This is a genomic window from Streptomyces sp. NPDC041940 (assembly GCF_055589465.1).
In genome coordinates this window covers 130,487-186,340 of sequence record NZ_JBVJBP010000016.1, presented here as the reverse complement: position 1 = coordinate 186,340, position 55,854 = coordinate 130,487, and the positions used below count along the sequence as shown (strand labels likewise).

At 71.2% G+C, this 55,854-nt stretch carries 54 protein-coding genes (1 of these 54 running past the window's edge); 21 read left to right on the top strand and 33 right to left on the bottom strand.

From position 1 onward, the window contains the following. Positions 1-123: 123 nt before the first annotated feature. On the top strand, positions 124-765 hold the full coding sequence (locus tag ACZ6I3_RS26120) for an HAD family acid phosphatase (RefSeq protein WP_469417796.1): 642 nt from the start codon (positions 124-126) through the stop codon (positions 763-765). A gap of 66 nt (positions 766-831) precedes the next feature. Here the strand turns inward: ACZ6I3_RS26120 and ACZ6I3_RS26115 are convergent, their stop codons facing one another. Further along, positions 832-3,357 (bottom strand): ATP-dependent Clp protease ATP-binding subunit, encoded by a 2,526-nt coding sequence (locus tag ACZ6I3_RS26115; RefSeq protein ID WP_469417795.1) that lies wholly within the window; start codon positions 3,355-3,357, stop codon positions 832-834. 430 nt (positions 3,358-3,787) lie between these two features. On the opposite strand from ACZ6I3_RS26115, the gene ACZ6I3_RS26110 reads away from it, so the two are divergent. Further along, complete coding sequence (locus ACZ6I3_RS26110) at positions 3,788-4,504, top strand: SCO3374 family protein (protein ID WP_469417793.1); 717 nt, start codon at positions 3,788-3,790, stop codon at positions 4,502-4,504. A gap of 9 nt (positions 4,505-4,513) precedes the next feature. Here ACZ6I3_RS26110 and ACZ6I3_RS26105 read toward each other — a convergent pair whose 3' ends face one another. The 10 genes from ACZ6I3_RS26105 to ACZ6I3_RS26060 all read right to left on the bottom strand — a co-directional run bounded on the left by ACZ6I3_RS26105 (position 4,514) and on the right by ACZ6I3_RS26060 (position 12,759). Continuing rightward, complete coding sequence (locus tag ACZ6I3_RS26105; RefSeq protein WP_010048839.1) at positions 4,514-4,849, bottom strand: histone-like nucleoid-structuring protein Lsr2; 336 nt, start codon at positions 4,847-4,849, stop codon at positions 4,514-4,516. A gap of 224 nt (positions 4,850-5,073) precedes the next feature. Continuing rightward, on the bottom strand, positions 5,074-5,607 hold the full coding sequence (locus ACZ6I3_RS26100; protein ID WP_189725877.1) for an amino-acid N-acetyltransferase: 534 nt from the start codon (positions 5,605-5,607) through the stop codon (positions 5,074-5,076). 9 nt (positions 5,608-5,616) lie between these two features. After that, a complete protein-coding gene (locus ACZ6I3_RS26095; protein ID WP_469417850.1) occupies positions 5,617-6,039 on the bottom strand; it encodes a BlaI/MecI/CopY family transcriptional regulator in 423 nt (140 codons plus the stop codon). Between the two features lie 198 nt (positions 6,040-6,237). After that, entirely contained in the window at positions 6,238-6,420 is a 183-nt protein-coding gene (locus tag ACZ6I3_RS26090) for a hypothetical protein (protein WP_449487902.1), read from the bottom strand. An 18-nt stretch (positions 6,421-6,438) separates the two neighbouring features. Further along, positions 6,439-7,155 (bottom strand): hypothetical protein, encoded by a 717-nt coding sequence (locus ACZ6I3_RS26085; RefSeq protein ID WP_469417848.1) that lies wholly within the window; start codon positions 7,153-7,155, stop codon positions 6,439-6,441. A gap of 130 nt (positions 7,156-7,285) precedes the next feature. Further along, complete coding sequence (locus ACZ6I3_RS26080; RefSeq protein ID WP_184594802.1) at positions 7,286-8,083, bottom strand: type III pantothenate kinase; 798 nt, start codon at positions 8,081-8,083, stop codon at positions 7,286-7,288. A 14-nt stretch (positions 8,084-8,097) separates the two neighbouring features. After that, the gene (nadC, locus tag ACZ6I3_RS26075) at positions 8,098-9,072 is read right to left on the bottom strand and encodes a carboxylating nicotinate-nucleotide diphosphorylase (protein ID WP_469417790.1); all 975 of its coding nucleotides are present in this window, start codon (positions 9,070-9,072) and stop codon (positions 8,098-8,100) included. A 5-nt stretch (positions 9,073-9,077) separates the two neighbouring features. Next, positions 9,078-10,799 (bottom strand): L-aspartate oxidase, encoded by a 1,722-nt coding sequence (locus tag ACZ6I3_RS26070; protein WP_469417788.1) that lies wholly within the window; start codon positions 10,797-10,799, stop codon positions 9,078-9,080. Further along, entirely contained in the window at positions 10,796-11,797 is a 1,002-nt protein-coding gene (panC, locus tag ACZ6I3_RS26065) for a pantoate--beta-alanine ligase (RefSeq protein WP_469417787.1), read from the bottom strand. Before panC ends, ACZ6I3_RS26070 begins: the two co-directional genes overlap by 4 nt. Continuing rightward, the gene (locus ACZ6I3_RS26060; RefSeq protein ID WP_469417785.1) at positions 11,794-12,759 is read right to left on the bottom strand and encodes a Rossmann-like and DUF2520 domain-containing protein; all 966 of its coding nucleotides are present in this window, start codon (positions 12,757-12,759) and stop codon (positions 11,794-11,796) included. Before ACZ6I3_RS26060 ends, panC begins: the two co-directional genes overlap by 4 nt. A gap of 173 nt (positions 12,760-12,932) precedes the next feature. Here ACZ6I3_RS26060 and ACZ6I3_RS26055 point away from each other — a divergent pair, with 173 nt between their 5' ends. After that, complete coding sequence (locus ACZ6I3_RS26055) at positions 12,933-14,105, top strand: threonine aldolase family protein (RefSeq protein ID WP_469417784.1); 1,173 nt, start codon at positions 12,933-12,935, stop codon at positions 14,103-14,105. 145 nt (positions 14,106-14,250) lie between these two features. Here ACZ6I3_RS26055 and ACZ6I3_RS26050 read toward each other — a convergent pair whose 3' ends face one another. Further along, positions 14,251-14,472 (bottom strand): hypothetical protein, encoded by a 222-nt coding sequence (locus ACZ6I3_RS26050; protein WP_469417782.1) that lies wholly within the window; start codon positions 14,470-14,472, stop codon positions 14,251-14,253. Between the two features lie 159 nt (positions 14,473-14,631). On the opposite strand from ACZ6I3_RS26050, the gene ACZ6I3_RS26045 reads away from it, so the two are divergent. Then, a complete protein-coding gene (locus ACZ6I3_RS26045) occupies positions 14,632-15,741 on the top strand; it encodes a DUF5937 family protein (RefSeq protein ID WP_469417781.1) in 1,110 nt (369 codons plus the stop codon). A gap of 58 nt (positions 15,742-15,799) precedes the next feature. Here ACZ6I3_RS26045 and ACZ6I3_RS26040 read toward each other — a convergent pair whose 3' ends face one another. Together ACZ6I3_RS26040 and ACZ6I3_RS26035 are read right to left on the bottom strand one after the other, a co-directional pair. Next, positions 15,800-16,471, bottom strand: coding sequence for a response regulator (locus tag ACZ6I3_RS26040; RefSeq protein ID WP_469417779.1), 672 nt, complete (start codon positions 16,469-16,471; stop codon positions 15,800-15,802). 68 nt (positions 16,472-16,539) lie between these two features. Further along, positions 16,540-17,727: a sensor histidine kinase gene (locus tag ACZ6I3_RS26035; protein WP_469417777.1), complete on the bottom strand. Its 1,188-nt coding sequence runs from the start codon at positions 17,725-17,727 to the stop codon at positions 16,540-16,542. A 118-nt stretch (positions 17,728-17,845) separates the two neighbouring features. Between ACZ6I3_RS26035 and ACZ6I3_RS26030 the strand changes: the two genes are divergently transcribed. Beyond that, complete coding sequence (locus tag ACZ6I3_RS26030) at positions 17,846-18,850, top strand: SAM-dependent methyltransferase (RefSeq protein ID WP_469417776.1); 1,005 nt, start codon at positions 17,846-17,848, stop codon at positions 18,848-18,850. A 58-nt stretch (positions 18,851-18,908) separates the two neighbouring features. Here the strand turns inward: ACZ6I3_RS26030 and ACZ6I3_RS26025 are convergent, their stop codons facing one another. Beyond that, positions 18,909-20,060, bottom strand: a complete 1,152-nt coding sequence (locus tag ACZ6I3_RS26025; RefSeq protein ID WP_469417774.1) for an NADH-quinone oxidoreductase subunit D — start codon at positions 20,058-20,060, stop codon at positions 18,909-18,911. 31 nt (positions 20,061-20,091) lie between these two features. Here ACZ6I3_RS26025 and ACZ6I3_RS26020 point away from each other — a divergent pair, with 31 nt between their 5' ends. Beyond that, a complete protein-coding gene (locus ACZ6I3_RS26020) occupies positions 20,092-20,604 on the top strand; it encodes a PH domain-containing protein (protein ID WP_469417772.1) in 513 nt (170 codons plus the stop codon). 548 nt (positions 20,605-21,152) lie between these two features. After that, positions 21,153-22,442, top strand: a complete 1,290-nt coding sequence (locus ACZ6I3_RS26015; RefSeq protein ID WP_469417847.1) for a PH domain-containing protein — start codon at positions 21,153-21,155, stop codon at positions 22,440-22,442. Positions 22,443-22,482: 40 nt separating this feature from the next. On the opposite strand, the gene ACZ6I3_RS26010 is transcribed toward ACZ6I3_RS26015, so the two are convergent. Together ACZ6I3_RS26010 and ACZ6I3_RS26005 are read right to left on the bottom strand one after the other, a co-directional pair. After that, positions 22,483-23,754 (bottom strand): hypothetical protein, encoded by a 1,272-nt coding sequence (locus ACZ6I3_RS26010; protein ID WP_469417770.1) that lies wholly within the window; start codon positions 23,752-23,754, stop codon positions 22,483-22,485. A 115-nt stretch (positions 23,755-23,869) separates the two neighbouring features. Further along, positions 23,870-25,018, bottom strand: a complete 1,149-nt coding sequence (locus tag ACZ6I3_RS26005) for an alpha/beta hydrolase (RefSeq protein WP_469417769.1) — start codon at positions 25,016-25,018, stop codon at positions 23,870-23,872. A 232-nt stretch (positions 25,019-25,250) separates the two neighbouring features. On the opposite strand from ACZ6I3_RS26005, the gene ACZ6I3_RS26000 reads away from it, so the two are divergent. The 6 genes from ACZ6I3_RS26000 (at position 25,251) to ACZ6I3_RS25975 (ending at position 30,374) form a co-directional block, all read left to right on the top strand. After that, the gene (locus tag ACZ6I3_RS26000; protein ID WP_469417768.1) at positions 25,251-27,095 is read left to right on the top strand and encodes a phosphatidylglycerol lysyltransferase domain-containing protein; all 1,845 of its coding nucleotides are present in this window, start codon (positions 25,251-25,253) and stop codon (positions 27,093-27,095) included. A gap of 72 nt (positions 27,096-27,167) precedes the next feature. Next, entirely contained in the window at positions 27,168-28,058 is an 891-nt protein-coding gene (gene folP / locus ACZ6I3_RS25995) for a dihydropteroate synthase (protein ID WP_469417766.1), read from the top strand. After that, positions 28,055-28,558: a nuclear transport factor 2 family protein gene (locus ACZ6I3_RS25990; protein ID WP_382592465.1), complete on the top strand. Its 504-nt coding sequence runs from the start codon at positions 28,055-28,057 to the stop codon at positions 28,556-28,558. Before folP ends, ACZ6I3_RS25990 begins: the two co-directional genes overlap by 4 nt. Positions 28,559-28,859: 301 nt before the next feature. Beyond that, positions 28,860-29,219 carry a dihydroneopterin aldolase gene (folB, locus tag ACZ6I3_RS25985; RefSeq protein WP_432963987.1) on the top strand — a complete coding sequence of 120 codons (360 nt, stop codon included), beginning with the start codon at positions 28,860-28,862 and terminating at the stop codon, positions 29,217-29,219. Further along, entirely contained in the window at positions 29,216-29,827 is a 612-nt protein-coding gene (gene folK, locus ACZ6I3_RS25980; RefSeq protein WP_469417763.1) for a 2-amino-4-hydroxy-6-hydroxymethyldihydropteridine diphosphokinase, read from the top strand. The genes folB and folK overlap by 4 nt, the downstream gene beginning before the upstream one ends. Positions 29,828-29,885: 58 nt before the next feature. Beyond that, on the top strand, positions 29,886-30,374 hold the full coding sequence (locus tag ACZ6I3_RS25975; protein WP_469417762.1) for a DUF3180 domain-containing protein: 489 nt from the start codon (positions 29,886-29,888) through the stop codon (positions 30,372-30,374). 9 nt (positions 30,375-30,383) lie between these two features. Here ACZ6I3_RS25975 and folE read toward each other — a convergent pair whose 3' ends face one another. From folE to dacB, 6 genes are all read right to left on the bottom strand, one after another. Beyond that, a complete protein-coding gene (folE, locus tag ACZ6I3_RS25970; protein WP_469417760.1) occupies positions 30,384-30,989 on the bottom strand; it encodes a GTP cyclohydrolase I FolE in 606 nt (201 codons plus the stop codon). Between the two features lie 132 nt (positions 30,990-31,121). After that, positions 31,122-33,164 (bottom strand): ATP-dependent zinc metalloprotease FtsH, encoded by a 2,043-nt coding sequence (gene ftsH, locus ACZ6I3_RS25965; RefSeq protein WP_469417846.1) that lies wholly within the window; start codon positions 33,162-33,164, stop codon positions 31,122-31,124. 185 nt (positions 33,165-33,349) lie between these two features. After that, on the bottom strand, positions 33,350-33,910 hold the full coding sequence (gene hpt, locus ACZ6I3_RS25960; protein ID WP_469417845.1) for a hypoxanthine phosphoribosyltransferase: 561 nt from the start codon (positions 33,908-33,910) through the stop codon (positions 33,350-33,352). A 61-nt stretch (positions 33,911-33,971) separates the two neighbouring features. After that, positions 33,972-35,045 carry a tRNA lysidine(34) synthetase TilS gene (gene tilS, locus ACZ6I3_RS25955; RefSeq protein ID WP_469417758.1) on the bottom strand — a complete coding sequence of 358 codons (1,074 nt, stop codon included), beginning with the start codon at positions 35,043-35,045 and terminating at the stop codon, positions 33,972-33,974. A gap of 196 nt (positions 35,046-35,241) precedes the next feature. Then, the gene (locus ACZ6I3_RS25950; RefSeq protein ID WP_469417756.1) at positions 35,242-36,369 is read right to left on the bottom strand and encodes a zinc-dependent metalloprotease; all 1,128 of its coding nucleotides are present in this window, start codon (positions 36,367-36,369) and stop codon (positions 35,242-35,244) included. Positions 36,370-36,607: 238 nt separating this feature from the next. Continuing rightward, positions 36,608-38,143, bottom strand: coding sequence for a D-alanyl-D-alanine carboxypeptidase/D-alanyl-D-alanine endopeptidase (dacB, locus tag ACZ6I3_RS25945; protein WP_469417843.1), 1,536 nt, complete (start codon positions 38,141-38,143; stop codon positions 36,608-36,610). Positions 38,144-38,267: 124 nt separating this feature from the next. On the opposite strand from dacB, the gene ACZ6I3_RS25940 reads away from it, so the two are divergent. Next, positions 38,268-38,759 carry an inorganic diphosphatase gene (locus tag ACZ6I3_RS25940; protein WP_215119828.1) on the top strand — a complete coding sequence of 164 codons (492 nt, stop codon included), beginning with the start codon at positions 38,268-38,270 and terminating at the stop codon, positions 38,757-38,759. A gap of 119 nt (positions 38,760-38,878) precedes the next feature. Continuing rightward, complete coding sequence (locus tag ACZ6I3_RS25935; RefSeq protein ID WP_469417755.1) at positions 38,879-40,579, top strand: threonine/serine exporter family protein; 1,701 nt, start codon at positions 38,879-38,881, stop codon at positions 40,577-40,579. 126 nt (positions 40,580-40,705) lie between these two features. On the opposite strand, the gene ACZ6I3_RS25930 is transcribed toward ACZ6I3_RS25935, so the two are convergent. Next, positions 40,706-41,551 (bottom strand): DedA family protein, encoded by an 846-nt coding sequence (locus ACZ6I3_RS25930; RefSeq protein ID WP_469417753.1) that lies wholly within the window; start codon positions 41,549-41,551, stop codon positions 40,706-40,708. A gap of 136 nt (positions 41,552-41,687) precedes the next feature. On the opposite strand from ACZ6I3_RS25930, the gene ACZ6I3_RS25925 reads away from it, so the two are divergent. Next, positions 41,688-42,062 carry a YbjQ family protein gene (locus ACZ6I3_RS25925; protein WP_469417751.1) on the top strand — a complete coding sequence of 125 codons (375 nt, stop codon included), beginning with the start codon at positions 41,688-41,690 and terminating at the stop codon, positions 42,060-42,062. On the opposite strand, the gene ACZ6I3_RS25920 is transcribed toward ACZ6I3_RS25925, so the two are convergent. The 4 genes from ACZ6I3_RS25920 to ACZ6I3_RS25905 form a co-directional block, all read right to left on the bottom strand. After that, positions 42,050-42,880 (bottom strand): hypothetical protein, encoded by an 831-nt coding sequence (locus tag ACZ6I3_RS25920; RefSeq protein ID WP_469417749.1) that lies wholly within the window; start codon positions 42,878-42,880, stop codon positions 42,050-42,052. The two genes, ACZ6I3_RS25925 and ACZ6I3_RS25920, sit on opposite strands and share 13 nt — an antisense overlap. A gap of 145 nt (positions 42,881-43,025) precedes the next feature. Further along, positions 43,026-43,208 carry a linaridin family RiPP gene (locus ACZ6I3_RS25915; RefSeq protein WP_215119833.1) on the bottom strand — a complete coding sequence of 61 codons (183 nt, stop codon included), beginning with the start codon at positions 43,206-43,208 and terminating at the stop codon, positions 43,026-43,028. Positions 43,209-43,337: 129 nt separating this feature from the next. After that, entirely contained in the window at positions 43,338-43,925 is a 588-nt protein-coding gene (locus ACZ6I3_RS25910) for a hypothetical protein (RefSeq protein WP_469417748.1), read from the bottom strand. Further along, positions 43,922-44,824 carry an alpha/beta fold hydrolase gene (locus tag ACZ6I3_RS25905; protein ID WP_469417841.1) on the bottom strand — a complete coding sequence of 301 codons (903 nt, stop codon included), beginning with the start codon at positions 44,822-44,824 and terminating at the stop codon, positions 43,922-43,924. The genes ACZ6I3_RS25910 and ACZ6I3_RS25905 overlap by 4 nt, the downstream gene beginning before the upstream one ends. Here ACZ6I3_RS25905 and ACZ6I3_RS25900 point away from each other — a divergent pair. Next, entirely contained in the window at positions 44,780-44,962 is a 183-nt protein-coding gene (locus tag ACZ6I3_RS25900) for a hypothetical protein (protein ID WP_469417852.1), read from the top strand. The two genes, ACZ6I3_RS25905 and ACZ6I3_RS25900, sit on opposite strands and share 45 nt — an antisense overlap. Before the next feature lie 52 nt (positions 44,963-45,014). Here ACZ6I3_RS25900 and ACZ6I3_RS25895 read toward each other — a convergent pair whose 3' ends face one another. The 5 genes from ACZ6I3_RS25895 to ACZ6I3_RS25875 all read right to left on the bottom strand — a co-directional run bounded on the left by ACZ6I3_RS25895 (position 45,015) and on the right by ACZ6I3_RS25875 (position 50,695). Beyond that, positions 45,015-45,377 (bottom strand): transposase, encoded by a 363-nt coding sequence (locus ACZ6I3_RS25895; RefSeq protein WP_469417747.1) that lies wholly within the window; start codon positions 45,375-45,377, stop codon positions 45,015-45,017. Positions 45,378-45,405: 28 nt separating this feature from the next. Beyond that, positions 45,406-46,164, bottom strand: coding sequence for a class I SAM-dependent methyltransferase (locus ACZ6I3_RS25890; protein WP_469417745.1), 759 nt, complete (start codon positions 46,162-46,164; stop codon positions 45,406-45,408). A 202-nt stretch (positions 46,165-46,366) separates the two neighbouring features. Then, complete coding sequence (locus ACZ6I3_RS25885) at positions 46,367-47,851, bottom strand: phytoene desaturase family protein (RefSeq protein WP_469417743.1); 1,485 nt, start codon at positions 47,849-47,851, stop codon at positions 46,367-46,369. Continuing rightward, positions 47,848-49,761 (bottom strand): ABC transporter ATP-binding protein, encoded by a 1,914-nt coding sequence (locus tag ACZ6I3_RS25880; protein ID WP_469417742.1) that lies wholly within the window; start codon positions 49,759-49,761, stop codon positions 47,848-47,850. Before ACZ6I3_RS25880 ends, ACZ6I3_RS25885 begins: the two co-directional genes overlap by 4 nt. 169 nt (positions 49,762-49,930) lie before the next feature. Beyond that, a complete protein-coding gene (locus ACZ6I3_RS25875) occupies positions 49,931-50,695 on the bottom strand; it encodes a MerR family transcriptional regulator (protein ID WP_469417741.1) in 765 nt (254 codons plus the stop codon). A 107-nt stretch (positions 50,696-50,802) separates the two neighbouring features. On the opposite strand from ACZ6I3_RS25875, the gene ACZ6I3_RS25870 reads away from it, so the two are divergent. The 4 genes from ACZ6I3_RS25870 to ACZ6I3_RS25855 form a co-directional block, all read left to right on the top strand. Next, the gene (locus ACZ6I3_RS25870) at positions 50,803-52,089 is read left to right on the top strand and encodes an ion channel protein (protein WP_469417739.1); all 1,287 of its coding nucleotides are present in this window, start codon (positions 50,803-50,805) and stop codon (positions 52,087-52,089) included. Positions 52,090-52,129: 40 nt separating this feature from the next. Continuing rightward, positions 52,130-53,536 (top strand): glutamate decarboxylase, encoded by a 1,407-nt coding sequence (locus tag ACZ6I3_RS25865; protein WP_469417738.1) that lies wholly within the window; start codon positions 52,130-52,132, stop codon positions 53,534-53,536. Positions 53,537-53,816: 280 nt separating this feature from the next. Further along, positions 53,817-54,491, top strand: coding sequence for a hypothetical protein (locus ACZ6I3_RS25860; protein ID WP_469417736.1), 675 nt, complete (start codon positions 53,817-53,819; stop codon positions 54,489-54,491). 31 nt (positions 54,492-54,522) lie between these two features. Further along, positions 54,523-55,854, top strand: partial view of a hypothetical protein gene (locus tag ACZ6I3_RS25855; protein WP_469417735.1) — the 5' portion only. It continues 954 nt past the right edge of the window; 1,332 of the gene's 2,286 nt are visible here — the first part of the coding sequence; the start codon lies at positions 54,523-54,525; its stop codon lies off the right edge, out of view.

The window sequence follows — 55,854 nt, the reverse complement described above, 5'->3', positions numbered from 1 at the left end:
ATGTGGCGCACGCCTCTAGGCACCTACCGTTCGGTAACCTTACGGTTCCCCTCGCGCCACCCTCGCGCACGAACATGCACACGACATGTTGCAGCGTCATTGACGTGAGAGGACCCCCACGACATGCAGACCCGACGCCCCTGGTTGCGCCGCGCATCGGTGACCGCCGTATCGGCGGCAGCCCTGGTGGCGATGGCCGCACCGGCCGACGCCACGACCCCCACCCATGCCTCCACGACCGCCACCGCCGCCGCCACGTCCGCCGCGGCGGACGTCGACTACGCCACCTGGCAGAAGGACTGCCAGGCGGTGATGGCCCAGGCGCTGCCCTATCTGAAGCAGCGGATCGCGGCCGCCAAGCCGGGTGAGAAGCAGGCGATCGTCTTCGACATCGACAACACCACGCTGGAGACCGATTTCGGCTTCAGTTACCCGCAGCCGGCCAACAAGCCGGTCCTGGAGGCCGCCAGATACGCCCAGGAGCACGGTGTCGCCCTGTTCTTCGTGACCGCCCGCCCGGGCATCATCTACTCGTTCACCGAGTACAACCTCAAGCAGACCGGTTACCAGGTCTCCGGCCTCTATGTCCGGAACTTCATCGACCTCTTCAAGAACGTCGCCGAGTACAAGACGGCCCAGCGCGTGAACGTCGAGAAGAAGGGCTACACGATCATCGCGAACATCGGCAACAGCGCCACCGATCTCTCGGGCGGCCATGCCGAGAAGACGTACAAGCTGCCGGATTACGACGGGCAGCTGTCGTAAAGCCGCAGGGCATGCGAAAGGGGCCGGTGCTTTTCAGCACCGGCCCCTCTCACTCAGCCGTGACGCTTACGCGTCCTTGCTCAGGTTCGGACCCGTTCCACCGGCCGCCTGCTCGATCGGCGGGACGTCCGGGAGGGCCGCCTTCTCCTCACCCCGGAAGGTGAAGGTCTTGGCCTCGCCCTCGCCCTCGGTGTCCACGACCACGATGTGACCGGGACGCAGCTCGCCGAAGAGGATCTTCTCCGACAGCGAGTCCTCGATCTCGCGCTGGATGGTGCGACGCAGCGGACGCGCACCCAGCACCGGGTCGTAGCCCTTCGTGGAGAGCAGTTCCTTGGCGGACTGGGAGAGCTCGATGCCCATGTCCCGGTCCTTCAGGCGCTCGTCCACCTTGCCGATCATCAGGTCGACGATCTTGAGGATGTCGGCCTGGCTGAGCTGCGGGAAGACGACCACGTCGTCGACGCGGTTGAGGAACTCGGGCCGGAAGTGCTGCTTGAGCTCGTCCTGGACCTTGTTCTTCATGCGCTCGTAGTTGGACTTCGTGTCACCCGAGGCCGCGAAGCCCAGGTTGAAGCCCTTGGAGATGTCCCGGGTGCCGAGGTTGGTCGTCATGATGATGACCGTGTTCTTGAAGTCCACGACCCGGCCCTGGGAGTCGGTCAGGCGACCGTCCTCCAGGATCTGCAGCAGCGAGTTGAAGATGTCCGGGTGGGCCTTCTCGACCTCGTCGAAGAGGACGACGGAGAACGGCTTGCGGCGGACCTTCTCGGTCAGCTGGCCGCCCTCCTCGTAGCCCACGTAGCCGGGGGGCGAACCGAAGAGCCGCGACACCGTGTGCTTCTCGCTGAACTCCGACATGTCGAGGGAGATCAGCGCGTCCTCGTCGCCGAAGAGGAACTCGGCGAGCGCCTTGGACAGCTCGGTCTTACCGACACCGGACGGGCCGGCGAAGATGAACGAGCCACCGGGACGCTTCGGGTCCTTCAGACCGGCACGCGTACGGCGGATCGCCTTCGACAGCGCCTTGACGGCGTCGACCTGGCCGATGACCCGCTTGTGGAGCTCGTCCTCCATGCGCAGCAGACGCGAGGACTCCTCCTCGGTCAGCTTGAAGACCGGGATGCCGGTGGCGGTCGCGAGGACCTCGGCGATCAGCTCGCCGTCGACCTCGGCGACGACGTCCATGTCGCCGGCCTTCCACTCCTTCTCCCGCTTGGCCTTGGCGGCCAGGAGCTGCTTCTCCTTGTCGCGGAGGGAGGCGGCCTTCTCGAAGTCCTGCGAGTCGATCGCGGACTCCTTGTCCCGGCGGACACCGGCGATCTTCTCGTCGAACTCGCGCAGGTCCGGCGGCGCGGTCATCCGGCGGATGCGCATCCGGGAACCGGCCTCGTCGATCAGGTCGATCGCCTTGTCCGGCAGGAAGCGGTCCGAGATGTACCGGTCGGCCAGCGTGGCGGCCTGGACCAGCGCCTCGTCGGTGATCGAGACGCGGTGGTGGGCCTCGTACCGGTCACGGAGACCCTTGAGGATCTCGATCGTGTGCGGCAGGGACGGCTCCGCGACCTGGATGGGCTGGAAGCGGCGCTCGAGGGCCGCGTCCTTCTCCAGGTGCTTGCGGTACTCGTCCAGCGTGGTGGCACCGATGGTCTGCAGCTCACCGCGGGCCAGCATCGGCTTCAGGATGGAAGCCGCGTCGATGGCGCCCTCGGCGGCACCCGCACCGACCAGCGTGTGCAGCTCGTCGATGAACAGGATGATGTCGCCGCGGGTGCGGATCTCCTTGAGCACCTTCTTCAGGCGCTCCTCGAAGTCACCGCGGTAGCGGGAGCCGGCGACCAGGGCGCCGAGGTCCAGGGTGTAGAGGTGCTTGTCCTTGAGGGTCTCGGGCACCTCGCCCTTGACGATGGCCTGAGCGAGGCCCTCGACGACGGCGGTCTTGCCGACGCCGGGCTCACCGATCAGGACCGGGTTGTTCTTCGTACGGCGGGACAGCACCTGCATGACCCGCTCGATCTCCTTCTCGCGCCCGATGACCGGGTCGAGCTTGGACTCACGAGCGGCCTGGGTGAGGTTCCGGCCGAACTGGTCGAGGACCAGGGACGTGGAGGGCGTGCCCTCGGCAGGACCGCCGGCGGCGGCGGTCTCCTTGCCCTGGTAACCGGAGAGCAGCTGGATGACCTGCTGCCGCACCCGGTTGAGATCTGCGCCCAGCTTCACGAGGACCTGGGCGGCGACGCCCTCGCCCTCGCGGATCAGGCCGAGCAGGATGTGCTCCGTGCCGATGTAGTTGTGGCCCAGCTGAAGGGCCTCGCGGAGCGACAGCTCCAGGACCTTCTTGGCACGGGGGGTGAAGGGGATGTGCCCGGACGGGGCCTGCTGCCCCTGCCCGATGATCTCCTCCACCTGCTGGCGGACCGCCTCGAGCGAAATCCCGAGGCTCTCAAGGGCCTTGGCGGCGACACCTTCACCCTCGTGGATCAGGCCCAGGAGGATGTGCTCAGTGCCGATGTAGTTGTGGTTGAGCATCCGGGCTTCTTCCTGAGCCAGGACGACAACCCGCCGCGCGCGGTCGGTGAACCTCTCGAACATCGTTAATCGCTCCTCAGAGCGGTCAGGCAGTGGGGGGAACTTCCCCTCCCTGTCCTTCCGCAGCTTAGTCCCGCAAGCGGGGACCGCTCATTCCAACTGCCGACACCGTCGATGGCCTCCTGACCCCGAACGCCGACATCTGCTCCAACCCGATGGTGCGAGACGATGTTCCCGCAGGCCAGGCAGTTACCCCCATCGCCAGTACGCCGATGGCGAACGTGAGACGGCCTTTCCTGCGTGTCGCCCCCTCCCACTAGGGATGTCTTACCCGTAGAGCCCGGATGTCCATGCCGGGTGCCCCGGTTCCCTCCGCTACGGGCGAACAACCTTGCGCCTCCCGGCACCCCCCGCACGCCCCCGTTTCGCCACTCTGTGCGCTCGCGGCGAAACCCAGCGTAACTCGCACGTCCTTCCGGCGGTTGCACTTGGCATGTTCGGCGCCCCGCACCCCGTGACCGCGTCCGCGCTCGTCCCGCTCCCCCGCCGCCCGCTCGACGAGGGCTGTCAGGTCCGGCGGTGGTACGAGGGGGAACTGGGCTGGCCGACGGTGCCCGGGGATCCGGTGCGGCTGGCGGCGGGCGTTCGCTTCGACGTCCTGGACGTCCCGTCCGAGGCGGGACACGCGGCGCTGCCGCGCCTGGGGCCCGGCTCTCCCGTCGCCGTACGGGACGACCGCATGCGGCTGCTGGTGGCCGCCGGCAGCGCGGAGGAGTTGCCCGGGCTGCTGGAGTGGCTGGAGTGGGGGTCGCTGGCGCTCGACCTGGTCGCGATCGGCGCGGGCGGGTCCATGGAGGCGCCGGTGCCGGCCGAGGCGAGAGGGGTGAGCGGGGCGGGTGGCGTGCCCACGGGTGTGACGGACGCCTTGTCGCCCTGCGAGTTGGCGCCGGCTCCCGTCAGGGCCGGGCCGTTCACCGGCCGGCCGTTCCCCCCGGGCCCGGTCGGTTCCCAGGGGGCCGCCGTGTGGCTGCGGCCCCCCGAGCCGGGATGCGAGGTCGAGGCCTCGCTGCCGACGCTGTCGGCCTTGGGGGGCGGTGGAAACGCCCCCGATCTCGTACGGCTGGTGGACACGGTGGCCACGCACTGCCACCGGGTCCGGCTGCGGCGCGCGTGCGCCCAGCCGCCGGCCTTGCGTACGCAAGGTCAGTAGTGCCGCTGTTCAGCCGTTGGCCTTCTCGTAGGCCTCGCGGATGGTCGCGGGGACACGGCCGCGGTCGTTGACCTCGTAGCCGTTCTCCTTCGCCCAGGCGCGGATGGCCGCGGTGTCCTGGCTGCCGCTCGACGCCGCGCGCGCCTTTCCGCGCCCGCCCGAAGCGCGGCCTCCGGTACGACGACCGCCCTTCACGTAAGGCTCGAGAAGGCCACGGAGCTTGTCCGCATTGGCGGTGGTGAGATCGATCTCGTACGTCTTGCCGTCCAGCGCAAACGTCACGGTCTCGTCCGCCTCGCCACCGTCGAGGTCGTCGACAAGAAGGACCTGAACCTTCTGTGCCACCGGATTTCCTTTCATCGATATCTTCAGGGCCGGGGAGTGTGCCGGCGTCCGCCGTATCGCCGTCCCCTGTTATATGCAGTACTGCAGTACGTCGGAAAGCAAACCGCTTTTGCCGGAAAAACACAAACCCTAGGCAGAGACCGGGAGCCCTGGCTCCGTCCGGAAACGTGCGCGTTTCGGACATAGGGCACCGGGGCAGGTGTCGATCCCCGAATCGCCGACGATCACAGATGCAGAAGCATCCGACTGTTGCCCAAGGTGTTCGGTTTCACTCGTTCGAGACCGAGGAACTCCGCGACACCCTCGTCATAGGAACGCAGCAGCTCCGCGTAGACATCCGTGTCGACCGGCGTCTCACCGATCTCCACGAAGCCGTGCTTGACGAAGAAGTCGACTTCGAAGGTCAGACAGAAAACGCGACGAACGCCGAGCCAGCGGGCGGTGTGCAGCAACTTCTCCAGCAACTGGTGTCCGACGCCCGCGCCCTTCAGGCCGGGCTTCACCGCGAGAGTGCGGACTTCCGCGAGGTCTTCCCACATCACGTGCAGGGCGCCACAGCCGACGACCTCCGCGTTGTCGTCCCGTTCCGCGACCCAGAACTCCTGGATGTCCTCGTAAAGCGTCACCGTTGCTTTGTCGAGCAGGTTGCCGCCGCGGACGTAGGCGTCAAGGAGACGGCGCACCGCCGGGACATCGCTGGTGCGGGCCCGTCGGACGGTGATGGCTTTTGCGGTGGCTTCGGGGCTCTTCGCGGACATGGGCGGACGCTATCGCCCGCCGCGGTCCTGAGCGGAGGCGGGGTTCTCGGGGACCGGGTTCTCGGGGACCGGGGTCGAATCAGACGCTTCGGTCGGTTCCTGGGTTTCCGGGACCTGGGCGATGCGTACGGCATCGCGGAGTGCCTGTCGCTGTTCCTCGCTCATCATGCCGAAGAAGGCGACGAGAGCGGCGGCGGGGTTGTCGCTCTGCGACCAGGCGTCGTTCATCAGGGCCGCGGCGTAGGCGGCGCGCGTGGAGACCGCCTCATATCGATAGGCGCGGCCTTCCGCCTCGCGGCGCACCCAGCCCTTCTGATGGAGATTGTCCAAAACGGTCATCACGGTGGTGTACGCGATGGACCGCTCCTTCTGGAGATCTTCCAGGACTTCTCGAACGGTCACCGGGCGGTTCCACTTCCACACCCGCGACATGACCGCGTCTTCGAGTTCTCCCAATGGGCGAGGCACAGCTCAGAACAATAGTGGGAGATCTCGGTAATGGCGTGGCGGACGTGCGCTTCAGCGGCGAACTGGAACAAAAAGGGCGTACGACTCGTGGGTGCGGGCCTCGCGGTGGGCGGGCCGCGCCGAGTCGTACGCCGTCGGCGGGGTGCGCGGGGGTGGGGGCGGTCAGGCCTTCGGGGTGCTCGCGGAGGACTGGCGGGCGCCCTCCACGCGCGCGAGGGCGGCGTCCACGGCCGCGTCCTCCTTGGCCTTGTCGGCGCCGCCCTGCGTCTTCACGATCACCCGGATCACGCCGATGAAGAAGACGGCCATGACGACCGGGGGCAGCAGCGCGGAGACATAGTCCATGGATCCAGGGTAGCCACGTCAGCCCGCGGCGAGCTGCTGGGGGTTCGAGGGGGGCGGCGGGGTGGGCTTGCGGCGCGGGAAGACCTCGCCCGGGGTGGGGATCGGGCGGCTGGGCTTCGGGGTGCCCGGGGCGGGGGCGGGGGTCGGAGCCGGGGCGGGCTTGCGGGCCGGTTTCGGGGCCGGTGGCTTGCGGGCGGGCTTCTTCTCGGGCGGCTGTCCCGGGGTGTCCTTGGCGGAGTCCCCCGGGGTGGAGAGGCCTCCCGGAAGGGCCAGCAGGCGGGTGCGGGCGGCGGGGACGGTGGGGGTGGCGGGACCGGTGGGAGCGGCGGGGGCCATCCGGGTGACCGGGTGGGTGGTTCGGGAGTGCTGCCGCGCGTGGGTGCGTACGTGTTGCTCGGCGAGCAGGCGGCAGCGGTCCAGGAGGGCGGCGGCGGTGGGGTTGCCGCGCAGGGCGCGGAGGGCGGTGAGGTCGTGGGGGTGAGGGCGGTATCCGGCACCCAGGGCCTCGTCCAGGAGGGTGAGGTACCCGGCGGCGGTGCCGGGCAGGGCGGCGCGGTACCGGCCGAGATCGGCCACGAGGAAGGCACGCAGCCGGGCTCCCTCCCGCGTCGCCTCGTCGAGCGACTCTGCTAGGCGGAGGCAGTCCTGGACGTCGTCGGACGAGGCGGGGGTGGGGTGGAGGGCGAGGGCGAGAGCGCGGCGGAGCACACGCAGCTCCTCCACGCCGAACGCCATGCCGCCGCGGGATCCGTATGGCGTGGGCATGCGGCGACGATACGCGCTAATCAGACAAATTACGCATAGGGGGTGGGTGTGGCGTGGAGGACCACTCGGGTGCGCGTCGCGTCTGGCGCCGGGTGCCCGCTCACATACGCGACACGTTCCGCTCGTACACCAGCCGCAAGCCGATCAGGGTCAGCCACGGCTCGTGTTCGTCGATGACCGACGACTCGCCCAGGACCATCGGCGCGAGGCCGCCCGTCGCGATCACGGTGACGTCCTCCGGGTCCTCCGACAGCTCGCGCGCCATGCGGTTGACGACGCCGTCGACCTGGCCGGCGAAGCCGTAGATGACGCCCGACTGCATCGCCTCGACCGTGTTCTTGCCGATGACGCTGCGGGGCCGGGCCACCTCGATCTTGCGGAGCTGGGCGCCGCGGACGCCGAGGGCCTCGACGGAGATCTCGATGCCGGGTGAGATGACCCCGCCGACGTACTCGCCGCGCGCGCTGATCGCGTCGAACGTCGTCGCCGTGCCGAAGTCGACGACGATGGCGGGACCGCCGTAGAGCTCGACCGCCGCGACCGCGTTGATGATGCGGTCGGCGCCGACCTCCTTGGGGTTGTCCATGAGGATCGGGACGCCCGTCTTGACGCCCGGTTCGACGAGGATGGCGGGCACGTCGCCGTAGTAGCGGCGGGTCACCTCGCGGAGTTCGTGCAGGACCGAGGGGACGGTCGCGCAGATGGCGATGCCGTCGATGCCGTCGCCCAGTTCGTCGCCGAGGAGCGGGTGCATGCCCATCAGGCCCTGGAGGAGGACCGCCAGTTCGTCGGCGGTGCGGCGCGCGTCCGTGGAGATGCGCCAGTGTTCGACGATGTCCTCGCCGTCGAACAGGCCCAGGACGGTGTGGGTGTTTCCTACGTCGATCGTCAGCAGCATGGCCCGTATCCGCCCTACTCCGCCGGCCGCAGGTCGAGGCCGATGTCCAGGATCGGCGAGGAGTGGGTGAGCGCTCCGACGGCCAGGTAGTCGACGCCGGTGTCCGCGTACGCCTTGGCGTTGTCGAGGGTCAGGCGGCCCGACGCCTCCAGGGCGGCGCGGCCCTGGACGAGGGCCACCGCCTCCTCGCACTCGCCCGGCGTGAAGTTGTCCAGCAGGATCAGGTCGGCGCCGGCGTCCAGGACCTCGCGGAGCTGGTGCAGGGTGTCGACCTCGACCTCGATGGGGACGTCGGGGAAGCGGTCGCGGACCGCCTGGAAGGCCTGGGCGACGCCGCCCGCGGCGACCACGTGGTTGTCCTTGACCAGGGCCGCGTCCGAGAGCGACATGCGGTGGTTGACGCCGCCGCCGCAACGGACCGCGTACTTCTCGAGGCTGCGCAGGCCGGGGGTCGTCTTGCGGGTGTCGCGGACCTTGGCCTTGGTGCCGTCGAGCGTGTCCGCCCACGCGCGCGTGGCCGTGGCGATGCCCGACAGGCGGCACAGGATGTTCAGCGCGCTGCGTTCGGCCGTGAGGAGGTCGCGGGTGCGGGTGGTGACCGAGAGGAGCTTCTGGCCCGCCTCGACCTTGTCGCCGTCCTCCGCGTGGCGCTCGATCTCGAGTTCCTCCTCGCAGACGACCGAGATGACCGCTTCAGCGATGCGCAGGCCGGCCACCGTGCCCGCCTCGCGTGCGGTGAAGTCGGCGGTGGCCACCGCTTCCTCGGGGATGGTCGCGACGGTCGTGACGTCCACGCCGCCTGCCAGGTCCTCCTGGATCGCCACGTTGGCGATGTCCTCGACCTCGACGGGGTCGAGGCCCGCGTCGGCCAGGAGCTGGGCGAGCGCGGGGTCCAGGCCGCACTCCAGGTACGCCTCCTCGTCCGCGCCGCAGGCACAGCCGTCGCCGCAGCCTCCGGACGAGGCGAGGGGAAGGTCGGGGGTGGTCACGTCGGTCACTGCTCCTGGGGGGCCTGGGGCGGGAGGGTCGTAGGGAAGTGTGTGGTGTCCGTGGTGTGCACGGCCAGCGAGCGGTCCGGATTCAGGCGTACGACGATGTGGCGGCGCCAGGCGGTGTCGTCGCGCTCGGGGCGGTCCTCGCGCCAGTGGCAGCCCCGGGTCTCCTCGCGGAGCCGGGCGGCGGCGACCAGGACGCGGGCCACGCACAGGAGGTTGGTGGCCTCCCAGGTGTCGACGCCGGGCTCGGCGGTCTTGCCGTGCTCGGCGAGGGCGTCGCGGGCGTCGGTGTGCAGCCGCTGGAGTTGGTCGGCGGCCTCGGCCAGGGATCCGGCCGAGCGGAGCACGCCCGCGCCGTCGGTCATGATCCGCTGGATCGTGAAGCGGGCCTCCGCGGTGAGCAGGGGGTGCTCGGGGGTCTCCGGGTACGGGAGCGGCCGGGGCACGCGCGTGAGGAGGCCGTTCTCCGCGTGGCTCGCCGTGATGTCGGCGGCGATGCGCTCGGCGTAGACCAGGCCTTCGAGGAGGGAGTTGGAGGCCAGGCGGTTGGCGCCGTGCACGCCGGTGCAGGCCACCTCGCCGCACGCGTACAGGCCGGGGACGGTCGTACGGCCCCGGGAGTCGGTGCGCACGCCGCCGGAGGCGTAGTGGGCGGCCGGGGCGACCGGGATGGGGCCGGTGACCGGGTCGATGCCGTGGGCGCGGCAGGCGGCGAGGATCGTCGGGAAGCGGTGCTCCCACATCTCGGCGCCGAAGTGCCGGGCGTCGAGGAACATGTGCTCGGCGTCCTGCTCCTGCATGCGGCGCGTGATGCCCTTGGCGACGATGTCGCGCGGGGCGAGTTCGGCCAGTTCGTGCTGCCCGGCCATGAAGCGCACGCCGTCGGCGTCGACCAGGTGCGCGCCCTCTCCGCGCACCGCCTCGGAGACCAGGGGCTGCTGGCCCTCCGCGTCGGCGCCCAGGAAGAGGACGGTCGGGTGGAACTGGACGAACTCCAGGTCGCTCACCTCGGCGCCCGCGCGGAGCGCCAGGGCCACGCCGTCGCCCGTCGAGACGGACGGGTTGGTGGTCGCGGAGAAGACCTGGCCCATGCCGCCGGTCGCCAGGACCACGGCGGGTGCGTGGACCGCGCCCACGCCGTCGTGCTGGCCCTCCCCCATGACGTGCAGGGTGACGCCGGCGGTGTGGCCCTCGGCGTCCGTGAGGAGGTCCAGGACGAGCGCGTTCTCGACCGTGCGCACGCCACGCGCGCGTACCGCGTCGACCAGGGCGCGGGAGATCTCGGCGCCGGTGGCGTCACCGCCCGCGTGGGCGATGCGGCGGCGGTGATGGCCGCCCTCGCGGGTGAGTTCGAGGCCGCCCTCGGTGGACTCGTCGAACCGGGCGCCGGTCTCGATGAGACGGCGTACGGCGTCGGGCCCCTCGGTGACGAGGATGCGGACGGCTTCCTCGTCGCACAGGCCCGCGCCCGCGACCAGGGTGTCGTCGAGGTGCTGCTCGGGGGTGTCGCCCTCGCCGAGGGCCGCGGCGATGCCGCCCTGGGCCCAGCGGGTGGAGCCGTCGTCGAGGCGGGCCTTGGTGACGACGACGGTCCTGAGGCCCGCGGCCTGGCAGCGCAGGGCCGCCGTCAGACCGGCGACACCGGAGCCGACGACGACCACGTCGGCGGCGATGGACCAGCCGGGCGCCGGCGCGTGCAGTCGTATGCCTGTGCTGGTCACGAGGCGGCTCCGAAGGTTCCGAAGGTGAGGGGGAGATTGTCGATCAGGCGGGTCGCCCCGACCCGGGCGGCCACGGCGAGGACCGCCTCGCCGGTGAAGTCGTGTCCGATCTCGGTGAAGTCGGACGGGTCGACCAGGGCGAGGTAGTCCAGGGCCAGTGGCGGGTCGAGGCGGGCGGCCTCGTCGAGGACCTGCCGGGCGGCCGCGCGGACGGCCGCCGGGCCGCCCGGGACAGCCGTCGCCACGGCGTGCGCGTCGGCCGCCGCACGGGACTCGCCGATGGCGCTGAGCGCCTCGGCACGCGCGCGCGTGGCGGGCACCTCACGGGCCCGGGCCCGCAGCGCCTCCTGCGCGGCATGCCGGTCCTGGCCCGCGAACAGCGCGCTGGACAGCGCGAGGGCGGTGCGCCGCTCGGCGGGCGAGAGGTAGCGGTTGCGGCTGGACAGGGCCAGGCCGTCGTCCTCCCGGACGGTGGGGACGCCGACGATCTCCACGCCGAAGTTCAGGTCCCGGACCATGCGGCGGATCAGGGCGAGCTGCTGGGCGTCCTTCTGGCCGTACAGGGCGACGTCGGGGCGGGTCAGGTGCAGCAGCTTGGCGACGACCGTGAGCATGCCGTCGAAGTGGCCCGGGCGGGCGGAGCCCTCCAGGCGCTCGCCCATGGGGCCAGCGGTGACGCGGACCTGGGGCTCGCCCCCGGGGTACACCTCGTCCACGGCGGGGGCGAACACGACGTCCGCGCCGGACTCCCCGGCGAGCTTGAGGTCGGCGTCCAGGGTGCGCGGATAGCGGTCGAGGTCCTCGCCCCGACCGAACTGCAGCGGGTTGACGAAGACGGTGACGACGACCTCGCCGTCCCGGCCCGCGATGCCGCGCGCGGTGCGGATCAGGGTGGCGTGGCCCTCGTGCAGGGCGCCCATGGTCATCACCACGGCGCGGCGGCCCGCCCGCACGCGTGCGTGCAGTTCCCCGGCGGTGCTCAGCAGGGTGGTGGTCATCGGGCGTCCCCTTCGGTGCCGTCGGTGCCGTCGGTGCCGTCGGTGCCGTCGGTGCCGTCGCTCGCGTCGGCGAGTACCCCGAGGAGGTCCTCGGCGAGCTCCGGCTTCAGCAGGCCGTGGGCCAGGGCCCGGTCGGCGGTCGCGCGGGCCATCGCCAGATAGCCGGCGACGGTCCCCGGGGCGTGCCGGCGCAGCTCGGTGACATGGGCGGCGACCGTGCCCGCGTCGCCCCGCGCGACCGGGCCGGTGAGGGCCGCGTCGCCGGAGCGCAGGGCGTTGTCCAGGGCCGCGCCGAGCAGCGGGCCGAGCATCCGGTCGGGGGCGGCGACCCCGGCCGCGCGCAGCAGCTCCAGGGACTGGGCGACCAGGGTGACCAGGTGGTTGGCGCCCAGGGCGAGCGCCGCGTGGTAGAGCGGCCGGTTCGCCTCGGCGATCCACTCCGGCTCGCCGCCCATCTCGATGACGAGGGCCTCGGCGGCGAGGCGCAGTTCCTCGGGCGCGGTGACGCCGAAGGAGCAGCCGGCCAGCCGCTGGACGTCCACGGGCGTGCCGGTGAAGGTCATCGCGGGGTGCAGGGCCAGCGGCAGGGCGCCCGCGCGCAGGGCGGGGTCGAGCACCCGGGCGCCGTAGCGCCCGGAGGTGTGGACGAGCAGCTGTCCCGGCCGTACGGACCCCGTGTCGGCGAGTCCGGCGACCAGGTCGGGCAGGGCGTCGTCCGGAACGGTCAGCAGGACCAGGTCGGACCGCTGGAGGACCTCGGCGGGCGGCAGCACGGGCACGTCGGGCAGCAGCTGCGCGGCACGGCGCCGGGAGGTGTCGGAGACCGCGGAGACGGCGACCGGGCGGTGCCCGGCGAGCTGCAGGGCCGCGGCCAGTGCGGGTCCCACGCGGCCGGCGCCGACGACGCCGACGGTGAGCCGCGCGGGGCGGTCCTTGGGCTCTGGCTGTGGGGTTGTGTTCACTCGACGGCGGCCTTCCCGTTCCAGTCCGCTCCGGGTACCGGACGATTTCTCGTCATGTTAACGCGATCGGTTCGAGGGGTGTTCGGTCGTCCACAGGTGTGTGGAAAGCCATCCACAGGGAGGGCGGGAAATGCGGGTGCCCGTCCGCACGCTCGCGAGGCAGGATCCGGGGCATGACTGAGACGACGGAACAGCAGGGCGGGGAGCGGCTGACGGGGCTCCGGGAGCGGCGGCTGGCCGCCCATCGCAGCGCACGGCGGGTGTTCGCGCGCTTCGGCTTCCACAAGACGCTCCGGGAGCGCCTGGCGGAGCTGGACGCGGCGGAGGGCGTCCACGACCTGGACGAGCTGTCCGACGTGTACGGCGACGGGGTCGTCGAGGCGCTGGAGGCGAAGGTCGCCGGGCTGCTCGGCACCCAGGCCGCCGCGTTCTTCCCGACGGGCACGATGGCCCAGCAGGTGGCCCTGCGCTGCTGGGCGGGCCGCACCGGCGACCCGACCGTCGCCCTGCACGCGCTCAGCCATCCCGAGGTGCACGAGCGGAACGCGCTCAGCGAGGTCGGCGGCCTGCGCCCGGTACGCGTGACGGACGAGCCGCGGCTGCCCACCGCCGCCGAGGTGCGCGACTTCGAGGAGCCCTTCGGGGCGCTGATGCTGGAACTCCCCCTCAGGGACGCCGGTTTCGTGCTGCCGTCCTGGGAGGAGCTCACGGAGGTGGTGGAGGCCGCGCGGGAGCGGGACGCGGTGGTGCACTTCGACGGGGCCCGGCTGTGGGAGTCCACCGTCCACCTCGGCCGGTCCCTGGAGGAGATCGCGGGCCTGGCGGACAGCGTCTACGTGTCGTTCTACAAGTCCCTCGAGGCGTTCGGCGGCGCGGCGCTCGCCGGCCCGAAGGAGCTGGTGGAGGAGGCGAAGACCTGGCGGCACCGGTACGGCGGCCAGGTCTTCCAGCAGTTCCCCACCGCCCTGTCGGCGCTGGCCGGTCTGGAGCGGGAGCTGCCCCGGCTGCCGGAGTACGTCGCCCACGCGCGCGTGGTGGCCGCCGCCCTGCGCGAGGGGTTCGCGGCGGCCGGGGTGCCGTGGGCGCGGGTGTATCCGGAGGTACCGCACACCCACGACTTCCAGGTCTGGCTGCCGTACGAGGCGGACGTCCTCATGGAGGCGTCGGTCCGGACGGCCGAGGAGACGGGCGTCTTCCTGTTCGCCGCCGCCTGGAGCCGGGGCGGTCCGGGCCTGGCCCGCACGGAGGTGTTCGTGCGGTCCGCCGGGCTGGAGTGGGCCGCCGAGGACGTGAAGGCGGCGGTCGCCGACTTCGTCGCCCGGTTGCCCGGGGAGGGCGGCAGGTAGCCGGAAACGGGCAGCAGGCCGCCGGCCTCGCGCGGTGGCGGTCGGTCGGCGGCGTGCGGCCGGAGGGGACAGTCGGCCGACGGGCGGCAGGAGCGGTCGGGCGGCAGGAGCGGTCGGGCGGGCGGCGGGCGGGCGGGCGGTGTGGTCAGCCGGTGAAGCGGCGGCGGGGGTGCAGCCACCGGCCCAGGGCGTGCCGGATCCGCTGCCGGCCGCCGACCGGGCGCCCGGCCAGGACCGCGCGGAACCGTCGTTCGTCGCGCCACTCCCGTACGACCCGCAGGTCGTGCGTGCCGGGCGCGGGCGGGGCGGGCTCGCCGAGCTGCCGGGCGCGGTGGACGTCGAGGAGGTGCTGCTGCGTGATGCTCATGGTGAATCGCCTTGGCTGGACGGGGTGATGGAGGTCCGAAGGCTCCGCGGCTGCCCCGGTGCTCCCACCCTGCTCCCGCGCCGGGGGCGACGTCGCGTCGATTGACGAGGCCCGTCAATCGACGGGGGCGTTGTCAGTGGCGGGGTGCACCATGAAGGCATGAGCGTGCACATCGACATCGCGGGGCTGCGGCCGGAGGAGATCGCCGTCGTGCCCTCCCCTCTGGCCGAACTCGGCATGGCGCTGCACGCGCTGTCCGAGCCGGGGCACCATCCGGGTCTCCAGGGCTGGGTGACGGGCGTGACCGCGCGGCTCGACCCGCATCTGGCCGACCGGATGTGCGAGGCCGACTTCCTGTGGCGGTCGACGTTCTCGGACCTGTTCATGCCCTTCGCCGGCGTCCCGGGCGGCGGCACCCTCCCGGGCGGCACGCTCGCCGAGGAGCTGGACCTGCTCGACAAGCTGTCGGACGAGCAGTTCGTGGACGCGGCACTGGAGTTCACCTGTGCCCTCGGGTACGGCTCGTGCGGGCCCACCGCGCTGTCCGACCCCGAGGTGCGCCGCCGGGCCCTGGACCTGGCCGCCGCGCGCGGGCCCCAGCAAATGCGGTTCAGCCGGCGGCTGCTGGACGACCCGCCCTCGATCCGGGCCTGGCTGCGGCAGTTCCTCCAGGACTGCGACGAGGCGTTCTTCGCGGAGGCCTGGTCCCGGTTGCGCCATCAGCTCGCGGCGGACGCGCGGCTGAAGACGGACCTCTTCCGGCGCAAGGGCATGACCGAGGCGCTGGCCGCGGTGTCCCCGGCGATCACGCTCGACGAGGCGGCCGCCCGGATCACGGTCGACAAACTGGGCGACGACGACGGCACGTCCACCGGTGACGGCGGCCTGCTGCTCGTCCCGACGAGCCTGGGCTGGCCGCATCTGATGGTCCTGCACCGGTACGGCTGGCAGCCGGTGCTGCACTACCCGGTCGGCTCCCCCGAGCTCGCCGCCCCGCCCAATCTCGAACAGCTGGCCCTGCGCATGACCGCGCTGTCCCACCCCGTGCGGATGCGGATCTGCCGCAATCTGGCCCGCAGCGCGTACACCACGGGCGAGCTGGCGCAGGCGCACGGCATGACGGCCCCGGAGATATCCCGGCACCTGGCCGTGCTGAAGAAGGCGGGCCTGCTCACCACCCGCCGCCGCGGGCGCTACGTCCTGCACCAGCTGGACGTGACGGTGGTGGCCCGGCTCGGCAGCGAGTTCCTGGAGGGGATCCTCAGATAGGAGGGGAGCCTCGGACGGCCGACGGGAGCCGCCCGGTCGCCCCCGGTCGCCGCCCGGCTCAGCCGTGCCCGCCGGCCCGTACCAGCCCGGTCTCGTAGGCCAGCACCACGACCTGCACCCGGTCCCTGAGGCCCAGCTTGGTCAGGATGCGGCCCACATGCGTCTTCACGGTCGCCTCGGACAGCACGAGCCGGGCCGCGATCTCGCCGTTGGACAGGCCCTGTGCGACCAGCACCATGACCTCGCGCTCGCGGCCGGTGAGCCGCTCCAGCTGCTCGTGCTGGGGCTGCTTCGCGGTGCCCGGCAGCATCGGTGCGAAGCGGTCCAGGAGCCGTCGGGTGGTGGAGGGCGCGACGACCGCGTCCCCGCTGTGCACGGCGCGGATCGCGGCGAGCAGCTCACCGGGCGGCACATCCTTGAGCATGAAGCCGGAGGCGCCCGCCTTCAGCCCGGAGAAGGCGTATTCGTCGAGGTCGAAGGTGGTCAGGATGAGCACCTTCGGCGGGTCGGTGTCGGCGCAGACCCGGCGGGTCGTCTCCACCCCGTCGAGCTTCGGCATGCGGACGTCCATCAGCACCACGTCGACCTCGGTCGACCGCAGCACCTGGAGGGCCTCGACCCCGTCGCCCGCCTCCGCCACGACCTCCATGTCCGGCTGGGCGGCGAGCACCATCCGGAACCCGGTGCGCAGCAGCACCTGGTCGTCGACGAGCATCACGCGGATCGTCATCGGGGCCTCTTCCAAGTCTCTTTTGTGGTGGGAGCGTTACAGGTGTCAGCGCGGGGTGTGTGACCGCGTCAGGCGGGTTTGAGCGGCAGCAGCGCACTGATGCGGAATCCTCCGCCCGGGCGCGGTCCGGCGTCCAGGGTGCCGCCGACCATGCCGATCCGCTCGCGCATGCCGATGAGGCCGTGGCCCTGGCCGTCGAGACCGCCCTCCTCGTACAGCTCGTGCGGGGCGCCCTTGCCGTCGTCCTCGACGAGCAGGCCGAGGCCGTCGTCGAAGTACACCAGCCGCACGCTCGCGCCCGCGTTGGGCCCGCCGTGCTTACGGGTGTTGGTGAGCGCCTCCTGCACGATGCGGTACGCCGTGAGCTCGACGCCGCTGGGCAGCGGCCGGGGGGTGCCCTCGACCTTGAAGTCGACGGGCAGTCCGGAGGTACGGCACTGCTCGACGAGGTCCTCGATCTGCTGGACGTCGGGCTGCGGCACGTACTCGCCGGCCTCCTGGTGCTCTCCGGTGCGCAGCACGCCGAGCAGGCGGCGCATCTCGGCGAGGGCCTGGCGGCCGGTGGAGGAGATGGTCTCCAGCGCCTTCTTCGCCTGGTCGGGAGCGGCGTCGAGGACGTAGGCGGCGCCGTCGGCCTGAACCACCATCACGGAGACGTTGTGCGCGACGACGTCGTGCAACTCGCGTGCGATCCGGGCGCGTTCGGCGGCGACGGCGACCTTGGACTGGGCCTCGCGCTCCCTCTCCAGGCGGGCGGCCCGCTCCTCCAGCTGCGCGAAGTAGGCGCGGCGGGTGCGGATGGAGTCGCCCAGCACCCAGGCGAGCGCGAAGGGCACGGCCATGAAGACCGTCAGGGCGATGTTGCCCGCGACGTTCGTCGCGTCGCTCGGCCAGCGCAGCTGGGACACGGGGGCCGCGCACAGACCGGCGCCCAGCGCGAAGCGGGAGGCCCAGCGCGCGCCCTCCGCGGCGACCGTGTAGACGATCACCAGCAGGGCGAAGTCGGCGGGACCCCGCTCCACGTCGGTGATCAGCTGGGCCACCCCGACCGCGGCCGCGAGCAGCAGCATCTTCTCCGGCAGGCGGCGGCGCAGCGCGACCACCAGGCACAGCAGCAGGGTGAGCGGAAGGGCGACGGCCGGTGAACCGTATCCGTTCGCCGCTCCGCCGACCACGGAGATCCCGAGGAGGACCACGGCCCAGGAGCCGTCGACCCACATCGGGTGCCTGCGGAGGAAGTCATAGAGGCGCTGCACGTAACCCAGCGTAGGGAAGCGCGATAGGTGCAGGGGTCAACCGGAGGACCGATCCGCACCGGTCGCGTGTACTCCGCAAGGTGGAGTTGCGTTCGTTGTGTGCGCTTACCCTGACCCGGTGACACCAGGTACGAGGCCCGAGTTGCACGAGTGGCGCGGTTGGCGAGCGGCGGCGGACGAGGCGTTGTACGGGCCGGCCGGCTTCTACCGGCGGGAGGAGGGGCCGGCCGGGCACTTCCGTACGTCCGTGCACGCGTCATCGCTGTTCGCGGGGGCCGTGGCGCGGCTGCTGTGCCGGGTCGACGAGGCGCTGGGGCGGCCCGCGGTGCTGGACTTCGTCGACATGGCGGCCGGGCGGGGCGAGCTGGCCGGCGGGGTGCTCGCCGCGCTCCCGGCCGAGGTGGCGGCCCGCACGCGCGCGTACGCCGTCGAGCTCGCCGGGAGGCCCGCCGGGCTCGATCACCGGATCGAGTGGCTGGCCGCGCCCCCGGAAGGGACGAGGGGGCTGTTGTTCGCCAACGAGTGGCTGGACAACGTGCCGGTGGAGGTCGCGGAGGTGGACTCCGCGGGCACGGCGCGGCTGGTGCTGGTCCGGGAGGACGGGAGCGAGCGGCTCGGGGAGCCGGTCGACGGGGAGCACGCGCGGTGGCTGCGGCGGTGGTGGCCGCTGTCCGGCGAGCCGGGGCTGCGGGCCGAGATCGGCGTGACCAGGGACGAGGCCTGGGCCTCGGCGGCCGCCACGCTCGACCGGGGGCTCGCCGTCGCCGTGGACTACGCGCACACGGCGGACACCCGGCCGCCCTTCGGGACGCTCACGGGGTTCCGGGAGGGCCGCGAGACGACCGCCGTACCGGACGGCTCCTGCGACATCACCGCCCATGTCGCGCTCGACGCGTGCGCGCTGCCCGGCGGGCGGCTCCTCCCCCAGCGTGAGGCGCTGCACGCCCTGGGCATGACCGGCGCACGCCCCCCGCTCACGCTCGCGTCCACCGACCCCGCCGCCTATGTCCGCGCCCTGGCGAGCGCCGGGGAGGCGGCCGAGCTGACGGCGACGGGCGGTCTCGGCGACTTCGGTTGGCTGGTGCAGCCGGTCGGGATTCCTGACCCGCTCTCGGGGCCGTGAGGGCCGTGAGGGCCGTGAGGGCCGTGAGGGCCGTGAGGGCCGTGAGGGCCGTGAGGGCCTACTTGTCGATGTCCCCGACCACGAAGAACATCGACCCCAGGATCGCCACCATGTCCGCGACCAGCGTCCCCGGCAGCAGCTCCGTCAGCACCTGGATGTTGTTGTACGAGGCCGAGCGCAGCTTCAGCCGGTACGGGGTCTTCTCGCCCTTGCTGACCAGGTAGTAGCCGTTGATGCCGAGGGGGTTCTCGGTCCAGGCGTAGGTGTGGCCCTCGGGTGCCTTCAGGACCTTCGGGAGCCGCTGGTTGACCGGCCCGGGCGGCAGCTCCGCGAGCCGGTCGAGGCAGGCGTCGGCCAGGTCGAGCGCGTTGTGCGTCTGCTCCAGGAGGCACTCGAAGCGGGCCAGGCAGTCGCCCTCCTGCCGGGTCACCACCTTCAGGACGTCGCCCAGTTCGCCGTAGGCCAGGTACGGCTCGTCCCGGCGCAGGTCGAAGTCGACGCCCGAGCCGCGCCCGATCGGCCCGCTGACCCCGTACGCGTGCACGGCCTCGGGCGTGAGCCTGCCGACGCCCCGGGTGCGGCCCCGGAAGATCTCGTTGCCGAGCACCAGGTCGTCGAACCGGTCCATCCGCGAGCGCACGTCCGCGACGGCGGCACGCGCGCGCGTGGTCCACCCGGCCGGCAGGTCCTCCTTGAGGCCGCCGACGCGGTTGAACATGTAGTGCATCCGCCCGCCGGAGACCTCCTCCATGACGTGCTGGAGTTCCTCGCGCTCCCGGAAGGCGTAGAAGATCGGGGTGATCCCGCCGAGTTCCAGCGGGTACGAGCCGAGGAACATCAGGTGGTTGAGCACCCGGTTCAGCTCGGCGAGCAGCGTGCGCAGCCACACGGCGCGCTCGGGGACCTCCATGCCGAGCATCCGCTCCACGGCGAGGACCACGCCCAGCTCGTTGGAGAACGCCGACAGCCAGTCGTGGCGGTTGGCCAGCATGATGATCTGGCGGTAGTCGCGCGCCTCGAACAGCTTCTCGGCGCCGCGGTGCATATAGCCGATCACCGGCTCCGCGTGCTGGATGCGCTCTCCGTCCAGGACCAGCTTCAGCCGCAGCACTCCGTGCGTGGAGGGATGCTGGGGGCCGATGTTGAGCACCATGTCGGTGCTCTCCGCGGCGCCGCCGATTCCGACCATGGTCTCCGTCGTAGGAGTCATGGACACAGTCTCTCCTACGTACGCTGGCCTCATGGATACGGGGAGTGCGCGGGAGGCGGAGCCGGCGGGGGCGGTCGGGGACGGGCCGGTGTGGATCGCGTTGCCGCCCGGGCTGCTGAAGATGCGGCGGTTGCTGCTGGTGGTGTGGCTGGGGCTGATCGCCCTGGCCGCCGGGTTGCTGCCGGGCCTGCTGGCCGGGCCCGCCTGGGCCGTCTTCGCGGTGCTGCCGCTGGCGCTGATGGCCTGGGGCTGGGTGATGATCGACCGCAACTGGCGTTCCTGGCGGTACGCCGAGCGCGCCGACGACCTGCTGATCAGCCGGGGCGTGCTGTGGCGTGAGGAGACGGTCGTGCCGTACGGGCGGATGCAGCTCGTCGAGGTCACCTCCGGGCCCGTCGAGCGGCACTTCGGGCTGGCCAGCGTGCAACTGCACACGGCCGCCGCTGCCACCGACGCGACCATCCCCGGCCTGGACCCGGCCGAAGCGGAACGACTGCGCGACCGGCTCACCGAGCTGGGCGAGGCCCGATCGGCGGGACTGTGACGACGCCCGAGAGAGCCGAGACGGGCGGGGGCACCGAGGCCGGTGGGGCCGGCAGGGCCGGTGGGGCCGGCAGGGCCGGTGGGGCCGACGGGGGCACCACCGGGGGCACCGGGACCGCCGAGGCCACCGGGAGCGCCGGGGCGGCCGGGAACACCAGGGCCGCAGGGGCGACCGAGACCTCCGGGAACACCGGAACCACCGAGACCACCGGGACCACCGCGGCGGCCAAGACCACCGGGAACACCAGGGCCGCAGGGGCGACCGGGACCACCGGAGCCACCGAGAGCGCTGGGCCTACCGGGGCAATCGGGGCCAGCGAGACCGCCGGGAGCACCGGAGCCACCGAGACCACCGGCAGCACCAGGGCCACCGAGACCACCGGGGCAATCGGGGCCAGCGAGACCGCCGGGACCACCGGGGTGACCGAGACCACCGAGACCACCGGAGCCACCGGCAGCACCAGGGCCACCGAGACCACCCGGAGCGCCGGGACCGCCGCGTCCGTCAAGCCCGTCAAGACCCCCGACCCCGCCGACCCCGCCCGCGCCCTGGCCGAGCGGCGGCTGCATCCCTTCACGCCGCTGCGGCGGGCCTGGGCGCCGGTCGCTGTGGTTATCGGCTGGGCCGTGCACGACCCCGACGGGGCGCAGCGCCATCTGGCCCGGCTGACGACGACCACGCTGCTGATCGGCCTCGCCGTGATCGTCCCGGCCGCGGCCCTCTACGGCTTCTGCTCCTGGTGGTTCACGCACTTCGCGGTGACCGACACCGAACTGCGCATCCGCACCGGCCTGGTGTTCCGGCGCACCGCGCACATCCGGCTGGAACGCATCCAGGCCATCGACATCACGCAGCCGCTGCTCGCCCGGGTCGCGGGCGTCGCCAAGCTGAAACTCGACGTCATAGGGACCGACAAGAAGGACGAACTGGCCTTCCTGGGCGCGGACGAGGCACGGACCCTGCGGGCCGAACTGCTCGCGCGGGCGGCCGGTTTCGCGCCCGAGACCGCGCACGAGGTCGGTGAGGCGCCGTCCCGGCAGCTGCTGCGGGTACCGCCCGGTGTGCTCGCCGTGTCACTGGTGTTGACGGGCGCGACCTGGGGGTCGCTGGCCGCGGCGCTCGTCGTACCGCCGGTGCTGTGGCTGGTCACCCACAGCCTGTGGACAGTTCTCGCGGTCGCCCTGCCGCTGCTGGGCGCGGCGGGCGCGAGCAGTGTGGGGCGGTTCGTCGCCGAGTACGACTGGACGGTGGGCGAGTCGCCCGACGGGCTGCGCATCGACCACGGCCTGCTGGACCGGGCCCACGAGACGGTGCCGCCGGGCCGGGTGCAGACCGTGCGGATCGTGGAGCCGCTGCTGTGGCGGCGGCGCGGCTGGGTGCGCGTGGAGCTCGACGTGGCGGGCTCGTCCAACTCCGTGCTGGTGCCGGTCGCCCCGCGCGAACTCGCGGAGGCCGTCGTCGCGCTGGTGCTGCCCGGGGTGACCGTGCCGGAGAGCGCGGCCCTGTCGCCGTCGCCGCGCCGCGCCCGGTGGTGCGTGCCGGTGTGGTGGCGGGGGTACGGACTCGCCGTCACCGACGCGGTGTTCGCGGCGCGCTCCGGGCTGCTGGCACGGAGTCTGGCGCTGGTGCCGCACGCCAAGGTGCAGAGCGTACGGATGACACAGGGGCCCTGGGAGCGGGCCCGGGGCGTGGCCGACGTGTGTGTGGACACCGGCGCGAACAAGGTGGTGCGGGCGCGGCTGCGGGACGCGGACGAGGCGCGCGAGTTGCTGGCCCGGCAGGCGGAGCGGTCCCGGACCGGGCGCGGGGACGCGCTGCCGGACCGCTGGGTGGCGTGACCGGCCGGGACCGAGAGGCCGCCGAAACCGAAAGGCGGGGTCAGGAAACCGCGCTGCGCAGCCCCTGCACGTCGATCTGTTCCGTCTCGTCGTGCGCGGTCAGGTCGATGACCTGGCCGATCCCGCGCGACTCCGCGTCCGCGGGCTTGTACCGGGCCTCGGCCTCGGCCTTGTGCAGGGCGAGGGCCTCCTGGCCGACGACATCCGCCAGGTCCTCGTTCTGCACGGCCTCCAGGGCGGCGCGCGACGTCTCCTGCTTTGTACCGAAGAAGTCGAACCCGCCCTCGGTCCGCGGACGCCGCACCGGCGCCTGCGGGGCGACGGCCACGGCCACGGCGGGCGGCACGGTGTAGTGGCGGCTGGGAGCGGCGGACTGCGAAAGCCCCCCGGCCCCCGACCCGGCCCCGACCCCGACCCCGACCCCGGCCCCGGCCCCGGCCCCGGTCTCGGCCCTGGTCGACGTGTCGGCCCGGCCCGCGGTGTCGGCGGTCGCGTGCTCGTGCCCGTCCACCGCCTCGGACCGGCCCTGCGGCTCGTCCGTGTGCGACGGCTCCCGCAGGTCCGGCTGTTCGTCCGTCCCCTCCTGCGCGGGCTCGTCCTCGTCGTCCTCCGGGGCGCCGTCGCCATCGCCGTCCGGGCCGCCGTCCGGGTCCGGGGCCGCGTCGCCGTCGAACCGGGCGAGCGCGGCCGCCGCACGCAGGAAGAGCCGGGAGCCCTCCGGCGAGAAGACGGCCGGAACCGCCGGCTCCTCCTCGACGGTCAGGTCCTCGACCGCCGCGGCGGGTGCCTCGTCCGCCTCCGCCGAAGCGTCCGCCGTCTTCGCCGCCCCCGCGGGCAGCGCGGCCCGCACCGGAACCGTCGCCTCGATCTCCAGCACCCGGCGGTCCTCCAGGACGCTCGCGCGCTCGGTCTCGGACGTGGCGTACCGGCGCAGCAGCGCGGCGTGTTCGTTGCGCAACCCGGCCAGTTCCGTGCGCTTGGCGCGCAGCCGCTGCTCGAGCTTCACGCGCAGCTCGCGGGACTCCTCGAGGTCGCCCTCCAGTTCGGCGACGCGCTCCTCGAAGCGCCACTCGTCGCTCGCGCGCCCGCGCGTGAGGTCGGCGACGCGCTTGCCCGCCTGGCTGTCCCAGCGGCGCAGCACGACCGCGCCGACGACCGCCGTCATCGCGGCGGCAGCCGCCAGACCGCGGAGCGCCATCGGCTCCGTGAACACCCAGGGCCCCAGGGCGCAGACGAGGGAGACGCCCGCGATCGCCGACGGGGGGAGCAGCCTGTGCAGGGGCGGGGAATGGCGGTGTCGTCCACGTGACATGGCCAGAAACTTACCGCGCGTAGGCGAATCATGGTGAGCCACCCCGCAAAACAAAGCCATACCGAAGTGTTCACACCGCATCAGAACTCGACACGGAGCGGAATCTGCCCTTCAATCAATTCTCAAGATCATTCCCAACGGTGCGCGAACGGTCGCCCAACCGCCCGCTGATCCACTCCAGCGTGGCCGGAATCTCGCGCCGCCAGGTGTTGAAGTTGTGCCCTCCGCTTTCCAGGACGATCGACGAGATCCGCGTCCGCCCGGTGTTCTTCACCCGCTCGATGAACCGCAGCGTGTCCTTGTAGTTGGACTCGCCCTCCTTGCTGCTGGTGACCAGCAGCGAAGTGTCGGGAGCGGGCCTGTGCTTCAGGTACCACCACAGGTCGGCGCGATTCCGCAGCTCCTTGTCGCCCTGGAAGAGATCACCTGTCGTGGCGTCGATCGGCGCCTTGTAGTACGCGGAGAGACCGGCCCCCGCGGCGTACACATCGGGATGGTGCATGGCGATCTTCAACGCGCAGTAGCCGCCCGTGGAGTTGCCGATGATGCCCAGCCGGCCCGGCTTTTCGGCCACCCTGAAGTGCGAACGCAGCGCGTCGGGCAGATCCCTCGCGAAGAACGACTCGGTCTGCGGTCCGCCCGGGATGTCCACGCACTCCGTGTCCCGGGGCGGCGCCACCGTCGGCCGCAGCATCACGAGGATCGTCGGCCGCATCCGGCCCGCCCGGGCCAGTTCCAGTGCCGTACGCGGGTAATGGAGCTTCTCCACCAGCGCCGACGCCGTGCCCGGGTAACCGGTCAGCACGACGGCCGCGGGGAACGAACGGGTGCGGTACCGCGGCTGGAAGTACTCCGGCGGCAGATAGACGTAGGCGGGGGTGGCGATGCGGGTCGTCCGGCCCACGATGGCGACCTCCTGGACCCGGCCGCCGGCCTGGGGCCGCGCGCCGCCCGCCCCCGGCACCCGCCGCGAGGCGACCACCTCCAGCGGGCCGTCGCCCCGCGCGTGGTCGACGACCACACCCTGGTCCTTCTCCTGCCCGAACAGGTCCGCCCAGCTCGCGTAGAACCCGAAGGCCTGGTTGGCGGCGAGGCCCACCGCCGCGAACAGCGCCAACTGCGTGGCCAGCAGCAGGCCGACGCGCCCGCCCACCGCCCGCCAGCCGCGCCGGGCCAGCCGTGGCCACAGCCAGACCGTGCCGGCGAACAGCAGCACGGCCGACAGCGCCGCCAGCAGCAGCACGTTGTTGCTCGTGAGACCCATGGGTTGGTTACCTGTCCGCGCTCTCCGTCCGGCAGCCCCCGCGACCACACCTTCGCGAGGGCTTGTCCCGGACTTTCCTTGGCCTTTGAAACGGCTTTGACGTGGGGAGTGAACCTCTCCCCACGAGACACCGTCCTAGAGGGCGCAATGTCGCCGGATGCCCGAATCGGTACCGGATCCAAGGTCTCTCGCAGAACTACGGGATGCGATGTCTGTCAGGACAGATGAGGAAATGTCGGTCGAGGTTCCGAGTCGCAGAGGCGACGCGGCTCCCACGGGCCGGGTGAACCGGGTGCGCCGCGTGCTGCGCGGACCGCGCCCCGAGGCCGTCCCCGTCCTGGTCGGCAGAGCGTGCGCCCTCGTGGGTGTCCTGGACATCGCCGCGGGCGTGTTCCCGCGCTTCCGCCACAGCCGCATGCACGCCATCGCCGAGGTCCTGCCCGGCGCGCTCGGCCCCTTCGCGGCCGCCCTTTCGCTCAGCACCGGCGTGCTGTTGCTGCTGCTCGCCCACGGCCTCAAGCGCGGCAAGCGCCGGGCCTGGCGGGCCGCCGTCGCCCTGCTGCCCGCCGGTGCCGTCGCGCAGTTCACGTACCGGCACTCGCTCGTGGGCGTACTCATCTCCCTGGCCCTGCTGGCACCGCTGCTGCGCCACCGCGACCAGTTCGACGCCCTGCCCGACCCGCGCAGCCGCTGGCGGGCGCTCGCCAACTTCGTGCTCATGAGCGCCGGTTCGCTGATGCTCGGCCTGCTCATCGTCAGCGTCCACTCCGAGCGCATCATCGGCGACCCGAGCCTGGCCGACCGCATCACCCACGTCATCTACGGCCTCTTCGGCTTCGAGGGGCCCGTCGACTACCAGGGCAACACCTCCTGGACCGTGGCCGTCTCGCTCGGTGCCCTCGGCCTGCTCACCGCCGTCACCACCATCTACCTGGCCTTCCGCCCCGAACACCCGGCCGCCCGGCTCACCGGGGAGGACGAGGCCCGGCTGCGCGCCCTGCTGGAGCGGCACGGCCACCGCGACTCCCTCGGCCACTTCGCGCTCCGCCGCGACAAGGCCGTCGTCTTCTCCCCCAGCGGCAAGGCCGCCGTGACCTACCGCGTGGTCTCCGGCGTGATGCTCGCCAGCGGCGACCCGATCGGCGACGTCGAGGCCTGGCCCGGCGCCATCGAACAGTTCATGGACGAGGCCAAGGCCCACTCCTGGACCCCCGCCGTCATGGGCTGCTCCGAGACCGGCGGCGAGGTGTGGACCCGCGAGACCGGGCTCGACGCCCTCGAACTGGGTGACGAGGCGGTGGTGGACGTCAAGGATTTCTCACTCGCCGGCCGCGCGATGCGCAACGTGCGCCAGATGGTCAAGCGCATCGAGCGCGCCGGTTACGAAACCCGGGTACGACGTGTCCGTGACCTCGGCGAGGCCGAGCTGGAGCGCATCCGCCGCGCCGCCGACGACTGGCGCGGCACCGACACCGAGCGCGGCTTCTCCATGGCCCTGGGCCGGATCGGCGACCTGGCCGACGGCGACTGCCTCATCGCCACCGCCCACAAACAGGACGACCACCCGGGCGAATACGGCGACCTGAAGGCGATCCTGCACTTCGTGCCCTGGGGCACCGACGGCGCCTCCCTGGACCTCATGCGCCGCGACCGCTCCGCCGACCCCGGCATGAACGAACTGCTCATCGTGGCCGCCCTCCAGGCCGCCCCCAGGTTCGGCATCGAGCGTGTCTCCCTCAACTTCGCCATGTTCCGCGCGGCCCTGGCACGCGGCGAGAAGATCGGCGCCGGCCCGGTGCTGCGCGCCTGGCGCGGACTGCTCGTCTTCCTCTCCCGCTGGTTCCAGATCGAGTCCCTGTACAAGTTCAACGCCAAGTTCCGGCCGCGCTGGGAGCCCCGCTTCGTCGTCTACGGCGCCTCCGCCGACCTGCCCCGCATCGGATTCGCCGCCATGCAGGCCGAGGGCTTCGTCAACCTCGCCCTGCCCCTGCCGCGCTTCCTGCGCCGCCGGGGCCCGGCGGGCCGCCGCCCCTGCGCCCACGGCACGACGACGGAACGCAACGTCCGGGCGGCATGACCGAGCCCCCGCACAGGGCCGTCACTTGGGCCGCAGCGCCTGACGGCCCCCGCCGGGGCCTACGCTGAACATATGAGCAACCAGAGCGGACGCGGGCGCGTGGCGGGCCTACCGGAATGGGACCGCTGCGCGGTCATGGGAGTCGTGAACGTCACCCCCGACTCCTTCTCCGACGGCGGCCGCTTCTTCGACACCACGACCGCCGTCAAACACGGCCTCGACCTGGTCACCGAGGGCGCGGACCTGGTCGACGTCGGCGGCGAGTCGACCCGCCCCAACGCCGCCCGGGTGGACGAGGCCGAGGAACTGCGCCGCGTCATCCCCGTCGTCCGCGGCCTCGCCTCCGAGGGCGTCACCGTCTCCGTCGACACCATGCGCGCCTCCGTCGCCGAACGGGCCCTCGCGGCGGGCGCCGCCCTCGTCAACGACGTCAGCGGCGGGCTCGCCGACCCCCGCATGATCCCGGCCGTCGCCGACGCCGGCGCCCCCTTCGTCGTCATGCACTGGCGCGGCTTCCTCCAGGGCGGCAACGTCACGGGCGAGTACGCCGACGTCGTCCGCGAGGTCGTGGACGAACTCCACGCGCGCGTGGAGGCCGTCCTGGCCGGCGGCATCGCCCCCGACCGCGTCGTCGTCGACCCCGGGCTCGGCTTCTCCAAGGACGCCGAGCACGACCTCGCGCTCCTCGCGGGCCTCGACCGGGTCCTGCGCCTCGGCCACCCGCTGCTCGTCGCCGCCTCCCGCAAGCGCTTCCTCGGCCGGGTCCTGGCCGGCCCCGACGGCCCGCCCCCGCCCGCACGCGAACGCGACGCGGCCACCGCCGCCGTCTCCGCGCTCGCGGCACACGCCGGCGCCTGGGCCGTACGCGTGCACGAGGTACGCGCCACGGCCGACGCGGTACGGGTCGCCCACGCCATCGAAGGGGCGCGTACGACGGACACCGGCGCGGAAGGAGCCCGGTGAGCGCCCCGCACACCGACGTCGAACAGGTCGAGGCCGCCAACACCGCCTTCTACGAGGCACTGGAACGCGGCGACTTCGAGGAACTGGCGTCGCTCTGGCTGACCCCCTCCGACCTGGGCGTCGACGAGTCGTACCACGACCCCGCCGACACCGGAGTGGTCTCCTGCGTGCACCCCGGCTGGCCCGTGCTCACCGGCCGCGGCGAGGTCCTCCGGTCGTACGCCCTGATCATGGCCAACACCGACTACATCCAGTTCTTCCTGACCGACGTACACGTCTCGGTCACCGGCGACACCGCCCTGGTGAACTGCACGGAGAACATCCTCAGCGGCGGCCCCGCCCCCGAGGGCGACGAGGAGCTCGGCCCGCTCGTCGGCCAGCTCGTGGTCGCCACCAACGTGTTCCGGCGCACGCCCCAGGGGTGGAAACTCTGGTCGCACCACGCTTCCCCCGTTCTGGCCGAAACCGACGAGGACGAGGGCGAAGAGACCCCCTCCTGAGTGGGTAGGCGCCTCACAAGGGCCGGACGCGGCCGGACGCGGGACGGCGACGTGGTTGGAATCACGGACCCCCGGGTATGGGCGGCTACCAACCCATGAGCCGCCGGGTTCGCCAGGGGAAACGCTGGATGAATCCTGCCCGGCCCGGTCCGGGCGCCCACCCCCGTTGCCCGGCCCGGTCCGGGCGCCCACCCCCGTTGCCCGGCCCCGCCCGGGCTCGCAGGTAGATTCGACTGAGGCCGGTGTGCCGCCCGCACACGGCACGGACCGGCCGTGACCGACGATTGCAGGAGTGATTCGCGTGGATCGTGTCGCGCTGCGCGGCCTGAAGGCCCGTGGGCACCACGGTGTGTTCCCCGAGGAACGCGAGGAGGGCCAGACCTTCGTCGTGGACCTCGTCCTCGGCCTGGACACCCGGCCGGCGGCGGCCGACGACGACCTGGCGAAGACCGTTCACTACGGCATCGTGGCCGAGGAGGTCGTGGCCGTCGTCGAGGGCGAGCCCGTCAACCTCATCGAGACGCTCGCCGAGCGGATAGCCCAGGTATGTCTGAAGCACGAAGGGGTCGAGGAGGTCGAGGTACGCGTCCACAAGCCGGACGCCCCGATCACCGTCCCCTTCGACGACGTGACCGTCACCATCACCCGGAGCCGAGTATGACTGCACCCTTCCTCAAGGGTCCCAGCGACCCGACCGTACAGCCGGTACCCGCCTCCGTCGTCGACAAGGTCGACGCCGCCGACACCACGCTGAGCAATCCGAAATGGGCCGTGGTCGCCCTCGGGTCCAACCTCGGCAACCGCCTGGAGACCCTCCAGGGAGCCGTCGACGCGCTCGAGGACACCCCCGGCCTGCGCATCAAGGCCGTCTCCCCGGTCTACGAGACCGAGCCCTGGGGCGTGGACCCCGGCAGCCAGCCCGCCTACTTCAACGCGGTCGTCGTCCTGAAGACCACCCTCCCGCCCTCCTCGCTCCTGGAGCGCGCACACGCGGTCGAGGAGGCCTTCCACCGCGTCCGGGACGAGCACTGGGGCCCCCGCACCCTGGACGTCGACATCGTGTCCTACGCCGACGTCGTCTCCGACGACCCGCAGCTCACCCTCCCCCACCCCCGGGCCCACGAACGCGCCTTCGTCCTGGCCCCCTGGCACGACCTCGACCCCGAGGCGCAACTGCCCGGCCGCGGCCCGGTCGCGAGCCTGCTGGACGCCGTCACCCGCACGGGCGTCGCACCCCGCAAGGACCTGGAACTCCGGCTGCCCGAGTAGCCGTTAAGGTCAAGACGGCCGCGGAACGGGGCCACCACCGGGGGAATGAAGGGACACCGTGAGAGAGCTGCGCATCAGGGTGCTGGTCGGCGTCTTCGTCGTGGCCGGGGTGCTGTCCTGGGCCGGGGCCCGGCTGTGGAACTCGGTCGGCACCCTTCCCGGCGTCCCCATGGCCGCCCCCATCGTCCTCGCCATGATCGCCGTGGTCCTCCTGGCCACGGCGCTCTCGCTCCGCGCCCGTCTCAAGGACCAGCGCGAGCGGCAGCCCGACGCCAAGGGCGTCGACCCCATGATGGCGGCCCGCGCGGTCGTTTTCGGCCACGCCAGCGCCCTGGTCGCCGCCCTCGTCTCCGGCATGTACGGCGGCACCGGCGTCTTCCTCCTGGAGTCCCTCGACATCCCCGCCCGCCGCGACCAGGCCATCTACGCCGGCCTCTCCGTCGTCGCGGGCATCGCCGTCATAGCGGCCGCCATCTTCCTGGAGCGCGTCTGCAAACTCCCGGAGGACGACGAACACAACGGCACGGGCACGGCCCCCACGACGTGACGCCGGGCGTCAGCGCGCCATGATGAGGCTCATCGCCTCGTTCCGCGTCGCCGCGTCCCTCAGCTGCCCTCGCACGGCCGACGTCAGCGTCTTCGCGCCGGGCTTGCGAATGCCGCGCATCGACATGCACATGTGCTCGCACTCCACGACCACGATGACCCCGCGCGGCTCCAGGATCTCCATCAGCGAGTCCGCGATCTGCGTGGTGAGTCGTTCCTGCACCTGCGGGCGCCGGGCATAGACGTCCACGAGCCGGGCCAGCTTGGACAGCCCGGTGATCTTTCCGCTGGTCGCCGGGATGTACCCGACGTGCGCGACGCCGCGGAACGGCACCAGATGGTGCTCACAGGTTGAGTACACCTCGATGTCCTTCACGAGCACCATCTCGTCGTGCCCGATGTCGAACGTCGTCGTCAGCACGTCCTCCGGCTTCTGCCACAGCCCGCCGAATATCTCCTTGTACGCCCGCGCGACTCGCCCCGGCGTCTCCCGGAGCCCCTCGCGGTCCGGGTCCTCGCCGACCGCGATCAGCAGTTCCCGAACGGCGTTCTCGGCTCTCTTCTCGTCGAATTCGCCGAGCTGGCCCTCGCCGGCCAGCGTCACGGGGTCGGTCATCTGGGTGCCTCGTTCCTGTGTGCTTCATGGGGCGGCGCGCGGAGATGGCGAAAAGCCGCGCCCCCCAGGCTAAAACCTGGGGGGCGCGGCATCCATTCCGGGCCCTGGGGCCGCCGGGAGCGGAGAGCGTGGTCAGCTCTCGGGGCGGTCCTCCGGGGTGGGCTCGGGCGTCGGGGCGGGCTCCGCCGCGGTGCTCTTCGCGGTGGAGATCGCCGGCGTCGCGCCGTTCGCCCCGTTCGTCAGGGCCAGCTCCCTGGGGGAGAGGACCGGCGGACGGGTGGACGGCGTACGCCGGGAGGAGCCGGTCCAGGCGGGCCGCGGCGGGCGCTTGACGATCTGGGAGAAGACCTCGGCGATCTCCTCCTTGCCCAGCGTCTCCTTCTCGAGGAGGGCCAGGACCAGGTTGTCCAGCACGTCGCGGTTCTCGACCAGGATCTCCCACGCCTCGTTGTGCGCGGTCTCGATGAGCTTCTTGACCTCTTCGTCGACCAGCGCGGCGATCTCTTCCGAGTAGTCGCGCTGGTGGGCCATCTCACGTCCGAGGAACGGCTCGGTGTTGTCGCCGCCGAACTTGATCGCGCCGAGACGCTCGGTCATGCCGTACTGCGTGACCATCGCGCGGGCCAGGCCGGTGGCCTTCTCGATGTCGTTGGCGGCACCCGTCGTCGGGTCGTGGAAGACGAGCTCCTCGGCCGCGCGGCCACCCAGCATGTAGGCCAGCTGGTCGAGCATCTCGTTGCGCGTGGTCGAGTACTTGTCCTCGTCCGGCAGCACCATCGTGTAGCCGAGGGCACGGCCTCTGGAGAGGATCGTGATCTTGTGGACGGGATCGGAGTTGGGTGAGGCCGCCGCGACCAGGGCGTGTCCGCCCTCGTGGTACGCGGTGATCTTCTTCTCCTTGTCCGACATGATCCGGGTCCGCTTCTGCGGGCCCGCGACCACACGGTCGATCGCCTCGTCCAGCATGTGGTTGTCGATCAGCTTCTGGTCGCTGCGGGCCGTCAGCAGGGCGGCCTCGTTCAGCACGTTGGCCAGATCGGCGCCCGTCATGCCGGGCGTACGGCGGGAGACCGCCGAGAGGTCGACGTCGGGCGCGACCGGCTTGCCCTTCTGGTGGACCTTGAGGATCTCCAGACGGCCCTGCATGTCCGGGCGGTCGACCGCGATCTGGCGGTCGAAGCGGCCGGGGCGCAGAAGGGCCGGGTCGAGGATGTCCGGGCGGTTCGTGGCGGCGATCAGGATGACGCCGCCCTTGACGTCGAAGCCGTCCATCTCGACGAGCAGCTGGTTCAGGGTCTGCTCGCGCTCGTCGTGACCACCGCCGAGGCCGGCGCCGCGGTGGCGGCCGACCGCGTCGATCTCGTCGACGAAGACGATCGCCGGGGCGTTCGCCTTGGCCTGCTCGAACAGGTCACGGACTCGGGAGGCACCGACACCGACGAACATCTCGACGAAGTCGGAACCGGAGATCGAGTAGAACGGCACGCCCGCCTCGCCCGCGACGGCACGCGCGAGCAGGGTCTTGCCGGTGCCGGGCGGGCCGTACAGCAGCACGCCCTTGGGGATCTTGGCGCCGACGGCCTGGAACTTGGCCGGCTCCTGGAGGAACTCCTTGATCTCGTAGAGCTCCTCGACGGCCTCGTCCGAGCCCGCGACGTCCGAGAACGTCGTCTTCGGGGTGTCCTTGGTGATGAGCTTGGCCTTGGACTTCCCGAAGTTCATGACCCGGGAGCCGCCACCCTGCATCTGGTTCATCAGGAACAGGAAGATGACCACGATGAGGACCAGGGGCAGCAGGAAGGAGATCAGCATCCCGATGAACGGGTTCTGCTTGGACGGCGAGATGGTGTAGCCGTCCGAGATCTGCTTGTCCTGGTACTTGTTCTGCAGCGTGTTGGCGATGTCCACGCCCTGGTCGCCGATGTAGCTCGCCTGGATCTTCGAGCTGCCCTCGACCTTTACGCCGTCCTTGAGCGTGACCTTGATGGTCTGCTCGTCACCGGTGGTCAGCTTGGCCGACTCCACCTTGTTCTGGTTGATCGCCTGGACGACCTGGCCGGTGTCCACCGTCTTGTAGCCACCGGACGAGCCGACGACCTGCATCAACACGACCACGGCAAGGACGGCCAGCACGATCCACATGACCGGCCCACGGAAGTATCGCTTCACGTCCATCCATACGGAGCGGTGCCGCCCCGTCCCTCCTGCCATAGTGAGTTTGATAAAGACTGTTCTTCGGACGGTACCCCAGCATTGTCACCTGAAGCTGCGCGGGACGACTGGCGATCCGTCTACGCATGCTCCAACGGCGGGAAGTCCGCTGGGGTTCCCGATCACCGTCACGGCATCCCGGCCGGGATTCAGCCGCCGTAGACGTGGGGCGCGAGCGTACCGACGAACGGGAGGTTGCGGTACTTCTCGGCGTAGTCCAGGCCGTAGCCGACGACGAATTCGTTGGGGATGTCGAATCCGACCCATTCCACGTCGATGGCGACCTTCGCGGCCTCGGGCTTGCGCAGCAGGGTGCACACCTTGAGGGAGGCGGGCTCGCGCGAGCCGAGGTTGGAGAGCAGCCAGGACAGGGTCAGGCCGGAGTCGATGATGTCTTCGACGATGAGGACGTGCCTGCCCTTGATGTCGGTGTCGAGGTCCTTGAGGATCCGCACCACACCGGAGGACTGGGTGCCCGCCCCGTACGAGGATACGGCCATCCAGTCCATGGTGAGGGGGGTGGACAGCGCCCGGGCGAGATCGGCCATGACCATCACCGCGCCCTTGAGGACTCCGACGATCAGCAGGTCCTTGCCCGCGTACTCCGCGTCGATCTTCGCGGCCAGCTCTGCCAGCTTGGCGTCGATCTCTTCCTTGGTGATGAGTACCTGTTGAAGGTCGGCACCCATGTCTTTCGCGTCCACCCGCATCACTTTCGGTCGTCCCACCGGCTGAGCGGCCCCTCCATCGACTGCCCGGAGGGGTCGTGGTTCAGCCTTGCCGAATCACCAGTCTGCCACCCTGCCGCTGGGCCACGACCTTGCCGGGGAGGTTGATGGCTCCCTGACCGCGCCAGCCGGTGATGAGCCGGTCGACTTCCTCGATGTGGCGGGCGAACAGCGAGCCGGCCGGAGCACCGGCCGCGATGGCGGCCCGGCGCAGGACGCGGCGGCGTACGGCGGGGGGCAGGGCGTAGAGCTTCGCGCACTCCAGCACCCCGGTGGCGTCGCGGACGGTGGCCTCGACCCGGCCGGCCCAGGCGTCGAGGGCGTCGGCGTCGTCGCGGGAGAGCTGTGCCGTACGGGCGAGGGCTTCGACGACGCCCTTGCCGAGGGCCTTCTCCAGGGCGGGCAGGCCTTCGTGGCGCAGCCGGGAGCGGGTGTAGGCCGGGTCGGCGTTGTGGGGGTCGTCCCAGACGGGCAGGGACTGGACCATGCAGGCCTTGCGGGCGGTCTGCCGGTCGAGTTCCAGGAAGGGGCGCCGGTAACGGCCGCCGGCCCCCGAGACCGCGGCCATGCCGGACAGGGAGCGGATGCCGGAGCCCCGGGCAAGTCCCAGGAGGACGGTTTCGGCCTGGTCGTCGCGGGTGTGGCCGAGCAGGACCGCGGTGGCGCCGTGGCTTTCGGCCGCGGTGTCGAGCGCGGCGTAGCGGGCGTCGCGGGCGGCGGCTTCCGGGCCGCCGCCGCGTCCTACGGTCACGGCGACGGAGTCAACCGGATCGAGGCCGAGTTCGCGCAGGCGCTGGACGACTTCCGCGGCGCGTGCGTCGGAGCCGGGCTGGAGGCCGTGGTCGACGGTCACCCCGCCGGCTCGGATGCCGAGTTTGGGGGACTCGAAGGCGAGGGCGGAGGCCAGGGCCATGGAGTCGGCGCCGCCGGAGCATGCCACGAGCACGAGCGGCGGGGATGGGGGTACCTCCCGCTCGAGCGAAGCCGAGAGTGGGGGAGGCTCGTGCGAGGGGGCGTGCGGGAGCGCGGCGGTGGCGCTGTGGTGTTCGGTGAGGAGGTCGTGGAGGACGCGGCGGACCGCCAGGCGTATCGCCGCGACCGCAGGATGGGGACCCATGTCCGGTTCCCTTCATGAAGTTGTCGGGGGGTGAGCCCGAGGTTCGGTCACGCAGAGTGTGTAGATGGTGACAGAACCGGGCCGTTCCCCGAGCATTGCACGCCTACCCCTGCCTCACGGTCCCTCGGACGGGTGATTGGAGGGGCGTTCGCCTGCCGTCGACCGGATTCCTTTCACGACCTTGCCGCGATGTTCACTACTCGGTCCTGCGATGCACCCGCGCGATCCAGTCCGCCGGTTTGGCGATCTCCGTCTTGGTCGGGAGGGTGTTGGGCGAGGTCCACACCCGGTTGAAGCCGTCCATGCCGACCTCGTCGACGACGGCCCGGACGAAGCGTTCGCCGTCGCGGTACTGACGGAGTTTGGCGTCCAGGCCGAGGAGCTTGCGCAGGGCCAGGTCCAGGCGGGAGGCGCCCTTCGCGCGGCGCTGCTGGAACTTCTCGCGGATCTCTCCGACGGTCGGTACGACGTCCGGTCCGACGCCGTCCATCACGAAGTCCGCGTGGCCCTCCAGCAGGGACATGACGGCGGTGAGGCGGCCGAGGATCTCCCGCTGGGCGGGGGTCTGCACGATCTCGACGAGGGAGCGCCCGCCGTCGTCCTCCTCGGCCTCGGGGCGGCCCCCGGCGAGGCTCTGGGCGGCTTCGCGTACGCGTTCCAGGACGGTCATGGGGTCGACGTCGGTCTCGCCCAGGAAGGACTGGATCTCGCCTTCGAGGTGGTCCCGCAGCCAGGGCACGGCGGTGAACTGGGTGCGGTGGGTCTCCTCGTGGAGGCACACCCAGAGGCGGAAGTCGTGGGGGTCGACGTCGAGTTCGCGCTCCACGTGCACGATGTTCGGGGCGACGAGCAGGAGCCGGCCGCCGCCGTTCTCCGCGGCCGGGAGCCCGGCGGTGGCGGGGGCGAAGGTCTCGTACTGTCCGAGGACGCGGGAGGCCAGGAAGGACAGCAGCATGCCCAGCTCGACGCCGGTGACCTTGCCGCCGACCGCGCTCATCACCGCACCGCCGGGGGTGTTGCCGCGCCGGTCCTGCATCTTGTCGAGCAGGGGCTTGAGGAGTTCCCGGAATCCTGCGACGTTCGCGCGGACCCAGCCGGGGCGGTCGACGACGAGGACGGGGGTGTCGTGCCCCTCCTCGGTGCCCAGGCGGGTGAAGCCGCGGACGTGTCCCTCCGAGGCCTTGGCGTGCCGGCGCAGTTCCGCGACGACGGCGCGGGCCTCGTCCCGGCTGACGTCGGGGCCCGGCCGTACGAGCCGGGTCGCGGTCGCGACCGCGAGATTCCAGTCGACCATGCCGGTTGAAGCACCACCGATGCTCGTCATGCGTCAACCGTACGTGAGCGCTCGCCGCTGGGGCAGGGCGGCGAGGGTGGGTGACGCCCGGGGGCCGTTCTCAGGTACTCGGTGTTCTGCGGGTCGGCAGGGGCCGGGGTTTCTCGGCCGGTGCTCGGCGTTGTCGGCTGTGCCCACCCGTTCCGCCCCAGCGGAACGACTGCCCACAGCCGGGCGGGGCGACTGGCCGCAGCCGGGCGGGGCGACTGGCCGCAGCCGGGCGGGGGCGTTAGCGGCAGCCGCATTCCGCCAGGGTCGTGGCCGCTCTGTCCAGGGCCTTCTGGGCCGCCTCCGGGTTGGTCGTGTCGTTGGCCATGAAGGCGAAGGCGAGGAGGCGGCCGTCCTGGTCGACGAGGGTGCCCGCGAGGGTGTTGACGCCGGTCAGGGTGCCGGTCTTGGCGCGTACGACGCCGGCTGCTCCGTCCGTGTAACGGCTGGTCAGGGTTCCGGTGAAGCCGGCGATGGGGAGGCCGGTGAGGGCCGGGCGGAGTTCGGGGCGGTCGGGGTCGGCCGCCTTGGCCAGGAGGGCGGTGAGGAGGTCCGCCGTCAGCCGGTCGGCGCGGTTCAGGCCGCTGCCGTCCTTGAAGGCGGCGCCCTTCAAGGGGAGGCCGAGTTCACGCAGCCGCGCGCCGACCGCCCGGTCGGCGCCGGCGAAGTCGGCACGGTCGCCGGTCGCGAGGGCCGTCTGGCGGGCGAGGGCCTCGGCGATGTCGTTGTCGCTGTTGGTCAGCATGCGTTCGACGAGGGCCGAGAGCGGGGGCGAGGAGACCGTGGCGAGGGTCTTGGCCCGGCTGGTGGCCTTGGACGGGCCGGGGGCCGTGGTCTTGATGCCATGGGACTTCAGGAGGTCCCCGAACCGGCGGGCCGCGTCCGCGGCCGGGTCGGGGACACGGGCGACCGGCCCTCTCGTCGAGTCGTCGGTGCGGCCCTCGTCGGCCATCAGGGGGCTGACGAGGGCGAGGTTGGGGTTGACCCCGATCGGGTGCTTTTCGTCGCCCGCGTAGAGGGTCGTGTCGTAGGAGAGCGTCACCTCGCGGACGCCCCGTTCGGCGAGGGAACCGGCCGTCTCGGCGGCCAGGTCGCGCAGGCTCGCCCAGCCCCCGTCGTCCTCGTGGGCCGTGAGCGTGGGGTCGCCGCCGCCGACCAGGACGACTTCCTCGGTGTCGGGTTCCAGCGCGGCGCGGGTGGTGATGCGGTGGTCGGCGCCCATGGCGGACAGCGCGGCGACGGCCGTGGCGATCTTCGTCGTCGAGGCCGGGGTGAGCGCGGCGTCCGAGCCCGTGCCGTAGAGGCGCCTGCCGCTCGTGACGTCCACGACCGCCGCGGCGGGCCGGGGGCCGAGCGCCGGGTCCTTCAGCAGCGGTGTGAGGGCGTTGGCGAGGGCCTTGCCGTCGGGGGCGGCCTTCACCTTGCTGACGCCGCCGAGGCCGGTCAGCACCGGGGCGGCGCTGGGCGCGGGCCGGGGGCGGCCGGGGGCGCCGGAGGTGCCGCCGTGATCTGTGCCACCCGGGCGGTTCAGGGCGGCGGCCCGGTCCCGCTCGGCCGTACGCTGACCCGAGGAGTCCCAGGGACCGGCGGCGGTCACCACACCGGCGGCCAGTGCGAGACCGGCGGTGGCGGCACCCGCGGTGTACTGCCAGGTCTTCGCCCGTGCGACCCGTGCGACCTGCGGTTTCCCGGCCTGTACAAGCCGCGCGACCCGTGGTTTCGCGGCCGCGGCGGCCCGGGCCAGGCGGGGTCGTACGGCGCCCGCGATCCGCACCATGTGCGGTCTCGCGGACCGCCATGGCCTCAGCTCTGGCACGAACACCAGCCCCTTTCGCGATCACACACCTGCGTGAGGGACACTTAACCACCAGAACTATGTGTTGATCATGGAGGAGCCACCGGTGGAGTTCGACGTCACGATCGAGATTCCGAAGGGTTCGCGCAACAAGTACGAGGTGGACCACGAGACCGGTCGTATCCGCCTGGACCGGCGACTCTTCACCTCGACCGCCTACCCGACCGACTACGGCTTCGTCGAGAACACCCTCGGCGAGGACGGCGACCCGCTGGACGCGCTGGTCATCCTGGACGAGCCGACGTTCCCCGGCTGTCTCATCAAGTGCCGTGCGATCGGCATGTTCCGTATGACGGACGAGGCCGGTGGCGACGACAAGCTGCTGTGCGTCCCGGCGACGGACCCGCGTGTGGAGCACCTGCGGGACATCCACCACGTGTCGGAGTTCGACCGCCTGGAGATCCAGCACTTCTTCGAGGTCTACAAGGACCTGGAGCCCGGCAAGTCGGTCGAGGGCGCCGACTGGGTGGGTCGTACGGACGCCGAGGTCGAGATCGAGCGGTCCTACAAGCGTTTCAAGGAGTCGGGCGGTCACTGACCTCCTCCCTTGATGCTCTCGGGCCGCACGCTTGCGCGTGCGGCCCGTTCGTCCGTTTGTGCGCATACTGAGGCTATGGGGGGTACGAGGCTGACGTGTCGTACAGGGAGCGCCAGGCAGTGACGGACGCGGAGGACCGCAAGCCGAAGTCGGACGAGGCGAGGAGTGCGTTCCGGCCTCCCCCCGCCGGACCCGTCGTGGACGGGGAGATGTCGACGACGTCGGAGTTCGCGATCCCGGAAGGGCTCGCCTTGCACCGGACGACCGGTGCGGAGCCCGAGACCACCTCCGAGTTCACCGTGCCGGAGGGGCTGGACGTCGCGCAGGCACCCTCGGTGGACGAGGAGGGGTCGGCGTTCACGCCGCCCAGCACGTACAGCGCGAAGCACGCCCTGTCCGCGTTCACCCCGCCGAGCGGGATCCCCGTCGTGAGCCTGACCAAGGACGTGCCCTGGCAGGACCGGATGCGCACCATGCTGCGCATGCCGGTGGCGGAGCGGCCGGCGCCGGAGACGAGCCAGCGCGGCAGCGACGAGGCGGGTCCCGCGGTGCCGCGCGTGCTCGACCTGACGCTGCGTATCGGGGAGTTGCTGCTGGCGGGCGGTGAGGGCGCCGAGGACGTGGAGGCGGCCATGTTCGCCGTCTGCCGGTCCTACGGTCTGGACCGCTGCGAGCCGAACGTCACCTTCACGCTGCTGGCGATCTCCTACCAGCCGTCGCTCGTCGACGACCCGGTCACGGCGTCGCGGACCGTGCGCCGCAGGGGCACCGACTACACGCGGCTGGCGGCCGTGTACCAGCTGGTGGACGATCTCAGCGACGACGAGACGGCGGTCTCCCTGGAGGAGGCCTACCGGCGGCTGGCGGAGATCCGGCGTAACCGGCACCCCTACCCCGGCTGGGCGCTGACCGGTGCGAGCGGGCTGCTGGCCGGTGCGGCCTCCGTGCTCGTCGGCGGTGATCTGCTCGTGTTCGTCGCGGCCGCGCTCGGCGCGATGCTCGGTGACCGGCTGGCGTGGCTGTGCGCGGGGCGCGGGCTGCCGGAGTTCTACCAGTTCACGGTGGCCGCGATGCCGCCGGCCGCGATCGGGGTCACGCTCACCCTCGTCCATGTGAACGTCAACGCGTCCGCGGTCATCACCGGTGGGCTGTTCGCGCTGCTGCCCGGGCGGGCGCTGGTGGCGGGCGTGCAGGATGGGCTGACCGGCTTCTACATCACCGCGTCCGCGCGTCTGCTGGAGGTGCTGTACTTCTTCGTCGGCATCGTCGCGGGTGTGCTGCTGGTGCTGTACTTCGGTGTGCAGCTGGGGGCGCGGCTGAACCCGGACGGGGCGCTCGGAATCTCCGACGATCCGGTGCTGCTGATCGGGGCGTCGATGCTGCTGTCGCTGGCGTTCGCCGTGCTGCTTCAGCAGGAACGATCCACCGTGGTGTGGGTGACGCTGAACGGGGGTGTCGCGTGGATCGTGTACGGCGCGATGCACCTTGCCGGAGGGATCTCGCCGGTGGCGTCCACGGCCGCGGCGGCGGGGCTGGTGGGGCTGTTCGGGCAGTTGTTGTCGCGGTACCAGTTCGCTTCGGCTCTGCCGTTCACGACCGCCGCGATCGGGCCGTTGCTGCCGGGTTCCGCGACGTACTTCGGTCTGCTGGCGATCGCGCAGAACGAGATCGACGAGGGGCTGGTGTCGCTGTCCAAGGCGGTGGCGCTGGCCATGGCGATCGCCATCGGGGTGAATCTGGGGTCCGAGATCTCGCGGATGTTCCTGCGGATCGGGTCCGCGGAGAAGCGGCGGGCCGCCAAGCGGACCAGGGGTTTCTGACGCCCTTTGCCCATGGGGTCGGGGCTTCCTGTCCGTTGGCGGCCGCGGGCGGTTCGTGGTTGATCGCGCCCACGCGGCGGAGCCGCATATCGATACAGCCCCGCGCCCCTGAAAAAGCAGGTCGGGTCAGTAGCCGCCGTTGTAAGGCTGCTGGTTCCCCTGCTGCTGCTGGCCGTAGCCCGGGGCCTGGGGGTACTGGTTGTAGTACTGCTGGTCGTTGTAGCCGTTCTGGTCGCCGTACGGCTGCTGGTGGTGCGGGGGCTGGTCGTCCGGGGTGATGCGGCGGAGCTGGGTCGTGGCGTCGTCCATGGCGGGCAGCTGGGACTGGGGGGCCGGAGCCGAGGCCGCCGCCTTCTTCTTCTTGGAGCGCTCGCGCAGGTACTCGATGACGATCGGGAGGACGGAGAGCAGGACGATCAGGATCAGGATCGACTCGACGTTCTTCTTGATGAAGCCGATCTGGCCGAGCCAGTAGCCCGCGAGGGTGACGCCGGTGCCCCAGGCGATGCCGCCGATCACGTTGTACGTGAGGAACGTGCGGTACTTCATGCGGCCGGCGCCGGCCACGATGGGGGCGAAGGTGCGCACGATCGGGACGAAGCGCGCCAGGACGATCGCCTTGGGGCCGTACTTCTCCATGAACTCGTGGGCCTTGTCCAGGTTCTCCTGCTTGAAGAGCTTGGAGTTCGGCCGGTTGAAGAGCTTCGGGCCGAGGAACTTGCCGATCATGTAGCCCACTTGGTCACCGACGACGGCGGCGATCACGATCAGCGTGCAGACCAGCCACAGCGGCTGGGTGATGTAGGTGCCCTCGGCCACGAAGAGGCCGGCCGTGAACAGCAGGGAGTCGCCGGGCAGGAACGCGAAGAGTCCGGACTCCGCGAAGACGATGAGCAGGATGCCGGGCAGGCTGAACGTGGAGATCAGGTAGTCCGGGCTGAGCCACTCGGGGCCGAGCGCAAGCGTGGTCACGGGGATGTGGCTCCTGCTGCTGGGGGGATACGGGCTGGGGCTGACTGCCTCAAAGTATCAACGCGGCCGTCATGGCCCAGGTTCCATGGGCGTACTCAGGATGCACTGTGGGCGGTCCCGGTCAAAGCTGTGAACCATGGGCATCGACGAATACGGCGGTGGACAGGGCCCCCGGCCCGAGGTCCTCGTCGTCACCACGAACGACGTACCCGGCTATCGCGTACGGGAGGTGCTCGGCGAGGTCTTCGGCCTGACCGTGCGCTCCCGGCACCTGGGGAGCCAGATCGGTGCCGGGCTGAAGTCGATGGTCGGCGGGGAGCTGCGCGGGCTGACCAAGACCCTCGTGCAGACCCGCAACCAGGCCATGGAGCGACTCGTCGAGCAGGCACGCGCGCGTGGCGCCAACGGTGTGCTCGCGTTCCGCTTCGATGTGACGGAGGCGGCGGACGTGGGCACGGAGGTGTGCGCGTACGGCACGGCCGTGGTGATCGAGGTCGATCACACAGGGTGACCGGCCCGTTCCGCGCGCTCGTCCCGCTGGGCGAAGACGTAGAGAAGTGCCGGATGCGTGGCGCCGAACGCCAGTACGAAGCGGTTGAGGCCCATGAACTGTCCGATTCCGAGATGGAACAGCGTCATGGAGCCGAGGTAGGCCTTCGCCGCGGGCCTGGGCAGGACGAAGACCAGCGGGAAGGAGACCTCCGCGGCGATCGTCCCCCAGGTCACGAGCTTTCCGACCGTCGGGTACTTGTGCACGAGCCGGTAGACGCGCTGGTCGCCGTAGTTGCGCGTACGGATGACGCCGCTGAACGCCTCTCCGCTGAGCCACACCGGGGACACGAGCTTGACCACACCGGACGCGACATAGGAGATGCTCGTCTCCAGCGCCAGCGCGCGCATCGCCACGTCGCGGGCCTTGTCGCCGTCCTTGAAGGTGCCGGTCGAGGCGAGGGCGATGTTGATCACTTGCTGGAGCTGGTCGGCGCCGTCCCCGCCGAAGGGGGAGCGCAGCCGTCCGGCCGCGCCCGTCGCCGCCAGAACGGCACTGCCCACCGTGCGCACTCCGCGCTTGTGGCCCCAGATCAGTGTGGCGGCGGAAGCGCCCGCCTGTATCCCGTACAGGGCGACCGCCGCCTGCTTGGACTCCAGGGCGCGGGTCAGCCGGGGAAAGCGCTTGGCGAACTTGGGGCGCATGTTCGCCAACTGCCCGCTCAGCATTTCGCCTTCTTCGAACTTACGCGTCTGGCTCAGCATTTCGAGTGCGGAGACCAGCGTACCCAGCGAAGCCACTCGGCGTGCCGTGACCTCGGGCGGAGCGCTGAGGAACATGGATGGGTGCTCCCGATGGTGTGAATACGAGTACGGTGGATACGAAAAGCGGCGGCACGGTATGCGTATCGGGCGTACCGTGCCGCCGCGTCTTTCATCGGACGGAGCTAGCGATGCCGGTCAGCATCGCCCGCCGGCCGGCCGTTCAGCCCGCGAGGTCGTTCGTGACCTCGTTGAAGGCGTAGGCGGTCGCGGCGGTCACGGCGACACCCTCGGGGGTCGCGATGGTGGCCGTCGGGGTGAGCATGGTCGGGGTCGCCTCGTTGCCGATACGGCCCGGGGTCACGTCCGCCAGCTCGGTGTTGGCGAAGTCGGCCACAACAGACATGGTTGTCCTCTTTCTGTCAGAAAAGCTCGGGGCGAGTTCTCCAGCCGTTCGGCGGGAGGGCGCGGACTCACGCGGCACGAGGGTGCCGAGTGAGTTCGCGGCTTCCAGTCGAGGGGGTTGATCGACTCGCTAGGCGGCAATGCGCGAAGGCGCGTCAGCCGGGGTGACGTCTCCCTCCAGGGGGAATTCCATGGAGACGAAGACGGGTTCGATGTTCCGGTCTTCCGGACTGGTGGGATACGAGTGCAGCAGCATGAACTGGCTGTGCGAGGCGCCCTCGGCATGCGGCAGGTGGAGCTGGATGTAGCGGGCCAGCAGCCGGTACCCGGTCGCCGTCGTCACCGGAAGCACCTCGGATCCGAAGGCGACCGCATGGGTCAGGGCGTGCTGGGTGGCGTCGAAGAGGGCCTTCGGGCTGCGGTTGCGGGCGTTCCAGGCCAGTGCGTACCACGGCCGGTCCTGGACGATCGGGACCTCTGTCCACTCACCGGGCTTGCCGTCGTCGAGGTCGCGGTAGAGAAGGTGGTTGTCCTTGACGCCGGGGTTCGGCCCGAAGAAGCGCCAGTTCGGGGTCGGGATGCGCAGCTTCCCGCGGCGCAGGAGACCGTCGAAGCGCTGCTCGGGGATCTGGGCCACGGCCGTCGCGACCAGCCATACGGCGAGCGACGTCGTGACGGCGGCGACCTTCACGCGTTCGGTGTTCGGCAACATGATCATGCCAACTCCTCCTCCCGCTCCGCAGCGCTGTCAACGGCCCGGAGTCCCTTGGTGGACGGCCGCCACGACGTCCCGAGCGGCTCGGAGGGCGGTTCGCCGACGATCAGCTCCGCCACCTCTTCGGCGTGCGGCCGCACGGAGAGCAGGGATTCGTGATCGGAGCCGGCGACGAAGTGGTGCCGGGCCCGCTGGGAGATGACGGCCAGCCTGGCCTGGATGCCGGCGTGCAGGGTGTTGTCGCCGATGTTGTTCTCCGCCGTGATGACCGTCAGCGGGCAGTCGAGATCGGTCAGTTGCGGATAGGTCATCGCGTCCCGGTACTCCCGATGGGCCGTGGCCCAGGTGCGGGGGGTCGTCTGGAAGGCCCGGTAGCTCCGGTTGACGTCCGGCCGGTACTGCTGGTTCCGGTTCATGGCCGGGCGGAAGACCGAGAGACCCGTGCCGGCGAACACCTGCTCCATCACCATCCGCTGGTTGGACCAGCGGTCGACGTCGGTTCGGCGGGCGTGGCGCAGGCTGACCACTTCGGTGGCGTCGATCATGACCACATGGGTCACGCCCTCGGCCGCGTCCGGATGCAGCGCGGCATAGGCCGCGACGAGGTAGCCGCCCAGGGAGTGGCCCGCCAGCACGACCGGAAGGCCGGCCAGGTAGGTGTCGCGCAGTTCCTGCAACAGCTCGAAGTGCGGGTCCAGGCCGTACCGGGTGTCCGGCGTGCTGAGCCCGTAGCCGGGGCGGTTGAACCGCACGTACGCCATGTCCGAGGGAAGTGCGCCGCAGACCCAGTCCCAGTATTCCTGGGGCGCACCCATGCCGTTGTCGAGCAGAACGGCGCGCTGTGCCCGCGGAGGAACATGGACGTCGACCTCGACGAGACTTCCGTCCGGTCTCTCGTGCAGCTGGTAGCGGCGCGCACGCTCGCGCTTTCCAGTGAATCTCGTTACCGCACCGGCCAGCAGGCTGGCGCCGGCCAATCCAGAAATGCCGATGGCAAACTGGCGCTCCAAAGACGCCACATTCCCTCCCCCGTGATGTGAAGTGACTGTCTGCCCGGAACGCTAACACGCAATCCCGGGCTCAATTTATGGGTTAGTTGACGAGCCGACCCGGGCGGGTTCCTTCACGTCGCTGCGGCGGGCGCAAGGCCGCGCTCCGGCCGTATTTCCGCAGTTCCATGTAGAGTTCGCCGATCGTCACCTTGAGCATGGCGTTCTCTTTTGCCAGCTCGGCCATCCGGGACGCTTCCTCGGTGGGTCTTCCACCCTCGCCGGCCAGGCCGCTGCGGCCGCCCTCAATAAACTGCCGGCGCCAGTTCGACACCGACTGCTCGGACACCCCTGCTTCCCGTGCGGCTTCGGCCGCTGTCAGTTCGCCGCTCATCACTCTGACCACCAGGCCGAGTTTCTTGTCTACCGGAAGTACTGGCGGACGCCCCACGTGCAACCCCCTCATAGCCAACCGTGTGCTGTGTGCAGTGCGCTCAGGGTTTGACGTAGGAGCACATGAACATGGGCGCCTCGTGGCTGTAAGGGGTGCCGTCCCAGCGGGACAGGTGGGCCTCGGGCTCCAGACCGGCCGCGCGGGCGTAGCCGTCGACGTCTTCCGGGGTCGTCAGCCGGGTGAGTTCACTGCCCACCCGGGTGGTGCCGTCGGCCTGGTACAGGATGTGCGAGCAGTGCCACAGACCGCCGTCGAGCAGGGTGGAGTGGGTCTGCACACCCGTCCCGGGCTCCGGGTAGGGGACGAAGTAGGTGGCGCGGGTCCGGCCCTCGTGAAGGTCCAGGATCGGCGGCTTGTTGTGCGTCTCGATGAGCAGCCGTCCACCGGGAACGAGCAGGTCGGCAGCGCGTCGTACGGCCTGTCGCTGGTCCTCGGGAGTGGTCAGGCACGACAAGGTCGCGCAGACGCAGTACACCATTCCGTAGCGGGACTCCGAGGTGTAGGTGCGTATGTCCCCGTGGACCGGGGTGACGTCCCCGCCGTCCTTGAGTTTGACGCGCAGCGCGTCCAGCATCTCCGGAGAGGAGTCGACGCCGGTCACCCGGCCGACGCTCCGGGACAGTGGAATGGCGATCCGGCCGGTGCCGACACCGAATTCAAGGGTCCCCGCCTCGGGAGCGGGATGGCGCGCCTGCAACCCCTTTACAGCCTCGGCGGTAATCCTGTCGTCCGGGATCAGCCGGTCGTACCACCCTTCGAACTGCCTGCCGTACCCTATGTCTTCAACTCCGGTTACCACGGAACCCCCGTTCGTGATGTCCCCACTGCCATACCGATGGGAGCGTCATGAAGCCGAGGAGTTGGAGCCGGGCAAGAGAATGGTCAGACGGCGTAACGCCTCAACGGAGCTTGTGGGGAGCTTCGTTGGCACCACCGTACCAAAGCGATATGGCCAGTTCCATGGATTTTGGTCACCGATTCCCAAGGAGCGCGCCGCGCATTTATCCGGGACGCCGGAATGCAAGTGGTGCCGAATCGGGCGCCAAGTCGGGTACCTCACATATCCCGAAACAATGCCGGAGTGCGGAGAGGGCGGCCAGGTATCCAGACATTCCGTGCACACTGGGGCCCGGAGGAGTGGACGAGGAGCACAGGAAGACTCCGGGCAGCGGGGTCCGGTAGGGGTCGAGGCGCGGGAGGGGCCGCGCGATGCTCTGGTAGAGCGTCATCGCCCCGGAACCGATGTCCCCGCCCACGTAGTTGGGGTTGTAGGCCTCGTACGCGGCGGCGGCGACGGAACGGTGGGCGACGACGGTGTCCCCGAACCCGGGGGCGTAGCGCTCGATCCGCGCCCGGACCAGGTCGTAGGGGTCGGTGGGGTCGCCGTTCGGCACATGCGCGTACGCCCACACCGGGCGCTTGCCGGGCAGGGCACGCCCGGGGTCGGCCACCGCCGGGTCCACGACGAGGACGAACGGCTCCCCGGTACGCACTCCGCGGGCGTTCGCCGTCTCCTGGCGCACCATCTCGGCATGCGTGCCGCCCAGATGCACGGTTCCGGCGCGGCCCACCGCCGGGTCGGCCCAGGGGATCGGCTCGGAGACCAGGAAGTCGACCTTGGCGGCGCCCGGGCCGTAGCGGAACCGCTCCAGAGCGCGCGCGTAGGCACGGGGCAGCCGGCCGCCCGCGAGAGCCAGCAGGCCCTTGGGGCTGGTGTCGAGCAACACCGCGCGTGCGCCGCGCAGTTCGGCCAGGTCCGTCACGTGGTGTCCGGTGTGGAAGACGCCGCCGTGGGCCGTGATGTCGTCGGCCAGCGCCTGTGCGATACGTCCGCTGCCACCGCGCGGCAGCGGCCACCCCGTCCCGTGCGCCAGATGGCCCAGCAGCATGGCCACCCCCGCGGACGCCAGGCTCGGCAGCTTGCCGACGGCGTGCGCGGCGACACCGGTGAGCAGGGCGGGCGCCTCCTCGCCGCGGAAGAGCGCCGCGCCGAGCCCGCTGCCGTGGACCGCTGCCCGGCGCGCCAGCAGCAGGGCCGCCGCTGAGGTCCGCGGCAGGGTGCGCGGTCCGGTCAGGACGAGGTCGACGACCTCTTCGCTGCGCTCGAGCAGCGGGCCCATGAGCCGGCGCCAGCCGGGGCCGTCGGCGCCCAGGTGCTCGCACGTCTTCGCCAGTGAGCGGTGGGCCAGGGCGGCACGGCCCCCGTCCAGCGGATGGGCGTAACTGATCTCGGGATGCAGGAGCTCGACCCCGCGGGCCGGCAGGTCGAACGCGCGGAAGAACGCGGAGGCGGCGGCCATGGGGTGGACGGCGGAGCACAGGTCGTGCACCACCCCGGAGTCGAAGAGCGAGGCGGTGCGCAGCCCTCCCCCGATGCTCTCGGCCGCCTCGTGGAGCTCCACGCGCAGACCGGCACGGGCCAGGACCACGCCGGCCGCGAGGCCGTTGGGTCCGGTGCCCACGATGGCGACGTCGGTGGTACTCACCAGTGCTCCTCACTCTTGACGGGCCGAAGCTGCAAGGTCTGCTCGGCGAGTCCGGCGTACGACGGCCAGCCGACCGCGATGGAGGGCGGGGGCGACCACGGTTCCACCGGTACCGGGCGGGCCGCCGGGGCGGCGAGGCCGGGCTCGGCGCGCAGTTGCGAACCGGCGAGGCGCCGGTAGAGCTCGTCGCGCTCCATCAGGTCCTGGTGCACTCCGGTGGCCCGGACCCTGCCCGCCTCCATCACCACGATCTGGTCGGCGTCGATCACCGTGGAGATGCGGTGGGCGATGGCGATGACCGCGCACCGCCCGGAGACGCGGCGCAGCACCTCGCGGAAGTCCCGCTCCGAGTCGGAGTCCAGGTTGGAGGTGGCTTCGTCCAGCAGCATGACCGCGGGCCGCTGGAGTAGGGTGCGGGCGATGCACAGGCGCTGGCGCTGTCCGCCGGACAACCCGCTGCCCTGGTCGCCGAGTTCGGTCTCCAGGCCGCGCGGGAGCTGGGCGATCACCGAGGTGAGGCCGGCCATCGCCACCGCCTCCCGGACGGCGTCGTCACCGGCGTGGGGGTTGGCGTAGGTCAGGTTCTCCCGGATGGTGCCGCGCATGGCCGCGCTGTCCTGCTGGACGTAGCCCACCAGCCCGCGGACCGTGTCGAGGGGCAGCGCCTCGACGTTCTGTCCGCCGAGCCGGACGAGGCCGCCGTCCACCGGGTAGAAGCGTTCGAGCAGCTGGAACATGGTGGTCTTGCCCGCGCCCGAAGGCCCGACCACCGCCGTCAGCCCCCGGGTCGGCACGCTGAAGGAGACGCCGTCGAGGACCGGTGTCCGCTCCGCCTGCTTCCCTCGGCGGTAGGCGAAGCGCACGTCGTGGAACTCGACCGCCGGCCAGTGCGGGGCCAGGTGCCCGAAGGCCGCGGAGCCCGCCGCTCCGGCCGTACCGTCGCCCTCCTGGGGCAGGCGGGCGAGTTCGTCCACCCGCTGGATGGCGGCCCGGCCCTGGACGAGCTGGCCCACCCCCATGAAGAGCATCACCAGCGGCGACACCAGTTGGAACAGATACATGATGAACGTGGTCAGACTGGCCATGTCCATCTCGCCGCGGGCCACCCAGGCCATCCCGACGCCCACGACGACGGCCAGGGCGCCCTGCGTGCCGACGTTCATGGAGGGCGTCAGCAGTGCGTTGTAGGCGTTGACCCGGATGCCGGAGCGCCGCGTCCTCTCGGCCAGTTCGCCGATGCGGGCGGCCTCACGGGATTCCGCGCGGGACGCCTTCACCGTGGGCAGCGCGGAGAGCACGCGCTGGATGCCGCCGGCGAAGGCGCCCGTGTCGTCCCGGTTGCGCAGAGCGGCCTTGCGCAGCTTCCGGGCGAGCGTGACGGAGACGATGCTGGCGGTCCCCAGGCAGCTCATGGTGATGACCATCAGCCACAGATCGATGAGGAACATCAGCACGATGCCGCCGATGACCGTGGCGCCGCTGACGATCAGCTGGGCGAGACTCTGCGCGAGGGCAATTCTCGCCAGGGACGTATCGGTGACCGTGCGGGTGAAGATATCGCCCTGCGACTCTTTTCCGAACGCGGTGAGATCGGCGCGCAGAAGCCGGCCGACCAGGATCCGCCGAACGTCGAGGACGATATTCTCCCCGGCCCGCCCGATGGCATAGGCCTGGAGCGAGGAGAAGAGCGCGCCCGCGCAGAAGAGGGCGACGAGCTGGGCGACGGGGCCGGTCATCGAGGCTCCCCCGCCCGCGGCCTCGATCAGGTTGCCGATGGCCCAGGGCTGGGCGAGCGAGGCGCCCACCCCCAGCAGGCCGAGCAGCACGCCGGTGAGCAGCAGCCCGGTGTGCGCTCTGGCGACGCTCGCCACCGACTCCGCGCCGTTCGGGCCCCTCACGTCCGGGCTCACGTTTTTCACATGACTCGCCACAAGCGCTCCCCCCGCTTTGCTCGAAACTAACACGCCCCTTCCGGCCTAAAGTTATGAGTAGATTGACTGCTGGGCGGGCGGTCGCCGCATTACCTGAAGAAGCAAGAGGGCTCGCGCAAATTAAGCGCTCTCCCTTTTTGCGCGCTTCTTACCCGGCGCGGTGGCGGTCCGCGTTCGCGGCGATCGCGTCCTTCAGGTGCTCGGCGAGGCCCGGGCGCATGGAGTCGTAGAACGCCTTGAAGCGCTCGTCGGCGACGTACATCTCACCGAGGCAGCGGTGCACGTCGTACGAACACTCGTAGAACCAGCCGCAGATGTGCTGCCGGTGTTCCTCGGCCAGGTCCATGGCCGTCTCGCCGGTCGCGGGTTCACCGGCGTCCAGCAGGGCGTTGTAGCGCTCGCCCCAGTCGGCCACCTCGGCCTGCATGCGTTTCCAGTCCTCCTTGGTGTAGCTCGCGACCCGGCGCTGTGACTCGGCGTAGGCCTCGGTGCCGCCCCAGCGCTGCTCGGCCTCCTCGGCGTACTGTTCGGGGTCCTTGTCGCCGAAGACCTCGAAGCGTTCCTCGGGTGTCAGGTCGATGCCCATCGTGCGTGCCTCCATGGCGTGCTCCACGGCCGCCGCCATCTTGCTCAGCCTCTCGATCCGGGCGGTCAGCAGTTCGTGCTGCCGGCGCAGGTGGGCGCGCGGGTCCGCTGCCGGGTCGTCGAGCAGGGCGGCGACCTCGTCGAGGGGGAAGCCGAGCTCGCGGTAGAACAGGATCTGCTGCAGCCGGTCGAGGTCGGCGTCGCTGTAACGCCGGTGGCCCGCGTGGCTGCGTTCGCTCGGGACGAGCAGGCCGATGTCGTCGTAGTGGTGCAGCGTGCGCACCGTGACGCCGGCGAAGCCCGCGACCTGTCCCACGGAGTAGCTCACTTCCGCTCCCTTCTCTTGTTGCTGTGGGATTCACGGTCGGGCCTCACGCCACGTGAGGTGCAAGCGTGTTTCCGGTTTGTTCCGTTTGATCCGTTTATCGTGTGCCCGTGGTCCAGGACACCGAAGACAGGGCGCGCTCCGTCACCCCGTCGACCCCCGCCCGCACCCTGCTGCCGTCGATCCTGCCCGCCCTGGCCGTGGGAGTGATCTCCAGCCTGCTTCTGGTGGGGGTGGAGATCGCCGCCGAGCAGCTCGAGGACGTGCTGTGGCAGACCGTGCCGGACGCGCTGGGGGTCGGCCGGTACTCCGTTGCGTGGATGTTCGCGGTGCTGTTCGCGACCGGAGTCGCGGTCGGTCTCGTGGTGTGGAAGGTGCCGGGGCACGCGGGCCCCGATCCGGCCACCCTCGGCCTGGACGCCCCGGTCCTGCCGCCCGTGGTGCTGCCGGGGCTGCTGCTGGCGACCGCGCTGATGCTGGCCGGCGGGCCGAGCCTCGGCCCGGAGAACCCGATCATCGCCGTGAACGTCGGCGTCGCGGTCTGGCTGGGCGGCCGGCTCATCCCCCGGGCGCCGGGCCGGATCTGGCCGGCGCTGGCGGAGGCGGCGACGCTCGGTGCCCTGTTCGGCACGCCCGTGGGGGCGGCCCTCGTCATCTCCGAGGTCCTGACCCGGCAGAAGACGCGCGGACTGCTGTGGGACAACCTCTTCGCGCCGCTGACCGCCGCCGCGGCCGGTGCCCAGACCGCCGTGCTCATCGACCACCCGAGCTTCGACCTGGACCTGCCCCCCTTCGGTCAGCCGGGCTGGACGGACATGCTGGCGGCGGTCGTGGTGGCCTGCGTGGGCGCGCTGCTCGGCATGTGCGCCGTACGCGCGCTCCCGTACGTCCACGGGGCCTTCCGCCGGCTGCGGCACCCGATGCTGATGCTCCCGGCGGGCGGGATCGTGCTGGGCTGCCTCGCGGCCCTGGGCGGCCATCTGACGCTGTTCAAGGGGCTCGACGAGATCGCCGAGCTGGCGCACGACCCGGACGGCTGGTCGGCCGGGGAGTTCGCCGTCATGTCGGTGGTGAAACTGGCCGCGATGCTCGTCGCCGCGTCCTGCGGGTTCCGCGGCGGACGGATCTTCCCGGCCGTGTTCGTGGGCACCGCGCTCGGTCTGTGCGCGCACGCCCTGGTGTCCGGCGTGCATCCGTCGGTGGGCGTGGCCGCCGGGGTGCTCGGGGTGCTGCTGGCCATCACCCGGCAGGGCTGGATCAGCCTCTTCGTCGCCGCGGTGCTGGTCGCCTCGCCTGGGATCCTCACCCTGCTCTGCATCGCCTCGCTGCCGGCCTGGCTGCTGGTGACGGGACGGCCGCAGATGCAGCTGCGGGACGACGGGTCGCCGCTGCGATGACCTCACCTTCCCGTTCTCGTTCCCACCCCTGGAGGCTCCCTTGCCGCTCAACGAAGGACCCCGCCAGTCCGGCGAACGCCGGCTGTCCGTCAACCCCTTCTACGGCCCCGCCAACCCGGTCGGCGACATGGCCGAGGCCCCGCCCACGCACCGGCTCCCGGACCAGCCCGTGACACCGGCGACCGCCCACCAGCTGGTGCGCGACGAGCTGATGCTCGACGGCAACGCGCGGCTGAACCTCGCCACCTTCGTCACCACCTGGATGGAGCCCGAGGCCGGGCTGCTGATGGCGGAGTGCCGGGACAAGAACATGATCGACAAGGACGAGTACCCGCGCACGGCCGAGCTGGAGCGGCGCTGCGTGGCGATGCTCGCCGACCTGTGGCACGCGCCCGACCCGGCGGCGGCCGTGGGGTGTTCGACGACCGGGTCGAGCGAGGCGTGCATGCTCGCCGGGATGGCGCTGAAGCGGCGCTGGACGCGGCGCAACGCCGACCGGTACCCGGCGGCCCGGCCCAACCTGGTGATGGGCGTGAACGTGCAGGTCTGCTGGGAGAAGTTCTGCAACTTCTGGGAGGTGGAGGCCCGTCTCGTGCCCATGGAGGGCGAGCGGTTCCATCTGGACCCGCAGGCCGCGGCCGAGCTGTGCGACGAGAACACCATCGGGGTCGTGGGGATCCTGGGCTCGACCTTCGACGGGTCCTACGAGCCGGTCGCCGAGCTGTGCGCGGCGCTGGACGCGGTGCAGGAGCGGACCGGGCTCGACATCCCCGTGCACGTCGACGGGGCGTCCGGCGCCATGGTCGCGCCCTTCCTCGACGAGGACCTGGTGTGGGACTTCCGGCTGCCGAGGGTGGCGTCGATCAACACCTCGGGGCACAAGTACGGGCTGGTCTACCCGGGGGTCGGCTGGGCGCTGTGGCGGGACGCGGACGCGCTGCCCGAGGAGCTGGTCTTCCGGGTGAACTACCTGGGCGGCGACATGCCGACCTTCGCGCTCAACTTCTCCCGGCCGGGCGCGCAGGTCGTGGCGCAGTACTACACGTTCCTGCGGCTGGGCCGGGACGGCTACCGGGCCGTGCAGCAGGCCGCGCGGGACGTGGCCACGGGCATGGCCGCACGCGTCGAGGCGCTCGGCGACTTCCGGCTGCTGACCCGGGGCGACCAGCTGCCGGTGTTCGCCTTCACGACCGCGCCGGACGTGACGTCGTACGACGTCTTCGACGTCTCCCGGCGGCTGCGCGAGAGCGGCTGGCTGGTGCCCGCGTACACCTTCCCGCCGCACCGGGAGGATCTGTCCGTGCTGCGCGTGGTGTGCCGCAACGGCTTCTCCGCGGACCTCGCCGAGCTGCTCACCCAGGACCTGGAACGGCTGCTGCCGGAACTGCGCCGGCAGGCGGGTCCCCTGACCAGGGACAAGGGGGCGGCGACCGGGTTCCACCATTGATAGCCGCTCCATCCAAGGAGTGCACTCCCAAACGCTAGCGCCGGGTGAGAACCCCCCTTCTCACCCGGCGCTAGACATCTACTATCCAACGTCGTACTGTTACGTGCACTGAGAGGCGACGAAGGCGGTCGTCCCTGGAACAGCTGTGCGCCCGTTCGCTCAGGTTGGCATTACAGGTCCGGACATAGCTGTGCCCCGGGCTGTGTGCAAAGCAGTGACAGTACTCCGGGGCTCACGCCTCCGAAGGTAACACGGAACCGTTCGTTCAGGGGGCACAGTGGTGACGGAAGAAGAGGTCAAGCGGATCTCGGACGCGATCTCGGCCGAGCGATTCCAGCCGTATCTCAACGAGTGCGGCGGGGACCCTCTCGTCGCCCTTCGGCTCTACTACTGGGACGGTGAGGCATCGCGCGCGTTCCTGAGCGCGCTCCGCGACTTCGAAGTCTCGATGCGTAACGCGTTCCATTCCAGGCTGGCCGGCCGCTACGGCCGCTCCGACTGGTGGGAGTCACCGCGGGTCCGGCTGACGACCAAGGGATTGCAACAGGTCCGCAGCGCAAAGCTTGCCCTTCAGCAGGAACTGGGGTCCGGCGTCACGCCCGACGACATGGTCGCCAAGCTGACGCTCGGCTTCTGGGTCGGCCTGACCGGTCGGGGCCAGAACTACGAGATGCAGTTCTGGAACCCCGCCCTCCGCCACGCCTTCCATGGTTACCGGGGCAGGCGCGGAGCGCTCCAGCAGCAACTGGACCACGTACGCCGTTTCCGTAACCGCATCGGTCACCACGAGCGCATCTGCCACCGCCATCTGGAGATGGACTACGAAACGCTGCTCCAGCTCCTGGAGTACGTGTCACCCGAGAAGGCGGCACTGCACCGGCGATTCAGCCAGATCCCCGAAGTGCTCGCCCGCAAGCCGCTCGTGCTGGCCGGTGCCGAGCAGATCCGGCTGTGAGGTCGGCGTGTCCCGGCCGAAGCCCACGTACATGTCATGGAACCGCCCCGCCACGCCCGATCCGGAGACCCCGCCCGGGCCCGGCCCCGTACCGGCCCCGTCCCACACCCCCGTCTCGCTCGGTGAGATCAAGGAACTCGCCGGGGTTGGCCGCCCCACCGTCAGCAACTGGCGGCGGCGGTTCTCCCGGGAGGTCGTGGGCGGCCCCGGCGACCCCCGTATCCCCTTTCCCGCCCCCCTGACGGGTGCAGGGAGCGAGAGCAAGCCTCTCTTCGACGCGGCCGAGATCGCCGACTGGCTCGATCTGCGCACCGTCCCCGACGCCGAACCCGATGAGAACGGCCGCCTGGAAACGTACGGCGACCGCTTCCGCCGCGCCCTGCGGCTGCGCGGCCTGGTCGCGCTCAAACACCGGCTGGGCTCAGCGGAGACGCTGATCTCACAGGCACTCGCCGTCATCGCGATGTCGGCGGAGGGCAAGGACTGGATCACCGAGGCGCTCCCCGCGGAACTCCTCCCGGAGTACGAGGCAGCCGATCCCGATGTCGTCCGCGCCGCTCACGACCTCATGGACGAGATCGGCGCACCCGGCTGGGCGGCCGACGCGCTGCTCGGTCTCGACGACGAGGGCCTGGAGATCGCCAGGCGGCTCGAATCCGACCTCGTCATGGACATCACGCCCCGGGGAGTCGTCGCACTGGTCGCCGCGCTGATCGGCCCCAACGAGGGCGGGCCGGACCAGCGTTCGACGATCAGCCTGTGCGCGGGGCTTGGCGAGTTGCTGCTCGGGATGGGCGGTGGACCGTACGAGGGCCTCCGTGGCCACGGCGAACTCGTGGCCGTGGAGCCCGACCCGCTGCTGCGCAAACTGCTGCGCTACCGGCTCCTCTGCTACGAAGCCGGGGCCGCCGACGTCTGCGCTTCCCCCTCGGACCTCGACACCCTACGCGCCTGGAACCAGGCCCCCGTCGAACCACACGACTTCTCGACCGCCGACCTGGTGCTGGCCGACCCGCCCTACGTGTCAGGTGAGCGGGAGCGGGATGCCGAGGGACCGCTGTGGTGGGCGCTGGAAGCCGCGCGCCGGCTGCGGCCGGAAGGCCGCGCCTACGTCGTCGTCCCCACCTGGACACTGACCCGCACCAGCGGCACCGGACCGGCCTCCGTCCGTACGCCGACCGTCAGCACGCGCGAGGCCCTGCTGGACAGAGGCTGCGTGGAAGCGATCGTCCAGCTCCCGCGCCGCATCCATCCGTTCCGCACGGGAGCGGAGTACGCCCTGCTGGTGCTGCGCCCACCGTCCCCGGAGCCCCGCTCGGTACTCCTCGTCGACGCCGACCGGATCTCCCAGCGGACGGGCGGG

Coding starts and splice junctions, on each gene's coding strand:
- ACZ6I3_RS26120 (WP_469417796.1), top strand. CDS start 124: ATGCAGACCCGACGCCCCTGGTTGCGCCGCGCATCGGTGACCGCCGTA.
- ACZ6I3_RS26040 (WP_469417779.1), bottom strand. CDS start 16,471: ATGACGATCCGCGTGATGCTCGTCGACGACCAGGTGCTGCTGCGCACC.
- ACZ6I3_RS25910 (WP_469417748.1), bottom strand. CDS start 43,925: ATGATCATGTTGCCGAACACCGAACGCGTGAAGGTCGCCGCCGTCACG.
- folE (WP_469417760.1), bottom strand. CDS start 30,989: ATGACCGACCCCGTGACGCTGGCCGGCGAGGGCCAGCTCGGCGAATTC.
- hpt (WP_469417845.1), bottom strand. CDS start 33,910: ATGCGGGTGGACGCGAAAGACATGGGTGCCGACCTTCAACAGGTACTC.
- ACZ6I3_RS25895 (WP_469417747.1), bottom strand. CDS start 45,377: ATGAGGGGGTTGCACGTGGGGCGTCCGCCAGTACTTCCGGTAGACAAG.
- ACZ6I3_RS26000 (WP_469417768.1), top strand. CDS start 25,251: ATGTCGGTCGAGGTTCCGAGTCGCAGAGGCGACGCGGCTCCCACGGGC.
- ACZ6I3_RS26090 (WP_449487902.1), bottom strand. CDS start 6,420: ATGGACTATGTCTCCGCGCTGCTGCCCCCGGTCGTCATGGCCGTCTTC.
- folP (WP_469417766.1), top strand. CDS start 27,168: ATGAGCAACCAGAGCGGACGCGGGCGCGTGGCGGGCCTACCGGAATGG.
- ACZ6I3_RS26045 (WP_469417781.1), top strand. CDS start 14,632: ATGAGCGTGCACATCGACATCGCGGGGCTGCGGCCGGAGGAGATCGCC.
- ACZ6I3_RS26050 (WP_469417782.1), bottom strand. CDS start 14,472: ATGAGCATCACGCAGCAGCACCTCCTCGACGTCCACCGCGCCCGGCAG.
- ACZ6I3_RS26085 (WP_469417848.1), bottom strand. CDS start 7,155: ATGGCGTTCGGCGTGGAGGAGCTGCGTGTGCTCCGCCGCGCTCTCGCC.
- ACZ6I3_RS26100 (WP_189725877.1), bottom strand. CDS start 5,607: ATGTCCGCGAAGAGCCCCGAAGCCACCGCAAAAGCCATCACCGTCCGA.
- ACZ6I3_RS26080 (WP_184594802.1), bottom strand. CDS start 8,083: ATGCTGCTGACGATCGACGTAGGAAACACCCACACCGTCCTGGGCCTG.
- ACZ6I3_RS25900 (WP_469417852.1), top strand. CDS start 44,780: ATGGACGTCGACCTCGACGAGACTTCCGTCCGGTCTCTCGTGCAGCTG.
- panC (WP_469417787.1), bottom strand. CDS start 11,797: ATGACCACCACCCTGCTGAGCACCGCCGGGGAACTGCACGCACGCGTG.
- ACZ6I3_RS25920 (WP_469417749.1), bottom strand. CDS start 42,880: ATGTTCCTCAGCGCTCCGCCCGAGGTCACGGCACGCCGAGTGGCTTCG.
- ACZ6I3_RS26025 (WP_469417774.1), bottom strand. CDS start 20,060: ATGACTCCTACGACGGAGACCATGGTCGGAATCGGCGGCGCCGCGGAG.
- ACZ6I3_RS26010 (WP_469417770.1), bottom strand. CDS start 23,754: ATGTCACGTGGACGACACCGCCATTCCCCGCCCCTGCACAGGCTGCTC.
- tilS (WP_469417758.1), bottom strand. CDS start 35,045: ATGGGTCCCCATCCTGCGGTCGCGGCGATACGCCTGGCGGTCCGCCGC.
- folK (WP_469417763.1), top strand. CDS start 29,216: ATGACTGCACCCTTCCTCAAGGGTCCCAGCGACCCGACCGTACAGCCG.
- ftsH (WP_469417846.1), bottom strand. CDS start 33,164: ATGGACGTGAAGCGATACTTCCGTGGGCCGGTCATGTGGATCGTGCTG.
- ACZ6I3_RS26055 (WP_469417784.1), top strand. CDS start 12,933: ATGACTGAGACGACGGAACAGCAGGGCGGGGAGCGGCTGACGGGGCTC.
- ACZ6I3_RS26115 (WP_469417795.1), bottom strand. CDS start 3,357: ATGTTCGAGAGGTTCACCGACCGCGCGCGGCGGGTTGTCGTCCTGGCT.
- ACZ6I3_RS26095 (WP_469417850.1), bottom strand. CDS start 6,039: ATGTCGCGGGTGTGGAAGTGGAACCGCCCGGTGACCGTTCGAGAAGTC.
- ACZ6I3_RS26020 (WP_469417772.1), top strand. CDS start 20,092: ATGGATACGGGGAGTGCGCGGGAGGCGGAGCCGGCGGGGGCGGTCGGG.
- ACZ6I3_RS26005 (WP_469417769.1), bottom strand. CDS start 25,018: ATGGGTCTCACGAGCAACAACGTGCTGCTGCTGGCGGCGCTGTCGGCC.
- ACZ6I3_RS26110 (WP_469417793.1), top strand. CDS start 3,788: ATGTTCGGCGCCCCGCACCCCGTGACCGCGTCCGCGCTCGTCCCGCTC.
- dacB (WP_469417843.1), bottom strand. CDS start 38,143: ATGGTGCGGATCGCGGGCGCCGTACGACCCCGCCTGGCCCGGGCCGCC.
- ACZ6I3_RS25925 (WP_469417751.1), top strand. CDS start 41,688: ATGGGCATCGACGAATACGGCGGTGGACAGGGCCCCCGGCCCGAGGTC.
- ACZ6I3_RS25915 (WP_215119833.1), bottom strand. CDS start 43,208: ATGTCTGTTGTGGCCGACTTCGCCAACACCGAGCTGGCGGACGTGACC.
- ACZ6I3_RS25950 (WP_469417756.1), bottom strand. CDS start 36,369: ATGACGAGCATCGGTGGTGCTTCAACCGGCATGGTCGACTGGAATCTC.